This is a genomic window from Rhizobium sp. IBUN, assembly GCF_000510625.1.
In the GTDB taxonomy this organism is placed as follows: domain Bacteria; phylum Pseudomonadota; class Alphaproteobacteria; order Rhizobiales; family Rhizobiaceae; genus Rhizobium; species Rhizobium altiplani.
In genome coordinates, this window is record NZ_AZNV01000043.1 from 1 (window position 1) to 47,500 (window position 47,500).

A 47,500-nucleotide genomic window follows, 5' to 3' on the forward strand; every position below is an offset into this window, starting at 1 on the left:
CCATCAAGTTGATCCTCGACAATCATTCCGCACACATCTCGAAAGAAACCAGAGCCTGGCTCGATAAACGACCGGCAGGCCGCTTCGAATTTACCTTCACGCCCAAACACGGCTCCTGGCTCAACCTGATCGAGGGCTTCTTCTCCAAGTTCGCCCGCTCCGTCCTGCGCCACATCCGGGTGACCTCAAAACACGAGCTCAAGGAACGCATTATGGCCGGTATCGACGACATCAATCGTCATCCCGTCATCCACACATGGTCATACAAGCTCGCCGAGGCTGCTTGATATGATTCGAACCACGAAAACGCGCTACTAGTGGCTTGCTGCACGCCAGGGGCCTAACGCTCCACCAAGGCGCGCAGGCGCTCGAGCGCGTCGTCCCATTGCCGGGAGACGCTGTCGAGATAGGCGCGCATCTCGCCGATCCGATCGGGTTGGAAGGCGTAATGGCTTTCCCGCCCGACCTTAGTGGAGCGGACGAGGCCGACCTGTTCCAGCACATGCAGGTGTTTCGTTATCGCCTGGCGGGTAAGCTCGGTGCCGGCGGAGAGGCCGGCGATCGAGCGCTCGCACCCGTCGCTGAGGGTTGTCAGCAGCGACAGGCGCGTCGGGTCTCCCAAGGCGGCAAACAGGGGTGCCGCATTGTCGCGGCGGAATTCAATGTTAGCGATCGAGGTATTCCTTGATGTTTTTCATTTGCTCGGCCCAGCCGCCGTCGTTCATCCGGAAGGCTTCCTCGCGGCGATGCGGCGGGACCTTGTCGAAACCTGACTCCGTCACTGTCAGGCGCGACCCTGACGGCGTCGGCTCCAGGCGGAATTCGACGAGGGTCGGCGGTTCGCCGGAATAGTCGACATCAGGATCGATGGCGTAGGGATGCCAGGTGAAGGAGAAGAGCTCGGGCTTCTCCATGCGCTTGACGGTCGCCTGCCAGCGGATGTGCTCGTAGCCGGGATAGGTGATGTGGCCGGTCGAATTCTCTCCCGGCACGAAGGGTCCGTCCAGCTGGACGCGGAACCATTCGCCGAACTCGCGGTGATCGGTGATGGCCTTCCAGACGCGTTCGACGGGCGCGTTCAGTTCGATGATCTTCTCGATGCGATCAGACATATCAGCAACCTCCTGGTTGCCTTTTTAATCGCATATCCGCGACAAATTGGCAACCAAAAAGTTGCGCATCATAATCCGAGGACATCGTAGATGCGGAAAATGAAGCTGATCTGATAGATGAGATTGAGGCAGACAAAAGTAGTGTGGAAGCGGCGGCTTCCGGTCCAGGCGGCAATACAGCAGAGTACTATGTAGACGACGTTGCGCGCCGGAAACTCCCAGCCGAGCGACTGGATGTGATCGGCTCCCTTGATCGCCGTATCGACGATGTCGACAGCATAGGTGATGGCGAGCGTGCCGAAAAACCACTTGCGGCGGGAGTAGAAATATTCCTCGTAGCCGCCGTACTCATCCAGCGAAGCGGGGAAGAGCAGGGCGCACAACATGAAGAACAGCCCGCAGAAACAGATGAGAAACAAATAGACGCCGAAATGGAGCACCGGTACGGCCTGCAGCCGGTACTCCCACCACCAGATGTGGATGATGAAGAGGAACATGGAGGCTGCCCAGCCGAGATGCACTGCATAGGGCTTCGCCTTTCCGGGGTGTTGGATAATGCCGGCGATCCCGGTCAGCAGCCGCGCAAGGCTGAGCGAGATCACCATCCCCATCACGACCTTGATGTGGAGAAAGACCTCCGGCGAGGCGACCGTTTCCATGCCTACTCCGCGGGAACCGGCATCGGCTGGCCGCTTTCGTCGAGGGCGACCATGATGAAGGTCGCGGCCGTCACCTTTTCCATGTTGTTGTATCGTGCGCGGGTCGCCCAGGCCTCGACCGACAGTGTGATCGACGTGCGGCCGACGCGTTCGATTGTCGTGAAGACTGACAGCGTATCGCCGATCTTCACCGGTAGGGCGAAGGCCATTTCCTTGACGGCAGCGGTGACGACGCGGCCCTTGGCGCGTTCGGATGCGGTGATGCCCGAGGCAAGGTCCATCTGTGCCATGACCCAGCCACCAAAAATGTCGCCGGCTGGATTGGCGTCGGCCGGCATGGCCACTGTGCGAAGGGTCAGCGCGCCATTCGGCTTGGCGTCGGTCATGGAAGGCTCCTGTTCAGTGATACGGGGACAACGATTCCGAGGGACCCTAGCGCAGATGCCTTTAAAGCGAAACGCGGCCTGGTCCGGTGGCGATGCGTACAACGCCGCAGACTGCTACCATAGTTCTATAAGATCTTACCTAGCGTGTTTGTATGGGTGGAAGCTTGTTGAAATAAATCAATGCTTTGTCGCGAGAAGTGAGTCCCTGGCGAAATCTCTCGCCTTACGGCAGTTCAATAAAATCCAATTCAAATTCACCATCCGGTAAGACCCGCATAGCAGTATTCGACCATTATTAAATTCTGAACTGCCGGGGCTAAATGCGTAACGTCGAGATTTCTACCCGCCTTTATTCTCTCGTGGCACTGGCACTGGCTATTCTGGTGCTCGCGATCACCTTCTTCCTCAACTATTCGCACGCAAAGCTGGAGAGCGAGCGCAAGCACGGTCTTGCGCAAATGGATGCCACGGCCATCGCCATCTTCCAGAAATACTACAAGCTGGAACAATCCGGCGCGAAGACGCGGGAGCAGGCGCAGGGTGCAGCGAAGGAAGTGATTTCGGCCATGCGCTACGGCGACAACGGCTATTTCTGGATCAACGACATGCATCCGACGATGATCATGCATCCGATCAAGCCGGAGCTGAACGGAACGGACCTGTCGCAGAACAAGGATCCGACTGGCAAGTTCATCTTCGTCGAGTTCGCCAACACCGTGAAGAGGAGCGGTGAGGGCTTCGTCGACTACTACTGGCCGAAGCCGGGTGCAGCGGATCCTGTGCTGAAATATTCTCACGTGGTCGGTTTCGAGCCCTGGGGCTGGGTGGTCGGTACCGGCGTCTATGCTGACGATCTTGCGGCGCTCTATCGCCAGAATGCGATCTGGGCCGCCGGCGCCTGCCTCGTCGGCGCGATCGTGATTATCGCCGTGGCCTTCGGGATTGTGCGCAGCGTCACGGCGCCGATCGCCCGGCTGAAGGGTGCGATGAACGCCATTGCCGATGAAGCCGGCGCCGTCGATATTGTCGACCACAACAGGCGCGACGAGATCGGCGCCATGGCGAAGTCTCTCCTTGTGCTGCGGGATTCCGTCCGTGAGCGGGCCCTGATGCGGGATCGCGAGAGCCAGCAACAGTTGCAGATCGAGGAGGAGCGTCGCGGCAACGAGGCCAACTGGCGCTCGGCAGCGGATCGCCAGACCTTCGCGATCCAGTCGCTCGGCGCGGGACTTGAGAAACTGGCTGCGGGCGACCTGACCGTGTCGATCGGCGATCTCGGCCAGGATTATGCCAAGCTGCGCTCCGACTTCAATTCCGCTGTGGACGCACTGAACGGCGTGATCCGGGCGATCGCGGAGTCGACCAGCGTCGTCAACGACAGCGCCGGCGACATCAGCGAGGCGACCAACAATCTGTCGAAGCGTACCGAGCAGCAGGCGGCTGCGCTGGAAGAAACGGCGGCAGCTCTCGACGAGATCACTGCGACGGTGCGGACCGCTTCCGAACGTGCAGCAGAAGCCCGCGAGATGGTGGCGGAAACCAAGACCAGCGCCGGCAAGTCTGGCGATATCGTCCGCAATGCAGTCACCGCGATGAACCGGATCGAGGATTCGTCGAACCGCATCGGCCAGATTATCGGCGTCATCGATGAGATTGCCTTCCAGACAAACCTCCTCGCACTCAATGCCGGAGTGGAGGCAGCGCGCGCGGGCGAGGCGGGACGCGGGTTCGCCGTGGTCGCACAGGAAGTGCGCGAATTGGCACAGCGCTCCGCCAATGCAGCGAAGGAGATCAAAGTGCTGATCAGCACCTCGGCAAGCGAGGTAAACAACGGCGTGACGCTCGTGCGTTCGACTGGGGATGCGTTGCTCGAAATCGAGGAACTGGTCAACCGCGTGAACAATCACGTCATTTCAATCGCGACTGCGGCTCGCGAGCAGGCCACGGGGCTCAACGAGATCAACACTTCGGTCAATCACATGGACCAGATGACGCAGCAGAATGCCGCGATGGTCGAGGAAACCACGGCTGCAAGCCAGACGCTGGCCGACGAAAGCCGGCAGTTGAGCACGTTGCTTGCCAATTTCAGACTACGGGCTGCCGGCGGGACCAGCGCCGGACGCATGTCGTACGCAGCCTGAACGGTAAATCCCTAAGGAGGAAGAGGGCTCCCGGACGGTGTTCGGGAGCCCTCTTGTCTGCGTCTACTCCCTCGTGCGTCCCTTGAATTTGCGCTTTCAGATAGTAAGGTGCATGGCGTCCCCAACGGAGGCTAAGAATGCTTCGATTCTCGCCTTGCCTGCCGAGGAGCCTTTTCAGTCTCGTTTTCTGCCTATCGTCGATTGTGTTTTCGGCAGCCAGGGCTGCCGATTTTGATGCCGAACGCATGGAGCCGGAACGCGAATGGGCAGTGATTGTCAGCCCCTATGTGTGGGCAGCCTCCCTGAAAGGCAACGCGTCGCTTGCCGGCTTCGATACCGACGTGGACGTGCCGTTCTCTGAAATCTTCGACCATCTCGATCTCGCGCTGATGGGCAACGTCGAAGTCACGAACGGCAAATGGGGTGTCTACTTCGACGGGCAGCATGTTCAGACAAGCCAGGATGAGCGGGTCTTCGCGCATGAGATCGGGATCGACATAAAAACCACGACACTTGCTGCGGGGGCGTTTTTCAAAGCGTATGAAGTAGAACTTGGCGGGCAGACCGTCTTTGGAAAGCCGCGCACAATATCCTTCGAGCCGACAGTCGGCGTTCGCTGGACAGAACTGAAGGCAGACGTTTCTGCCTTTGGCGTCAGTTCGACGAAGAGTTCTGACTGGGCCGATCCATTCATCGGCCTTCGAATGAACGCCGACCTCACCGACCGTTGGAACCTGTTTGCCGAGGCTGACGTCGGCGGTTTCGATGTCGGCTCAAAGGTCAGCGTCAATGCGCAGGCGTATCTCGGGTACCGGATGGAGATGTTGGGCAAGCCGACGATCCTGCGTGCAGGCTATCGTCTGTTGTATCAGGACTATGAGAACGACGATTTCACCGGCGCGAACAAGTTTCGCTGGGATGTCAGCCAACATGGGCCGGTCGTCGGCTTCTCGATGCGCTTCTAGTTCAGTTCAAAACAACGAATGGAGTAGCGGATGATCTTCGGCAATAACCCTCTGGCTCGTTCGCTTGTTGCGTTCGCCGTCGGATCGATGATGGTCTTCGGGCAATCGGCGGCTCAGGCATGCACGCGATTGGTCTATCTCGGCCCTGACGGCAACATCATCACCGCGCGGTCGATGGATTGGAAGAGCGACGTTGCCACGAACCTGTGGGTGCTTCCGCGCGGCATTGAACGCAATGGTGAGGCGGGGCCAAACTCGATCAAGTGGACCGCGAAATACGGCAGCGTTGTTGCGACGGGATACGACGTATCGACGACCGATGGGCTCAACGAGGCGGGCCTTAATGTCAATCTGCTCTGGCTCGTCGAATCCGAGTATCCGAAGTTTGACAAGGACAGCAAGCCCGGCCTGACGATCGCCGCGTGGGGGCAGTATGTGCTCGATAACTTCGCGACCGTCGACGAGGCTGTAGCGGCGTTAGAAAAGGAACCCTTCACGATTGTCAGCGACAACGTGCCAGGTGAGAACCGGCTCACGACGCTTCATCTATCCATGTCCGACAAGACCGGCGACAGCGCGATCGTCGAATATATCAAGGGCAAGCAGGTCATTCACCACGACCGCAAATACCAGGTGATGACGAATTCGCCGACCTTCGATGAGCAACTGGCGCTGAACACCTATTGGAAGCAGATCGGCGGGACAGTCATGCTGCCGGGCACAAATCGGGCGTCCGACCGTTTCGCGCGCGCGTCGTTCTATGTGAATGCCATTCCCAAGGATGAGGACCCCAACAGGGCATTGGCGAGTGTCTTCAGCGTCATTCGAAACACCTCGGTCCCTTATGGCCTGAACACGCCCGAAGAGCCGAACATTTCGTCGACGCGCTGGCGGACCGTCGTCGACCACAAGCGCATGCTGTATTTCTTCGAGTCGGCCCTGACACCCAATACGTTCTGGGTCGATCTCAAGGCAATCGACTTCTCCAAGGGGAGCGGTAAGGTGAAGAAACTCGACCTGGGCGAGAACCAGGACCACACCTATTCCGGGGACGCGACAAAGGAGTTCAAGGACTCTCAGCCGTTCAAGTTCCTCGGACTTCAGATGTAGGCAGGCTGGTCGGTCGTGCTGCCTTTACCGGCGCAAGACGCATGAGAGGGAACGCATGAAACGTTTGCTGTTGCGCCTGTTCGTATCGCTTTCGACGCCTGGGTTGGCGCTTGGCTTCATCTTCTTCGCCGCGTCGCTGACGCCGAGCCTGATGCCACGCTCCTATTTGATTCAAGGCGTGTTGTCTGGCATTGCCGCCGCGGTGGGATATTTCTTCGGGGTGGCCTTCAGCTGGCTCTGGAAGTACCTGGAACTGCGGGTCCCCGGTGTTGGCAGGCTGCGCGGCAACCTGATCGTTTGCGTACTCGGCGTCGTGCTGGCCGTAATCTTCCTTCGGCGAGTTGTCGACTGGCAGAATTCCATTCGCGACTTGTGGCACATGGAGCGCGTCGATACCGCTGAACCCTTCAGCGTCGCGTTCGTCGCAATCGTCACCTTCTTCGTTGCTGTTCTGATCGGCCGGCTGTTTCGGTTCACCTGTCTGTTCCTGTCGGGATGGCTATCACGATACGTTCCGCGCCGCGTCTCGCAGGTCATCGCAGGTGTTCTTGCGATCGCACTCTTCTGGTCGGTCGTGGATGGCGTATTGCTGCGGGCGGGATTGCATCTCGCTGATAGTTCGTTCCGTAGCGTCGACGCGCTTGTGGAAACGGGCGTGCCAATGCCAGATGACCCGGCAAAGACCGGGAGCACTGCCTCGCTTGTCACTTGGGAGGGACTTGGGCGTCGCGGACGCCAGTTTATCGCTTCGGGACCGACCGCGGCCGAGATCAGCGATTTCTGGAAGGCGCCTGCGCGCGAGCCGATACGAACCTATGTGGGCCTGAACAACGCTGAAACGATCGAGGGGCGCGCAAAGCTCGCACTCGAGGAGATGAAGCGGCAGGGCGCGTTCGAACGCTCGCTTCTTGTCATCATCGTTCCGACCGGCACCGGCTGGATCGACCCGCAGGCGATGGACCCGCTCGAATATCTGCATCACGGTGACGTGGCGAGCGTCGCTCTTCAATATTCCTATCTGGCGAGTTGGCTATCGCTGCTGGTTGAGCCGGAATATGGCTCGGCCTCAGGCAAGGCGTTGTTTCGGGAAGTCTATGGCTACTGGACGACCTTGCCACGAGACAAGAGACCGAAGCTCTACCTGCATGGCCTAAGCCTTGGCGCGCTGAATTCGCAGGTATCTGCCGATATATTCGACATTGTCGCGGATCCGTTTCAGGGGGCTTTGTGGAGCGGGCCCCCTTTTGAAAGCAGGATGTGGCGAGACGTGACGGCGGCGCGCAATCCCCAGTCGCCCGCGTGGCTGCCGCAGTTCCGCGACGGATCCCTCATCCGATTTACCAACCAGACGAACCACCTCGATATTCCCGGGGCGACCTGGGGACCCATTCGCATCGTCTACCTGCAGTATGCCAGCGACCCAATAACCTTCTTCGATGCCTATTCCTTCTATCGGGAGCCGGCATGGATGAGGCGTCCGCGCGGCCCGGATGTTTCGCCGAGCCTGCGTTGGTTTCCCGCGCTGACGATGCTGCAATTGCTGGTCGACGTGGCAATCGCCACGAGCTCTCCCATGGGGTACGGTCACGTCTATGCGCCCCAGCACTATATCGATGGCTGGGTTTCTGTGACCGACCCGAAGATTGATGCTGAGAAGCTCGATGCGTTGAAGCGGTTGTTCCACGAGCGGTCCGCGCAGGCCAGTGCTGCCGATTAGTTATCCACAACACGCCGGTCAAGAACGGAAAGGCTGTGCGTTAACCACGTTCATTATGCTTTCATTTAGGCTCTCGTATCAGTTTGCGCCGCAGTGGCTGGGAAACCACAGCATTGAGGCTCGAAACATGACCTATAGCGGCTTGATTGTGACTGCCATCGTGGCCGGTCTGATCACAATTCTGGCAGTCGGCAGCCGTCCGGCGACCGAAGCCGCGTCCAACTGGCCGCAGATGGACGTGATGAAAACGGATCGTATCGTTACGGGGAGCGTCCCTGCGCAATAAAACGGGGACCTTGGATTTGCTCTGTGCCGACGGCCGCGAGCGCCTCTGAAGGGCGTCGCAACTTGTATTCAGGGCCTACCTGCCGCGTGGCGACGACATCGCTGCGAGAGCTCCGGCAGGATCAAGAACCGTTTTTGTCCTGGTCGTTTCTGGGCTTCCGGCCACCAGCACAAAAAATCGTTCACCCTAATTGCTAGTCCAAAGCAAGAGGACGTTAAGAGTCAGTGGGTTAAGTGGGTGGGGTTATCGAGGCAATCTACCCATGTACAGTTCCGACCTACGCTACGACGTCATTTGCGACCCGCTCGATCTCTGGATGGTGTGGGACAACGACACCGAGGAGCCCGCATCCTTCGGCGGGCAGATATTGCACGGCTTGACGGAAGGCTATGCCGTCGAAGTCGCCAAGATCATGAACGAGCTCTACGGCAGCGAGAAACACGAGGCGCCCGTGGCACTTCGCAGTGCAGGCGCCTGATTATCTGAAAGCGTTCCGTCGGGGGGGTGAGCCGTTTGGCTGGCTCCGGCACTGAGTTCAGGCTATTCTCCGCCATCGCAGGCTCAACTGCCTGATGTTGGGGGGCGGACGCATGGGCACGAAGGAACTGTTCTCAATCGCTGCCGACCATGCCGCGCGCTTTCGCGACACGATCGATAGTCGGCCTCATCATCCGTTGCGGGATTACGCCGGCTCGCTGGAGGCTTTCGCCGCTCCGCTGCCGGAACAGCCATCGCCACTTGTCGACGTGCTTGACGAGCTAGTAACAACGGCCGAGCCCGGACTGCATTTGATGACCGGCCCTCGCTTCTTCGGCTGGGTCATCGGTGGCTCTCACCCAATGGGGGTAGCGGCTGACTTCCTTACCAGTGCGTGGGGACAGAATGCCGGCAACCATACGGTATCGCCTTCGGCCGCGGCCGTTGAAACAGTGGGCGGGCGCTGGCTGCTTCAGCTGCTCGGACTCCCCTTAGAGGCCTCAGTAGGTTTCGTTACCGGCGCAACCGTCGCGAATTTCACTTGCCTGGCGGCGGCCCGAGGCGAGGTACTGTTGCGCGCCGGCTGGGATGCCGACGCCAACGGGCTGTTCGGAGCGCCGCCCATTTCAGTGCTGATCGGCGATGATGCGCATACGACGGTATTTTCTGCCTTGCAGTTTCTCGGTCTCGGCCACGACCGCGTGATACGGGTCCCGACTGATGATCAGGGGCGTATCGTGCCGGCAGGGTTCGAACAGGCCGTTGCTGATGTCTCTGGCCCGCGCATAGCGATCCTCCAGGCCGGGCAGATCAATACGGGTGCCTGCGATGATTTCGGCAGGTTGATCCCGATCGCCAAATCGAAGGGCGCATGGGTGCATGTCGACGGGGCGTTCGGCCTCTGGGCGCAGGTATCGGCACGGCGCCGTCATCTCACTTCAGGCGTGGAGCAGGCGGACAGCTGGGCGACGGACGGGCACAAGTGGCTGCAGACGCCATACGATTGCGGCTATGCAATCGTCCGCGACGAAGTCGCGCATCGGCGGGCCATGACCATATCGGCGAGCTATCTGCCGCTTGCCAGCGAAGGCGAGCGCGATCCCTCGCACTATGTGCCGGAGCTGTCGCGGCGCGCGCGTGGCTTTGCCACGTGGGCGATGATCAGACATCTCGGACGCCAGGGCATCGAGGCCTTGGTTGATGGCGCCAGTGACGTCGCGGCATCCATAGCGCAGGCGCTTGCCAAAGAGCCGGGAATTGCGATCGCCAACGATGTGCTGCTCAACCAAGTGATAGTGCGCTTCGGAGCGGACTGGCCGGCCGAGCAGGCCGACGACCTGACCAAGCGAACGATCGGTGCCTTGCAGCGGGAAGGCGCCCTGTTTGCCGGTGGCGCGATATGGCGCGGCAGGCAGGTCTTGCGGCTGTCAGTCACGAACTACCAGACGAACACTGCCCAGGCGGTGGAGGCGGTCGAGGCGATCGTGAGAGCCTATCGGGGAGAGCGGTGCGCCGCTGCGTGACCGCATGGTGACTTCGCGCAATAATCTTCGCGACGGTCGGCGACGAGGGTAGGTGTTCAGATTTTTCAGTTCGACCGGCGCTACTGCCCGCGGCTCCTCAGCCAGTGATCGATCGAGAGAGCGCCGGCTCCCACCGCGGCGAGCACAAACATCCCACCAGCAATGGCCAGGTCCTTCTCGAAATGAAGGAGTTCGTTCTGGTCGCTGAAGTTCGTGTGGTAGAGCGTGGCGGTTGCGACGCAAAACAGGCCCAGGGCGGCTGCGCCGAAGCGGGTCAAGAGCCCGCCCGCAATAGATAGGCCGGCGCCGATCTGGAGTGCGATCGTTGCCACAAGCAGGGGAACGCTCAAGCCGAATTGCGCGGCCATCTCGACGGCGCCCGAAAAATTCAACGCCAGCGAGACGCCTTCATGCAGGAAGATCCAGGCGAGAAGCAGCCGGCCGATCAATATTGCAATGTCGCGGGCGCCTGGGGCGACCGGGGATCTGCTGTCTGCCATATGCCACTCCCGACGCACGTTGCCGATGACCGCAGTCAGCCTGCAGTATAGTCCAGACGCGTGCATCCGTCGCCAGCGTTTCAGAAGGCACGTTGCTCGGTCAATGCGTGGGAGAGGTTAGGCGGCGTCCATCTTTGGATTGTCGATGCAGGCGGGAGCCTGGTGGACCTGGAAGCGGTTCTTGCCGTCGCTCTTCGCCTTGTAGAGCGCGGCGTCGGCGCAAACGAAGATGTCAGAACGCAGCGATGCGTCGTGGAAGGCAACCCCGACGGATGCGCCGACATCCATTTTGGCGCCGTTCCGTTCGATAGAGCGGTTGAGGCGCCGAACGACTGTCCCGGCGAGCGCGGCGACGCTTTCGACACTGTCGTAGCCGCTGACGAGAACTGCGAACTCATCGCCGCCAATCCGTGCCACGAGGTCTGCCCCCGCGCACGCTGCGAGCAACCGTTCTGCCGTTTCCTTGAGGCAATCGTCGCCCGCCTGGTGGCCGAAGGTGTCGTTAATGCCCTTGAAGCCGTCGAGGTCGATCAGAAGCAGGGCAGCGGCATTGCCGCCAACGGAGCGCAGAGGCAGGCGCTGCAGCGCGGTCTGAAACTGCGCGCGGTTCGGCAGGCCGGTCAGGATGTCGAATTCCGCCAGATAGCGGATCTGATCGTACATCATCTTTTCAGCCGTGATGTCGAGTTTCATGCCGAAGATCCGGACGGGGACATCGTCTTCACACTCAACGGTCGCGGTGATGCGAATCCAACGCGTATGGCCCTTGGGCGTGAGGATCTCGGCATCGAGCGTAAATCCGGTCCGATCCTCGATCGCTCGGCCGCGGAGACGAATAAGCTCGGAAAGCGATTCTCTAGAGTAGCATTTCAGGATCTCGGCGCGGTCGAGATTCGCCTCATGTGGCAGGTCGAAGAGATCGTAGACCATCTTGGTCCAGACAAGCTGATTGTCGGGTAGGCTGCATTCCCATACGCCAATCCGTGCGGCCTCGGACGAGCGATCGAATATCTTCCGGCTGTGCGCGAGGGCGACCGCCTGCTGTTCGAGCTGCCGCTCCTTGTCCGCGAGTTGGCGTTCCAGCGCCGCCACGGCAGCCTCGCTGCTACCTCGGGATGACGCCATCGGGTCTGCGATTTTGACGAAAGCAGCGAAGAAACTCATACCCGGTCCGACGTTGGATGGCTCAATCTTACAATCGTTGGAATGACTTAAGATTTCGTTTTTGTACAGCATGCGGCAACTTGTGTTGTCGAGGGCGGCTATGTCCAAATTGTGACAGCTGCGCGTCGGGCCAGCGTCTTGTCCTTGGCCTGGACATGTGCTGTCCGGGCTCGGTTTCGGGAGTTGGGGGCGGCAGTCGCGATCCGGGTAAGCTTTCGTTCACCGTTCATCGTTAAATTTCGGCTCAAGTTTTAGATCCCTGCCGTTCCTCGGAAGCGATGAGAGTATGGCGTTTGTTCCCATTCTTCGGCAATACGTATTGCCCGTGCTGCTATCGACAGCCTTGGTGACGTGTTCCACCGATGGCCTTATTCCGCCCGGCGAGGTGGACAATGGAACACGGGTGGGATCGATCTCTCCGGCAAGCCGCCGTGCACCTGTGCCGCAAATGCAGACAGCGCCGAGCGAGCAGGCCTATCCGGCCGCAAACGCGCCTGTCAGCGATGTCGCAGGATCGGTGGATTATCTCAACACCCCCAATCTTGCTGGAACAGGTGAGAGCCGCAGTGGCAGCCAGACGCTACGGGCATCCGCGCAGCCCGGGCGACTGCCAATGATCGACAGCGACGAGGCGATGGCGGGCGCGCAGGGCGCTGCCGGCTCACTTCGAAACCAGCCTTCGACCTGGGGCGGAACGCAGCCACTTTCCGTGCCTACCGGTGGCGTCAATATGGATGCTGAACTGGGGGCGGAGCCTGTCGTCGGTCTGGCAGAGGAGCAACAGCAGCAGATCGCCGAGGGCCAGTCCGACCAGCCCGTTGTCGATGGCATCGGCACCGAAAATCCGACCCAGCTTAACAGCGCGCGGATCCCTGCGCCCGCGGCGCAGGCGCAGATGGGTAACGCACCTGTCTGGAATGACGGAAGGCGGGTGGTTGCGCCGGCGCGCGTGCCCGAAGAGAACGAGGTCGCCATGTTGCGACCGAACAACCCGACCGCGCCGATGATGAGCGAACCGGTCGCGCCCGCTGATCCGAGCGTAATGCCAGCCTCGGAGCTTGCCTGTCGCCGTGAGTTGAAGCGGATGGGTGTCGTCTATACCGAGAAGCCGCCGATCTCAAACGGGCCGGCCTGCCAGGTGCCGTACCCGATCTCATTGCAGGGCCTGTCAGGCAATATCGGCGTCCGGCCGGCGGTGACGCTGAATTGCCAGGTGACGCTCGCCTTCGCCAAATGGGTCAAGAACGAGCTCGCGCCTTCCGCCCGCTTTCGCTACTGGTCCGGTATCAAGACCATCCAGCCCCTCGGCGGATATAGCTGCCGCCGCATGAACAACAGCCGGCAGCGCTACAATCCGATGTCCGAGCACGCTCACGGCAACGCAATCGATGTCGGCAAGTTTGTCCTGAAGAGCGGTCACGCGATCGACGTGCGCAAGAAAGGGTTGTTCTCTTTCCGGGAGGGCAGGCTGCTGCAGGCCGTGCGCAGCGACAGCTGCAAGTACTTCAACACGGTGCTCGGACCGGGCAGCAATCCAGAGCATTGGAACCATTTTCACTTCGATCTGCGCGCACGCCAGAGCGGTAGGGTCTACTGCGATTGAAAAGGAAAGGCCGGCCCGAGAGCCGGCCCCCAATGCGAAGGCGGCGCGGGCGACGGCCGCCCAGCCGGATCCTGTCATCTCATGTCATCATAGGTAATACATTCTACTGTATGCCGAGGAAGCAAAGGAGCGTAACGAGATCGCTCGGACGGCGGCTCCGCAAGGGGTGCGGCGGGACGGAGAGCGCTTGCTTGCCTCGCCGTCTTTATGGATCAGAAATATCACCGTCTGATGACATCTGCTGCTTTGGGGTTCGCTGAAGGCGCGAAGGATCTTTTCTTCCCGTGCGCCTTTTCACGCGAGTGAATACTCTGTTCACCTGTGTTGGGATGTCAAAACTACTCAAAGCGGATATATAGCGCCCCAGCAACTCCCGCCGCAGATGTCAGAAGAGTTCATGGCCCCCATCATTTCCATCCGAAATCTCACCAAGACCTACGCCAACGGATTTCAAGCGCTCAAGGGCATCGATCTCGATGTCGAGAGGGGTGAGATTTTAGCCTTGCTCGGGCCGAACGGGGCGGGCAAGACAACTATGATCTCAATCGTCTGCGGTATCACGAATCCGACCGGTGGCACGGTCACGGTCGATGGCCATGACGTGGTGAAGGAGTTCCGGGCGACGCGCTCGATGATTGGCCTTGTTCCCCAGGAACTTACCACGGACCAGTTCGAGACCGTGTGGAATACCGTCAGCTTCTCCCGCGGGCTGCACGGCAAGCGGCCCAATCCCGGGCATATCGACAAGGTGCTCCGCGATCTGTCGCTGTGGGACAAGAAAGACAATATGCTGCGGCAGCTGTCCGGTGGCATGAAGCGGCGCGTGCTCATTGCCAAGGCACTGTCGCATGAACCGCAAATCCTTTTCCTCGACGAGCCGACCGCGGGCGTGGACGTGACGCTGCGCAAGGACATGTGGCATGTCGTGGAGAAGCTGCGACGCTCAGGCGTCACGATCATCCTGACGACACACTACATCGAAGAGGCGGAAGAGATTGCCGATCGTGTCGGCGTCATCAACGGCGGGGAGCTGCTTTTGGTGGAAGACAAGACGGCGCTGATGGCCAAGCTTGGCCGCAAGCAGCTCATTCTCGAATTGACCGAGCCATTGCAGGCGTTGCCGGATCGGTTTGCCGGCAACGGCCTCTCGCTCGTCGCAGACGGCACCCGCCTGATCTACGATTTCGATGCAGAGAAAGAACAGGAAAGCGTTGCCACGTTGCTGACCCGGCTCAGCGAGCACAACATTCACTTCAAGGATCTTTCGACGCAGCAGAGCTCGCTGGAAGACATCTTCGTGGCGCTCGTGGGAGGAGCGAAATGAACGTCGAAGCCATCAAGTCCATCTATTTCTTCGAAATGGCGCGCACGCGCCGGACGCTTCTGCAAAGCGTCGTGTCGCCGGTGATCTCGACGTCGCTCTATTTCATCGTTTTCGGCGCGGCGATCGGCTCGCGGATCCAGGAAGTGGAGGGGGTATCCTACGGCGCGTTCATCACGCCCGGCCTGATCATGCTGACGCTGCTTGGCCAATGCATCAGCAACGGGTCGTTCGGCATCTACTTTCCGAAGTTTACCGGCACGATCTACGAGGTCTTGTCGGCCCCGGTGGCCATGAGCGAGATCCTGCTTGGCTACGTCGGTGCGGCGGCGACGAAGGGACTGATGATCGGGGTGATCATCCTGCTTACGGCGAATCTATTCGTGGATATCAGGATCCAGCATCCGGGGATGATGGTTCTGTTCTTCCTGCTGACGGCGATCACCTTTAGCCTTTTCGGATTCATGATCGGCATCTGGGCCGCCAACTTCGAACAGTTGAACCTGATCCCGATGCTGGTCGTGCCGCCCCTGACGTTTCTTGGCGGCAGTTTCTATTCGATCAACATGCTGCCGCCGTTCTGGCAGGCGGTAAGCCACTTCAATCCGGTGCTCTACCTTGTCAGTGGTTTCCGCTGGAGCTTCTTCGGCATTGCCGACGTCAATCCGCTGGTCAGCCTCGGGATGATCTCGCTCTTCCTGCTGATTTGCCTCGGTAGCCTGGGCTGGATCTTCAAGACGGGATACAGGCTGCGGAGCTAGACCGAGGCCATTAGTCTCGCATCCGCAGTTCGTCCGTCTGGATCTGGAGGGAGCCGAGGGTGGAGAGGAAGCTCATGCCGAGCAGGCTCTGGTCGAGCTTGCCGTCCTCAGCGACGCTGGCCGGGACGTTGTGACGAACGATCGGGCCGATTGCGACCTCGGCAAGCGTCACGCGAGCTGCGCGGGCGCGGCCGTTGGCGGTCATTACGCTCATCGAATAATCGAGATTTTCCGGGATGATGCCAACTCGCTTCGCATCCTCGCGGGACAGCGCAATCATGCTGGCGCCGGTATCGACCAGCATGGAAATGCTCTGGCCATTGACCGTGACATAGGCTTCGTAGTGGCCGTTCAGGACTTTGTGAAGGATCACCTCCTGACCGCCCTCGCTGGTTGTCACGACAACGGCACGCCCCGGCACGAGGCCGGCCAGCAGGCGGTTACCGACGCCAAGCGCTTCCTGGCGATACAGATACACGGTCGCAAGAGCGAGGATCAGCACGAGCCAGATCATGAGGTTGCGCAGTGTCTCGCTGGCGCTCGTGCGCCTCGCCCAGATGCCGGCGGCCAGCATTAGTGCAATCGGAAGCAGATAGACAAAGCGGCCGAAATCATCGGTTCGCATGCCGAAGACGCGGGTCGTGTCGCCGCTGAACAAGAGGACTGCGAGACCGAGGCCAAGGACCGCAAGGACGATCGTCAGACGGTTCATGCACGCTGCTCCGCTGTGGCCTGCTGAGTCGGCTTCGATGGGGTCGTCAGTCCGCATGCGGCAAGCCGCGCGGGCAACAATGTCATCAGACGTCGGCGCTCTTCGTCGGAAAAGGAAATCCAACCGCCGATCTCCGGAAGCGTGCGACCGCAACCCGTGCACAGGGCGGTTTCCGGATCAATTGAGCAGACGTGGATGCAAGGTGTTTGCATGCAATCTATATCGAGATTTCAGAAAGCCATGGCAAGGGCGCAGAAGGCGGCGATCTCCGAAATCTGCTGGGTAGCCCCAAGCGTGTCGCCGGTGTGTCCCGTGAGTTTGCGACGGACGATGCGCGTGAAGACCATGGCGGATAAACCGCAGGCGAGAAGGGCGCAGACGAGGGGCAGGAGGCCAAGGCTCGGCCAGAGCAGCAGGGCCGCGAAAAGGCAGGCTGTGGCGAGCGCCATGTGCATCGCACCGTCGCCCGGCTGTCCCGCGGCGGCCGCCACACCATCGGGTTTTGCTGCCGGCAGCCGATGCCAGTGCCAAACGAGCGCGGCGCGGCTGATACAGGCGATCGCCGGAATGGCAAGGGCTGCAGCCATGGGCGGGGCTTCTCGTACGACAGCGGCGAGTCCCGCCGCGCGAAGCGCAAACGACAGAATCAAGGCGATCGCGCCGTAGGTCCCGATGCGGCTGTCCTTCATGATCGAAAGCGCGTGATCGCGGTCGCGCCCGCCGCCGAGGCCATCGGCGCAGTCGGCGAGGCCATCCTCGTGCAGCGCGCCGGTCAATGCCGCCTGGACGGCAAGCGCGGCGAAGGCCGACATCAGCCGGTCGGCGCGCAGGCCAAGCATGACCAGCAAGACAAGCGCAGGCAGCAGTGCGATGACAATGCCCGCCGCGGGGAAGGCACGGGAGGCGCGGTCAAGCTTGCCGTTAAAGTCGGCGAAGGCAAAAGACGGCATCGGAATACGGCTGAGGAAGGCAACCGCACGAGCAAGGTCGGCCGCATAGTTTCCGATATTCATTCTGACCCCGACCCCGCGACCATATGCAGCGCTTTAGGTGTTGTTCGCCTCGGCGCCTGCCTTTAAGAGAGTTGCGACGAAAGAAGCTGATTTGCAGCGAAAAGACAAGTTACCGACCAAGACAAGGAAGCCGAATTCATGAGCGTTTCAGGCCTGCCGTTCGACGATTTTCGGGCACTTTTGCGCGATCTGCCGGGACCGGATGCCAGGGCACTTGCTGCCGCGCGCGATCGCGATGCGCAGTTGACGAAGCCGCCCGGTGCGCTCGGACGGCTTGAGGAAATTGCATTCTGGCTCGCCGCCTGGACGGGCAGGGTGCCTGCAGTGAATCGGCCGCTGGTGGCGATCTTCGCCGGCAACCATGGCGTGACTAGGCAGGGCATCACGCCGTTTCCGCCTGCCGTCACGCAGCAGATGGTCGAGAATTTTGCGGCCGGTGGCGCTGCGATCAATCAGATTTGCGTCGCCTATGACCTCGGCCTGAAAGTCTTCGATCTGGCGCTCGACTATCCGACCGGCGACATTACCGAAGAGCCTGCTTTGTCCGAGCGTGACTGTGCGGCGACCATGGCCTTCGGCATGGAAGCGATCGCTGGCGGTACCGATCTTCTCTGCATCGGTGAGATGGGAATCGGCAACACCACGATCGCAGCGGCGATCAACTACGCCCTTTACGGCGGCACTGCGCGTGATTGGGTTGGTCCGGGCACGGGTTCCGAAGGCGAGATGCTGGAGCGCAAGATCGCAGCCGTTGAGCGAGCCGTTGCGCTCCACAGCGATCATCTGGACGATCCGCTCGAGATCATGCGCCGCCTCGGCGGTCGTGAGATCGCGGCGATGGCGGGAGCGATCCTTGCAGCGCGTGTCGAGAAGATTCCGGTATTGATCGACGGCTACGTCGCAACGGCAGCCGGCGCCATCCTCAAGGCGGCCAATCCTTCGGCGCTCGATCACTGCCTGATCGGCCACGTCTCCGGCGAGCCGGGCCATTTGCGGGCAATCGAAATGCTTGGCAAGACGCCGCTTCTGGCGCTCGGCATGCGGCTCGGCGAGGGGACGGGGGCGGCCCTTGCGGCCGGGATCGTCAAGGCGGCGGCGGCCTGCCATTCCGGCATGGCGACGTTTTCGCAGGCAGGCGTCACCAACAAGCACTGACCTTCAGGTTTGTGACAGGTTGATGACGGAGTCCTTGCCGCGGCGACCGCGAACCGGTATTCGCAATTTCTGACTGGCGGCGACAAGGCCGCCATTGACGGACAACGAGGGCAATTGATGAAACCTGCCGTGACAAAACTCACCGGCATCAGCCACTTTTTTGCAGCCGCCGGCTACTCGCTGGGCGGCTTCAGGCGGTTGATCAGGGAGGCTGCATTCCGGCAAGAACTGCTGTTCTTCGCGTTTTCAGTGATCCTCCTGATCGTCGTCGGGGCAACGCTTGCCGAGCTGATGATTGCTGTCGTGCTATTTCTTGCCCTCTTTGCCGTCGAGGCCCTGAACACGGCGATCGAGGAAGTCATCGATAGGATTTCGCCGGAGATTTCCATGGTCGGAAAGCACGCCAAGGATCTCGGCTCCTTCGCCGTCGTCTGCATGATCGTTGCGTGCGGCGTGTTCCTGCTGTTCACGATCGGCGAGCATCTGCTGTTTGGATAGAGGCGCCTGTGGTCGACCAGACGGTCAAGCAAAACTCCGGCGCTTGCGGGAGACCGCCGGCGCATCTTCGACCGCCGGGACAGTCTGGAGCACGCGTTTGGCGGGCAGGATGGCGATGACTTCGGTGCCTTCGCGCAGCTTCGATTTGAGGATGAACTGGCCGTCGTGCTTGGCGAGGATCGCCTGAACGATCGGCAGGCCGAGGCCGGTGCCTTGTTCGGCGCTCTTGATCGCGATCGACCCCTGGCCGAAGGCCGAGAGAACCACGGGGATCTCTTCTTCAGGAATCCCGGGGCCATTGTCCTTGATGGAGATGTATTGGCCCCCGCCGGCGGTCCAGCCGACCTTGACGCGGATTTCGCCGCCTTGCGGGGTGAACTTCACGGCATTGGACAGCAGATTGAGGACGACCTGACGCAATGACTTCTCATCCGCCCAAACGGCCGGCAATTCGGCCTCGAACTGCGGCGAGATGGTGATGTTCTTGCCGCGTGCGCGTAGCTGCACCATGCCGATGCAATCTTCCGAGATGTTCAGCAGCGAGACGGCTTCCTCGCTCAGCTCGTATTTTCCGGCCTCGATGCGCGAGAGGTCTAGGATCTCGTTGATAAGGTTCAGCAGATGCTCACCCGAGCGGTGAATGTCGCTGGTATATTCCTTGTAGGTGGCGTTGTTGAGCGGCCCCATCACTTCGGCGGACATGACTTCCGAGAAGCCGAGGATCGCATTGAGAGGCGTGCGCAATTCGTGCGACATGGATGCGAGGAAGCGGGACTTTGCGAGGTTTGCTTCTTCCGCCCGGCGGCGGGCCTCATCGGACATCGACTTTGCGACTTCCAACTCGGCGATCAGGTCGTCCTTCTCGGCCTGATAGGCGAGGATCCTGAGGTTGGACTGGAACAGCCGGTCGCTGATGTAGTTGAAGAGGATAACCGTCGTGGTGAAGACGGCCGTCAGGCTGATCTCGAGGATTCCACGGGAAAGGCCAGCCTGGGCGATCAGTCCGAGGACGACCGGTGCGAACGTGATGAGCACCGACGGCGTCAGCATGAAGTTCGACATCGCAGTGATCGAGAGTGCGATCAGCAGCGTGGCCCCCTTGTAGAGCAGGAAGCTCGAGGGTTCGCATGCCATGCAGTCCTGCAGGGCGAACACCGCCCAGCAGCAGCCGACCATGAATTGTCCAAACAGGAGAAGGCGGCGCCATTTGCGGGCCGTCGTCGCGTTGATCTCCTGGCCTCGGGCGCGGCGCGCCAGAAATACGTTGGTGGCATGGGCCGTCAGGGTCAGAAGCGCCCACAGAAAGATTTGCGTGTTTTCGGTGAAGTAGACGCCGAGGGCGGCGATGATCATGACGAAGAGCGGGACGATCGATGCGCCCTGCAGGACCGTATTGATATACATTACCAGCACGTCGCGATCGAACGTACCGCTTGCGGCGTGGCTCGACTGGAGGCGCTCCCGCGTCAACCGCACAGCCTTCGACACTGGCTTGTTGCGGTGGCTGCGTGACTTGTCGACGATGTTCTTGTCGGTCGATGTGCTAACGCCAGTACCCATTGTGCACGTTGAAACTTGATCCGCGGTTGTCTAAACCGTAAAGCGCAATCCTTAAGATGGTGTTAGCCATCTTTGCCAAGGATTTGTTTTTTAAGGAGGCGAAAGCGTGACGCGCGGTTTGCGGGTGATGCGCGACGGCGTGACGGCGCTGGCTCTGCTGGCATTCCTGTGGCTGATTGCAGCCAAGCTGAATGATGACGCGGCAACGGTCTATTCCGGCCAGTTTCATGCGGCTGACGGCGACAGCCTGAACATAGGCGGCGATCGGATGCGGCTATACGGTATCGACGCGCCCGAGCTCAGCCAGACATGCGAGCGTGCGGGCAGCGAATGGGCGTGCGGGCGAGAGGCGAAGCAGGCGTTGCAAGCCCTTGTCAGGGCCAACGATACGCAATGCAGGGGAACCGAACGGGACCGTTTCGATCGCCTGCTGGTGGTCTGCCATGCTGGGGGGGCGGATCTCAACGCCACGATGGTGCGAAAGGGCATGGCGGTATCCTACGGAGCGTATGGTGACGAGGAGGCGCGGGCGAGGGCGCAGAAGGTCGGGCTCTGGGAGGGCACGTTCGAGATGCCGCGGAGCGTACGCGACCATGCGCCGCGACCAGTTGCACGAGGTGTCCTGGGGTTGCTCGGATGGTGATCTCAAGAGGTGCGCCGGACGAGGCAGCGCTCGATAGTCTTCGGCAGGAGATTGCGGCCTGCCGCATCTGTCGTGACACGCCGCTTGGCGGCGCGAATGGTCGTTTGCCGCACGAGCCGCGGCCGGTCGCAGTGATATCGTCGAAGGCGAGGATCCTGATCGCGGGGCAGGCGCCCGGCCTCAAGGTTCATGAGAGCGGCATTCCCTTCAATGATGCATCCGGCGACCGGTTGCGCGACTGGCTGAGGGTGGATCGGGAGACGTTCTACGACCCCGACTGTTTCGCCATCGTGCCGATGGGCTTCTGTTTTCCCGGCTATGATTCGAAGGGAAGCGACCTGCCGCCGCGGCGTGAATGTGCGCCGCATTGGCGGAGCAGGGTCATATCGGCCATGCCGCAGATCGAGCTTGTCCTTGCAGTCGGCCAATATGCGCAGGCGTGGCACATGGGCGCGGAGCGCAGCGAGAATATGACGGAGACGGTGCGAGCCTGGCGAACGACGCTGTCGAAGGTCCGCATGCCTGGCATCTTGCCGCTGCCTCATCCGAGCTGGCGCAATACCGGATGGATCAAGCGCAACCCGTGGTTCGAGACGGAGTTGTTGCCTGTGCTGCGCGAGCGGGTCGCCTCATTGCTGCGCTGAAACAAAATTCTTTTAAACTGCCGGAATCACGCTATACAAAGAAAATAAATTCGAAAGGGCTTTTCCGTATGGACCGTCTCGACCGCAAAATCCTGCGCCTGTTGCAGGAGGATTCGACTTTGGCTGTTGCCGATCTCGCCAAGAAGGTCGGGCTGTCCACGACACCCTGCTGGCGGCGCATCCAGAAGATGGAAGAGGATGGCGTGATCAAGCGGCGCGTCGCCATCCTTGACCCGGAAAAGGTCAACACAAAGGTCACGGTTTTTGTCTCGATCCGCACCGCAACACACTCGATCGAGTGGCTGCGGCGTTTTTCGGAAGTCGTTGCCGATTTTCCCGAGGTGGTCGAGTTCTATCGCATGAGCGGCGACGTGGACTACCTTCTGCGGGTGGTCGTGCCTGACATTGCCGCCTATGACGCCTTCTACAAGCGGATGATCGCAAAGATCGAGATTCGCGACGTGTCTTCCGCCTTCGCGATGGAGCAGATCAAGTATTCGACGCAGTTGCCGCTCGATTACATGATCCTCGACAACGCGAAGTCGAACGAGGACTGATACGAGAGCCGCGGCAGTTGCTAGTCGCTCTGCCGCAGGTTCCTGAGCCGGTCAAACAGAACCGCGAGAACGATCGCGCCGCCGATGAAGGTGCCCTGCCAGAAGGCGTTGATGCCGAGCAGGCCGAGGCTGTTGCGGATGACCTCGATCAACGCGGCGCCGACAATGGCGCCGAAGGCGGTGCCGACGCCGCCTGCAAGATTGGCGCCGCCGATGACGGCTGCGGCGATGACCTGCAGTTCCATCCCTGCACCGATGTTCGTGGTTACGGCACCCAGCCATCCGGTCTGGATGATGCCGGCGACACCGGCTGAGAGAGCCGAGATCATATAAACCGCGACTTTGATCTTCCTGACAGGCACGCCCGTCAGCGTGGCTGCATGCTCGTTTCCACCAATCGCGAAGACATAACGGCCGAAGCGCGTCCAGCGCAGCACGAAGCCGGTCAGCAGCGCCAGCACGGCCATGTAAAGGACAGGATTGGCGATGCCGAGCCATGCGCCGCCGCCAAGCGCCAGCAGCTTGTCGTGATCCGGGCCGAACTGGAAGACGACGGTATTGTTGGAGGCCACCATTGCGAGGCTGCGGGCAATTGACAGCATGCCAAGGGTGACGACGAACGGCGGGAATCCGAGATAGGCAATCAACAGGCCGTTGAAGGCGCCGACCACCAGCGCCGTGCCGATCGAGGCCGCAATGCCGGTCCCGATCCCATAGCCGGCATGCATCGTAACCGCCAACACCATACTGCAGAGGCAAAGAACCGACCCAACGGACAGATCGATGCCTCCGGTGATGATGACCAGCGTCATGCCGAGAGCAATGATGGCGACAAAGGTGACGTTGCGGGTGATGTTGTAGAGATTGGTGGGGGTGGCGAAGGAGCTCGTGGCGAAGGACAGGAAGATGCAGGCGATGATGACGGCGACGAGGACCCAGAAGGTCTGGCTCGCGAATACGGACGAGAACCAGTTGCGCTGCCTTTGCGCTATCGTCTGATCGAGGGTTATTGCCATGGTCGACCTTCACTTACGTTAGGGAGCGGCTGCCAGTCACACCTGTTCGATTGCGCCTGTTATGAGCCCGGTGACTTCCTCCGGCGAACTCGCCGTTATCGGCTTGTCGGCAACCTTGCGCCCGCGCCGCATGACGATCACCCGATCGGCGACCGAGAAAACGTCAGGCATGCGGTGGCTGATGAGAATGACCGCGATGCCGCGATCGCGCAGTTGACGGATGTGAGCAAGAACCTCGGCAACCTGGCGAACCGAGATGGCGGCGGTAGGCTCGTCCATGAGCACGAGCTTCGCTTCCGCCAGCATGGTGCGAGCGATTGCGACGGCCTGGCGCTGACCACCCGACATCTGCTTCACCAGATCTCGCGGCCGCGTCTCCGATTTCAGTTCCTTGAAGATTTCGCCGGCGCGCTTGTACATCGTCTTGTAATCGAGAATGCGCATGGGGCCGTAACCACGGCGCATCTCGCGGCCGAGGAACACGTTCGCTGCGGCCGTCAGATTGTTGCAGAGCGCCAGGTCCTGGTGGACGATCTCGATGCCCCGCTGCCGGGCCTCGATTGGTCGATGCAGAATGAGGTCGTTGCCGTCGAGCCGCATCGTTCCATGGCTCGGACGGAAATTGCCCGCGATCATTTTCACGAGCGTCGATTTGCCGGCGCCATTATCGCCCATCAATCCGACGACTTCTCCCGCTTCCAGCAAAAACGAAACGTCGTTGACCGCCTGTATGGCGCCGAAATGTTTGGAGATGTTGGCGAGCTCAAGAACTGCCACCAGCCGTCTAGCCTCCCAAAGCGCGACCCTTTCTTGGGGCCGCTGATTCGCTCGCCAGTTTCCTCCCTGCGAACGCTTACAACATTTACCCAGAACCGTGCGAAACCGTCAATCGGATGCTGCTAATTTACCGTCTTTGTTACAATTACTCGTTTCATACTACAATTCGATTGACGCGCGGAGGTCTCTGTATATTAGCTGTTGACGGAGGAGAGCATGCTGATCCTTGTCACCGGTGCAACGGGCAAGGTCGGGCAGCGCTTCATCGGGGGGCTGCTCGACGATCCGCGATTTTCCAAGGCGCGCATTCGCGCGCTTTGTCATAATCGCTTGTGCCCGGAAAACGAGCGCGTCGAAGCTGTGCGAGGCTCAATCAGCGATCGAGGGGCCGTGTCGAATGCGCTTGCCGGCGTCACGCATGTCGTGCATCTCGCGACATGCAAGGAAACGCCTGAAGATGTCATGGACGTCACCGTCAAGGGACTTTTCTGGCTGCTCGAGGGCTTCAGGACGAGCGCTACTGCGCGCCAATTCATTCTTATCGGCGGCGATGCAGGGATAGGGCACTTTTTCTATCGCCATGAAGCGCCAATCACAGAGGCTACGCCTCACCAAGCCTATCCCGGCTGCTATGCGCTGTCGAAGGTGCTGGAAGAGGTGATGCTGGAGCAGTTCCAGATACAGTATGGCATAAATGGCTGCTGCTTGCGCGCGCCCTGGATCATGGAGAAGGACGACTTCAAGTTCACCTTGTCGTTCGGCGACGATGTTTTCGGCGGGCCGGACTGGAAGACACTCGTGCCGCGGGCTGATGCGGAGCGCTATCAGCGGGAGCAGACGGTGCCGTTGTTGCGCGATGCCGACGGCAGGCCGCTGAAGCGCAATTTCGTTCACGTTGACGATCTGGTTTCGGCGATCCTCGCGTCGCTCGACAATCCGCGCGCGCGAGGTCAGCTGTTCAACATCTGCATGGACCGACCTGTCGACTACGGCGAGGTTGCCGCCCACCTTTCGCGGACGCGCGGCCTCGGTGCGGTCGATATACCGAGCCAGTTCCATTCCAACTGGATGGACAACAGCAAGGCGAAATACCTGCTCGAATGGCGGCCCGTCTACGATCTGGAAATGCTAATCGACTCGGCCTGGGGGTATGTGCGTTTGGAGGAGGATCCTCGCATCGTCTGGTATCCGGGTTGATCATGTGGCGGACGATGGCGTCCGCCATTTTTTCAATGGGAGGAAGCTATGAGGAAGGCATTATTGCTTACAGCCGCGGTGCTGGCGCTGACGGCGGGACAGGCGCTGGCGGCCAAGAAACAGTTGGTCATCGTTGTGAAAGGCCTCGACAACCCGTTCTTCGAGGCAATCAACCAAGGCTGCCAGAAGTGGAACAAGGAAAACGCCAGCTCCGAATACGAGTGCTTCTACACTGGCCCTGCATCGACTTCGGATGAAGCCGGCGAAGCGCAAATCGTTCAGGACGTGTTGGGCAAGGCGGAAACGGTGGCCATCGCCATTTCTCCGTCGAACGCCAAACTGATCGCTCAGACGCTGAAGACGGCAAATCCCAAGGTTCCCGTGATGACGCTCGACGCCGACCTTGCGGCGGAAGATTCAGCACTGCGCAAGACTTATCTCGGCACCGATAACTATCTGATGGGCGCGCGCATCGGCGAGTACATCAAGAAGGCCAAGCCGCAGGGCGGCAAGATCTGCACGATCGAAGGCAACCCGGGTGCCGACAACATTCTGCGTCGCGCGCAGGGGATGCGTGACACCCTGACCGGCCAGAAAGGCCTGACCGCGCTGAAAGGCGAGGGCGGGTGGACCGAAGTTGCCGGTTGCCCGGTCTTCACGAACGACGATGGCGCCAAAGGCGTTCAGGCCATGACCGACATTCTCCAGGCAAACCCGGATCTCGATGCTTTCGGGATTATGGGCGGCTGGCCGCTGTTCGGCGCGCCGCAGCCCTATCGCGACCTGTTCAAGCCGATGGCCGAAAAGATTGGCAAGAACGAGTTCGTGATCGGTGCGGCCGACACGATCGGTGATGAAGTCGCGATCGCCAAGGAAGGTCTCGTCACCGCTCTTGTCGGCCAGCGGCCGTTCGAAATGGGCTACAAGGCACCGTCAGTGATGATGGACCTGATCGCCGGCAAGACGGTCCCGGATCCAGTCTTCACCGGCCTCGATGAGTGCACCAAGGATACGGTCGATACCTGCATCCAGAAATAGTGGGGGGGAAGGACGGCGGGCGGATACCATCATCCGCTCGCTGTCTTTTACAGCTATTATCGCGTTGCCGACTTTCGCTCGAGCCTCGCGATGACCTTCTCGCTTTTGAGTTCCCGGACGGTGTCCTTGCCGATCCAGCGCGCGGTCCGGCCGTCGGATGCGGCAAGTCGTTCTGCGACTGTGCATGCGCGAGCATGGCAATGCAGGTTGCGTTTGCCGATGTTTCGCAGCGCCCAGTTGACCGCCTTGCGTACGAAATTGCGCGGGTCGCGAGCGTGCGCGTCTATAAGTGGAAGCCAGGCAAGGATCGTGTCGTCCGGCTCATTCTTCAGATGCACGGCTGCGCGGGCAATCATCGCAAAGGCAGTTCGCCGAACGAACTCGCGATCGTCGGCTGCGAATTCAGGTATGAGCGCCTTGAGACCAGCCTCGACGTAGAGGTCTGCCGCCGTATCGACGATTTCCCACGAGTGAAAGTCATCGGACCATGTTCTGGCGAGGTCTGCCGTGAGCTTCTGCGGTTCGGCCGTATAGAGCGCTAGCAGGCGCGCTTCGCGGATGTTGCCTTGCCACAGCTCCAGCGCACGGCTGTTACTTTGCTTCACCGATCGGGCAATCTTTCGGAGATCCGAATTGGAGATGCCGAGCGCCGTTTCGGTGACGATGCCGAAACGGGCCATGCCTGATATGTTTTCCTCCGAGCGCAGCGTTTGCAGATGCGCAATCAGCTCCGCGCTGCTGGAGGAGGGACCGATCATTTTTCGAGACGGGCCAGGAGCGAGGACGTATCCCAGCGATTGCCGCCCATGGCCTGGACGTCACCATAGAATTGGTCGACCAAGGCCGTCACCGGCAGCTTCGCGCCGTTGCGGCGTGCCTCGTTGAGCACAATCCCGAGATCCTTGCGCATCCAGTCGATGGCAAAGCCGAAGTCGTACTTGCCTGCATTCATCGTTTTGTGCCGGTTCTCCATCTGCCAGGAGCCGGCAGCACCCTTGGAGATAACCTCGACGACCTTCTCGATGTCGAGGCCGGCGCGCTTGCCGAAGTGAATGCCCTCCGCCAGCCCTTGGACGAGGCCGGCGATGCAGATCTGGTTGATCATCTTGGTCAGCTGACCGGCGCCCGCCGGTCCCATGAGGCCGACCATCCGGGCGTAGGCATCGATCACCGGCTTTGCCTTGTCAAAGATAGCCTCGTCACCACCGCACATGACGGTCAAGACGCCGTTCTCGGCGCCGGCCTGTCCACCCGATACCGGGGCATCGATAAAGGCGCAGCCCTTGCCTTTTGCGGCGGCATCGAGCTCGCGGGCAACTTCCGCGCTCGCGGTCGTGTTGTCGATCAGGATCGCGCCGGGCTTCATCGTCTGGAGAACGCCGTTTTCACCTGTTGTCACCGAACGGAGATCATCGTCGTTGCCGACGCAGGTAAAGACGAAATCCGCATCCTTGGCCGCTTCGGCGGGTGTTGGGGCCGCTCTGCCGCCGAACTTCTCCGCCCAGGCCGCCGCCTTCGATGCGGTCCGGTTGTAGACGGTAACGTCATGGCCGCCCTTCACCTTGAGATGGCCAGCCATGGGAAACCCCATTACGCCAAGACCGATGAATGCGACTTTTGCCATGTGCCAATCCTCTCCTGAATGCCGGGCATGAGGATTAGCGGAAAGCACGGCGCTCGGAAAGCCGTCGAAGTGCGGGTTGCATCGTGGCGGAAAAATTTTCTCCGGAAGCGGCAATTGCCGGTTCGGATAATCCGGCGAGCCTCGAAAGATAATAATTACAAATGTCGATCGATTTGATGGTTTTTGTCAAAATTGCAACCAGACACTGGAGCGCCGAGAGCGGCTGACTTCCAGAGAGGGAAGACGATGATTTTACGACGTCAAACACTGGGGCTTTTCGGCATGGCACCGTCCTGAACACCGACGACGGGCGCCTCGCACGCAAAGCAAAGCTAATTCAATTCCGACTAGAAGGCATCATTTCCATGACCGGCAAACACGATCCCATCAATTTCCTCTGGTTCATCCCGACCTCGGGGGATGGTGCCTATCTCGGCTCGAACGAGCAGACGCGCGCGCCGGAAATCGGTTATCTCACCCAGATTGCCCAGGCGGCTGATCGCCTTGGGTACTCCGGCGTGCTGCTGCCGACGGGCGTTGCCTGTGAAGAATCCTTCGTGACAGCGGCAGCGCTCGCGGCCAAGACCGAGAAGCTGCAGTTTCTGGTGGCAATCCGTCCGGGTACGGCATCACCGGCATACTACGCGCGTCTAACGACGACGCTGGACCGTATTTCGAATGGGCGCCTGCTGCTCAACATCGTCGTCGGCGGCAGTCCGGCGGAGCTTGCCGGCGACGGCATTCATTTGGCCCACGACGAGCGCTATGCCCATGCCGATGAGTTCTTCACGGTCTTCGAAGAGCTGCTCGAAATGGGTGTCGCGAGTTACGACGGCAGATACATCAAGGCGACGAATGCGAAGCTTGGCTTTCCATCGGTGCAGAACCCGCGGCCGCCCCTGTACTTCGGCGGTTCGTCGGATGCTGGTATCGACTTCTCGGTCGGCCGCGTCGACAAGTACCTGACCTGGGGCGAGCCGCCGGCTCAGGTTGCAGAAAAGGTTCAAAAGGTACGGGCTGCCGCGGCGAACAAGGGGCGCGAGGTCAGCTTCGGCATTCGCCTGCATTTCATCGTCCGCGAAACCGATGAGGAAGCATGGGCAGCGGCCGATCGTCTGATCTCGAAACTCGACGATGAGACGATCCGCGAGGCGCAGGAGCGCTTTGTCAAGGAATCCGACTCCGTCGGCCAGCAGCGTATGGCGGCCCTGCACGGTGGCCGGCGCGACAAGCTGGAAGTGTCGCCGAACCTTTGGGCCGGTGTCGGCTTGGTGCGCGCCGGGGCAGGGACAGCACTTGTCGGGTCGCCGAAGACCGTGGCCGCTCGCCTGCGGGAATATCAGGACGTCGGTATCGATACGGTCATCGGATCCGGTTATCCGCATCTCGAGGAGGCCTATCGCGTTGCCGAGCTACTGTTCCCGGAACTCGGGATCACGCGCGAAGAGCAGCGTCACGGCTTCCAGAGCGATTTCGGCAAGCATCAGGTCTTCGGTGGCGGCAGCCATGGTGGAAACCTCAAAGTGGTGTCCGGCTCCTGATGTGCCAACCGGCGCCGTCTGTTGTCGGGCGGCGCGCTTTCATCGACGACGCACCTGCCGACCATCCTCGCCGGATCCTGCGTCGACCGGTGGTGCTGGCTTAGCTACAGCCCGGCCTCTTCCGGCTAGTGCACCAACGCGTTGACTGTGACAATCAGGAGAAAGGCAGCGATAACCAAGGACGCTCCCCAGGCAACCGTGCGATTGGCCCGGGCCAGGACGCTTGGCCTGGGGCCGCGCTTGGGATTGAATCTCGGCCGCCGCTTGAGCGTGGATCCGGTTTGTGTGTGTCGTTTATCTGCAGTCATACTGCCTCGCCTGCCGCCGTGAGATGCCGAGGCGCCAACCTAGCATGAAACCGGTTCAAGATTTAGTGCGCTGTGCTGCCGTCGCGCTCGACAAACGCCTGTATGCGATCGACCAGAATTTCCGTTCCCTGCCGTCGCGAGCCACCGTCGGTATAGTCATCGAGGAAGACGACCTGTTCCGTAAAGAGCATGGTTGTTCCTGATGGCGTAGCTTCGAAGGTGATCGTCGCAAGCGATGCCGAAATGCGGGTTTCGCCGAGCTTCATGTCGTAGGCATAGATGATGCGGGCCTGCGGCACGATATCGAGATAGCGCGCCTCGTAGGCATGCAGCACGCCGTCGCTGTCTGCGACGCGATTGCGCTCCTGGCCGCCGATGCGGAACTCGAGGCTGTATTCGATGGGCACCCACTCGTCGTGGCATGCAAACCACTGCCGCTTGGCCTCCGCATCGGCCCAGGCGGCAAACACCCGTGAGACCGGCGCCCGCATCTTTCGCTCGATTGCGAATGTCTCGTGCATGGCGGAATGTCTTGTCATGTCGTTCGTCACTCCGGTTGGTCGTCCGAGAGAAATCGTTCAAGTCGGTCAAAGCTGGCGTTCCAGCTTGCCTTGTGTCCGGCAAGCCAGCGTTCCACCTGGCCCAATGCGCCTGCTTCCAGGCGATAAGTCCGCACGCGGCCGCTCTTTTCGGAATGGACAAGGCCGCTCCTTTCCAGCACGGCGAGATGTTTCATAACGGTCGGCAGAGCCATCGACAGAGGCTCGGCAAGCTCTGACACCGAGGCTGGCCCGCGGCCGAGACGATCAACCATCCCGCGCCGGCTGCGGTCCGAAAGCGCGTGGAACATCTCATCGAGTGTGGCCGGTTCGTCCATCATATAGAGGCTTCGTCCGGCCGGAAGCGTGCGGGTAGCCGTTCCCGGTAGGGATAGAATCTGAAATACGGCCGCGCTTCTTCAAGGACCCGTGCAAAGGACGGGCGCGCCAGTAGCCTGTCGTAGTAAGCCCGCAGGCTTGGCTGGCCGGCGAAAGGGACAAGGGTCTCGGCATAGAAGAGGGCGGGTGCCGCGGCGCAGTCGGCCATGGTGAAGCTATCCCCTGCGATCCAAGGGTGTTCGCCGAGTTTCTGCTCGATCATGCCGTAGGCCTTGCGCAGCGCCGCCTCAGCACCGGCCACGCGGCTCGGATCGCCGCCGCCGCGCAGACGTTCGGCGACGATCTGTTGCATCGGTTCCTGCACGTGCAGGTCAAAGAAGCGATCCCACAGGCGGACCTCAAGCGCTTTGTCGAAATCGCCTGGGATGAGGGCCGTCGCACCCGGATAGTAGCGATCGAGATACTCGATGATGATCGTCGTTTCAGGGACAGTGCGATTGTGTGCCTCGTCGCGCAGCACCGGCATCTTTCCGAGTGGCCAGACGCTGAGGAACGCGGCTCTCGATGCCTCGTTTCCGAGATCGACATGGACCGCCTCGAAGGGCGCGCCATTCTCGTAAAGGGCGATCAGGACCTTGTGGCAGAAGGATGCAAGCGGATGACTGTGGAGGAAGAGCGACATGCGGCCGGCCTTTCACGTTGTTTTAAAACTTGCGTGGATGGCTAAGTATCAGGGTGCCGCTTCGCTCGCAACAGGAAAGTTGCGTGGATGGATAAGTATTAAGCCATCCGCGCAATCACCAGGTGGCCCGGGCTCGGATTGCCTTCCTGCATGCGAACGTTGATCTCTCGCATCTCGACGAGCTCGAATCCCGTCGCTGCGAGGCGTTCGCGAATATAAGCTGCCGAATGCAAAAAGCGCTGATGCGGGCCGACCATGTAGGGTTGGCCATTTGCGGAGGCTTCGGGCAGTTCCTCGGATGAAAAGATGAAGAAACCGCCGGGGTTCAGGTTTTCCGCGACACCGAAGAACAGCGGTTCGAGCGCGCCGAGATAGGGCAGGACATCCGTCGCGGTGATGAGATCGAACGGATCCTCGTCATTGTCTTCAAGGAAGTCTTCGACCTCAGCGACAAAGAGCGTGTCGTAGAGCTCCTTCTCGTGGGCGATCTCGACCATGTTTTCGGAAATGTCGATGCCGGTCATGTCCTCGCAGAGGTTGCTGAGCGCGCTGCCGGTGAGGCCAGTGCCGCAGCCGAGGTCGAGCATGCGCTTGAAGGGGCCAAGGTTCAGCTCCTGCAGGCGCTGGCGCACCATCATCGGCACGTGGTAGCCGAGCTGTTCGACGAGAACGTCCTCGAAGACTTCGGCGTGCTGATCGAACAGGGTCTCGACATAGGCGTCCGGCGCCTTGGGCGGCGTCTCGCCGCGTCCCATGGAGGCGATCCGGACGGCGGCGCCGCCATGATCCTCGGGGTCGATGGCCAGGACCTCTTCATAGGCCTTTACGGCAGCATCGACATCTCCCGCCTTCTCGAGGGCAAGAGCCCGGTTATAGGCTTCCGCGAGTGCGTCTTCGTCGATCTTCTTGGCCATAGCAATTCACCATCGTTTTAATTCCAGAGCTGCGTCTACGGCGACTGATTGTCTTTTGCAATGGCGACGTTCGAGGCGCAGAATAAGGATCCTCTAATGGATAAGAACAAAATGGAGGAAATACCATGGTGGCCGAAATCAGTAAGGCAAACTTCGAGATAGAGCTGGATAGCCCGCGACCAGCGCTCCCGGCAACGCCAAGCGAGATCACGAATACGCTCAGCCACTATTATCGGGGAGAGCTCGGCCGGATGATAAGCTGGCGCGATCGCATCGACCGAACATCAAATTGGGCGATCACGGTCTCGGCGGCACTGCTTTCCGTTTCACTATCGACGCCGACCTCGCACCATGGCGTGCTGCTTTTCGGGATGATGCTGATCACCCTGTTGTTGCTCATCGAAGCGCGCCGATACCGCTTCTTCGATATCTACCGCGCCCGAGTGCGGAAGCTGGAGCGGGGCTATTTCGCACAAATTCTTGCGCCGAACGGCGAATCCAGGCCCGATTGGGCCGGCGCGATCGCCAGGAGCTTGCGCAAGCCGCAATTTCTCTTGAGCTACCCCGGGGCGGTCAAGCGGCGACTGCGCCGCAACTATTGCTGGATGTATTTTATCCTGTTGCTCGCATGGTGTCTGAAGATCACCACGCCGAAGCTCCAGACAGAGGGCAATCCGCTGACGCAGACGCATTCATGGACTTACGTAGTCGAGAACGCGGCACTTGGGCCAATCCCGGGCTGGGCCGTGCTCTGCCTGGTTGCCTTGGGCTATGCCGGTATCCTCTATGGCACACTGCATCGGGAGATGGACGAAGACGAGTTCGTCAAAGGGGAGGCTCATGTCTGATCGGCGTTCGCAGCGCGATCAGTTGATGATGAACTCGCCTCTCAGCGCCCGCCATTCGGTGGCCGAGATGAGCTTGCGGTGCATGTAGCGGACCGAATGCAGCGGTCCGTCGAGCTTTTCCTGCCAGAACGTCAGGAAGCTGCGCATTTCCGGAAAATCCGGTGCAAGGTCGTAGTCCTGCCAGATGTAGGTCTGTAGGATCGTTTGGTGATCCGGCATCCGGTAGATGATTTGGGCCGTCGTGAGGCCGTAGCCCTGAAGCTGCCTTTCCATGTCCTTGTGCATCGTCGTCTCGCTTCTGGTTCCAATGGTCGCTCATTAGCGATCAATGAAATGGAACCACTACATGCTTAACCGAAGCTTGACGAATTGCTAGTGCCTCAGGAATTTCTTTCGCAATTTCAAATCGTTGGCAGCTCTCATCGGCGAGTGCTGCCAGGTTTTTCAGCGCTTCAGGTGGCGGGTGAGGCGGCGCTCGATCCAGGCCCAGAGATGGCGCAGGGCTTCGACCATGGTGAGGTAGAAAATCGCTGCCCAAAGGTAGGTCTGGTAATCGAAGGTGCGCGAGAAGGCGTAGCGCGTTTCACCCATCAGGTCGAGAACGGTGATGATGGCGACAACCGCAGAGCCCTTGATCAACAGGATGATCTCGTTGCCGTAGGGCCGCAAGGCGACAATCAGCGCCTGCGGCAAGACGATCTTGCGGAAGGCGATGACCTGGTGGATGCCGAGCGACGCCGCGGCTTCGTGCTGGCCGCGCGGAACGCTCTGGATGGCGCCACGCAGGATTTCAGCCTGATAGGCAGCCGTGTTGATGGTCATCGCAAACAGACCGCAATACCAGGCATCGCGGAAGAACCACCACAGGCCGACCGTTTCCAGCTGGGGACGGAAACTGCCCAGGCCGTAGTAAATGAGGAAGAGCTGTGCCAGCAGCGGCGTGCCGCGGAACACATAGACGTAGCAGTAGGCGATGCCGTTGATGAACCTGTTCTTCGACATGCGGGCAAAGGCCAACGGCAGCGACAAGATGGCGCCGAAGAATACCGAGATCACCACCAAGGCAATCGTCGTATACAGACCATGCAGGTAGCGGGGACCGTAGCGGGTGAACTTCTCCGGATCCCAACCGGTCACGACCATCGTGACAAGTGCGGCAGCCAGGACGATCCAGAGAGCGACGACAACGTATCCCGTAATGCGCGTCGCGGTGATCGGCTTGTGCGCTTGCTTCGGGGCCGGTTGCGCCGGAATGAGGGTCTGGGCGTGGCTCATCGGCTGATCTCCGAACGCTTGGCCCACCGTTCGATGTAACGAAGGCCGAAGGAGGAAATGATGGCGAGGCCGAGATAGAGAGCGCAGGCGACGGTATAGAACAGGAATGCCTGTTTGGTGACCTTAACGGCGACACCGGTCTGCCGCAGGATATCGGCAAGGCCAATGATCGAGACGTAAGACGTATCCTTGAGCAGGATCATCCAGAGGTTCACCAGGCCGGGAAGGGCGATGCGCACCAGTTGCGGCAACACGATCAGGCGCAACGTGCGCCCACGATGAAAGCCCAGTGCGTCCCCGGCTTCGTACTGGCCTTTCGGGATGGCGCGGAAAGCCGAGAGCAGCACCTCCGAGCAATAGGCCGAAAATACGATCGAAAGCGCGATCACGCCCGCCAAGAAAGCGTTGATTTCTATCCGGCCGTCATAGCCCATGGAGGCGAGGACGGACTGGATCAGGATCTGCATGCCGTAATAGATGATGAACAGCGTCAGCAGTTCCGGCAGACCACGGAAGATCGTGGTGTAGATGCCGGCCGCGAGGCGGACCGATTTCTCTTCCGATTGTTGGCCGAGTGCGACGAGGAAGCCGATGACAAGTCCGATTGGAAGGGTAACCAGAGCGACCGCAACTGTGACCTTGAGGCCGGCGGCGATCTCATCGCCCCAACCGGTGTCGCCACAGGCAAGGATCGTCGAGGAACCGAACCACGTGAAGAGTCCTGCGGGTCCGCAAAGCGGATCGAAGATATGCCCAATCCAGGCCCAGAATGGACCTAGCGCGGAAAATAATCCGCTCATGCCAGTTTTCCCCTCGCGGTTTCTACCGCTTTGATCTTTCTATCGTTGTCAAACAAAAATGGCGGAAGAGCAAGCCTTCCGCCATCAGCTTTATCAGCGACCTACAGCTTTTCTTATTCGCCGTAAACGTTGAAGTCGAAGTACTTGTCCTGGATCTTCTTGTATTCACCGCTGGTGCGGATCGCGGCGATCGCGGTGTTCAGCTTTTCGCGCAGCGCGTCGTCGCCCTTGCGGACGGCAATGCCTGCACCAACGCCGTTGATTTCCTTGTCGACCGGCAGTGGCGTCAGGATCTTGCAGCATGCGCCGGCATCCGACTTGACCCACTGCGACAGCACGACGATGTCGTCGATGACGGCATCGACGCGCCCATTCGTGATGTCGAGCTTGTACTCGTCTGCCGTCGGGTAGAGCTTCAGCTCGGTATCCGGCAGGTGCTTTTCAGCGTAGTTCGAGTGGGTGGTCGAGGTCTGCGCGCCGATCGTCTTGCCCTTCAGGCCGGCAACGTCGGTGACGGTCGAATCCTTCGGCACGGCGATTGCCGGCGGGGTGTTGTAGTATTTGTTGGTGAAGTCGACGAGCTTCGAGCGCTCCGGCGTGATCGACATGGACGAGATGATCATGTCGAACTTCTTGGCCTGCAGGGCCGGAATGATGCCGTCCCAGTCGCTGCTGACGATGGTGCAGTCGGCCTTCATCTCGGCGCAGAGCGCGCGGGCGATGTCCATGTCGAAGCCCAGGAACTGGCCGCCGGCGTCAACATATTCGAAGGGCGGGTAGGTCGAGTCTGTTCCGATGACATACTTCTCGCCATCAGCCATGGCGGCGCCTGCGAAAAGAGACATCGCGGCGACGGAAGCGGCGGCAAGAATACGGGTGGAGATACGCATGTTAGTCCTCTCTGTTGGTGCTGCCGCTCGTGTTCTTCTTTTGGACGGCGGCTGAGCAGGGCGGTGCAAGACACGGCCTTGGCGCGATACTCAAACCTTTTTTAGCGGAATTGCAACTGGAATCGCAGGGGGGTGCCGCGAACGATCAACTATGTCGAAGATGAACAATGCCGCACTGCCACATTCATACCGGGTTAATGCTGCAGTTCCTAAGACTCGTGGAACAAATGCAGTCCCCGCGCGGTTTTCGCCGCGGATGAGTGCCCCAAAATCGGACGTGGCCACGACCACGTCCCAAGAAAATGAAGTCAACGAGGAGCCCCTTTATGGGAATGAAATCCAGATTGTTTGCAAGTGCCGCCTTTCCGCTGTTGTCGCTGTCGCTTGTGATGCCTCCAGTGCAATCCTTTGCCGCAGTTGCCAGCGTTGAACAGGTTCAGACAGCACCGCAAGCGGTCGCGGGCAGCTTCGAGGTTGCGCAGGATGCGCCCTCCGATGAAGAGCTTCTGAAGAAGCACCACAAGCAGCATGGCGGCGGCGGTGAAGAACAGGCGCCGGTCGCCCAGCAGGAGCAGCCACAGCAATCGCAGGAAGCGCCTGCCGAAAAGCCACGCAAGCAGCGTGAGCCGGCAGCAGAGGCACAGCCCGCGCCACAGCAAGAGCCTGTCGTCGAACAGCAGCTACAGGAGGCAGCCCCCGTCGAAAAACCGCGCAAGAAGCGGCAGCCGGCCGCCGAGCAGGCAGAGCCTGCGGCTCCGCAAGAGCAGATAGCCCCGGCCCAGGAACAGCAGTTGCAGGAAGCAGCCCCTGTCGAAAAGCCGCGCAAGAAGCGGCAGCCGGCCGCTGAACAGGCTGAGCCTGCGGCGCCACAGGAACAGATAGCCCCGGCGGCCCAGGAACAGCAGCCTGTGGAAGGCCAGGAAAAGCTGCGTCGCAACAAGCGCGATAAGCAGCAACCTCAGCAGGAGGCCGCGCCGCAGCCGCAGACCGAGCAGGTCGCCCCGCAGCAGGAGCAGGCTCAGCCGCAGGGCGAAGCGCCGCAGCCCACGAGCAAGGCAGGCAAGCAGCAGGCGACCGAAAGCTCTGAGCAGCCGGTGAAGCCGCGCAAGAAGCCTGCCGCTGAAGCGCAGGCGCCAGCCGCGGAACAGGCGCCTGCTCCAGTAGAGTCGCCGACGGCCGAGAAGCCGCCCGTTCCTGCGCAAGAGCCGGCGACGGACACGCGGCCGATCCTGAAACAGGGCGAACAGGTTCCATCACCTCAGCAGGGTGATCAAGCACCGGCTCAGCAGCAGGGTGAACAGGTTCCGGCGCAGCCGACCGATCAGCCGGCAGTGGGCCAGGCCGAGCAGGTTATCCCGGCTCCGGAGAAAATCACGCCCAAGGAACTCGAGCGCCGCAAGGAGATTGCCGCGGACCCGAGCAAGAGCACGGAGACCGTCGTTCTGCCGGTTGAAAACGGTGCTGCCGTTCTCGACAGCGATAAGGACGCCGACCGCTCGGGTGGCATCCAGTCTCGTCGTGACCGCGACAGGCAACGCGGCCAGGAGCAGAATTTCCGGGTTCCGAAAACCGACGCCGAGGCCCAGATCATAAGCGAGGGCGCCAAGGCTGCTCCGATCAAGATCGAAGCCGTGACCAGCGAACAGGGCCGGCGTCTCGACACGCGTCCGCGGTTCGAACGGCCTGAAGGCGCGCGCTTCGGCGAGCGTGGTGACGACAATCGTGTGATTATCCAGATCAACAACCAGACGATCGTTCGCGGCGATGACGACCGGCGCTTCCTGCGTGACGGCGAACGGCCGACCTACGAACAGCTGCCGCGGGACCGTTACCGTGAGACGATCGACCGCGACGGCTATCAGATCGTGACGATCCGCAACCGCTACGGCGACATCATTCAACGGTCGCGCATCGACAACGGCGGCCGCGAGTCCGTGCTCTATTATTCGCCCGGTCTCTACGAAGATCCGGACCGCGGCTACTTCGAAGATCCAGGTCGCGACCTGCCGCCGATGCGCCTGCGCATTCCGCTCGACGACTACATCATGGACACAAGCAGCGACGACGATCGCGACTATTACGACTTCCTGCGCGAGCCGCCGGTAGAGCCCGTGGAACGGGTCTATTCGCTGGATGAGGTGAAGTACTCGGCGCGCATCCGCGACAAGGTTCGCCGTATCGACCTAGATACGATCACCTTTGCAACGGGGAGTGCCGAGATCCCGATGAGCCAGGCGCGCAGCCTGCGCAAGGTCGCCGATGCGATCAACGAGGTGTTGCGGAAGGATCCGTCGGAAACCTTCCTGATCGAAGGTCATACGGACGCGGTCGGCTCCGACCAGAGCAACCTCGTCCTCTCGGACCAACGCGCGGAATCGGTGGCGAACGTCATGACCGACGTTTACGGCATCCCGCCGGAGAACCTGGCGACGCAGGGCTACGGCGAACGTTACCTCAAGGTCAACACGCAGGGGCCGAACCAGGAGAACCGCCGCGTCACCATCCGTCGCGTGACGGCGCTGGTACGCCCGGTCGCCTCCGCGAGCCGATAATCGAAACTGATCGAAAGCCGCCGGGAGACCGGCGGCTTTCGTTTGCGCGCTCTGCGGTTCTGGCGCGAGCGCACTAGCTAGGTCGTAACGTTTCCTACTTTGCAGGCAGCTCCACTATTCCGGAAATGAAGTCTGCGATTGCCTGGGTGTCATCGAGGTTGAATACCGGCAGAAAGCCTTCGGCGATCGGGTGATCGGCCGCGATGGCAACGATGTGGGGATCCGTCGGGGCGAGGGGTTCCTGGTTGGCGGATTCGAGCCGCCGCGCCTCGATCTTCGGGATCGGTTCGCGCTTGTAGCCCTCGATCAAGACAAGTTCGCAGGGCTCGATGCGGGCAAGAATTTCGTCGAATGTCGGCTCTGGGGCGCCGCGCAATTCGTGCATGATGGCATAACGCGTTCCGGAGACGATGGTCACTTCGTGAGCGCCGGCCTGTCGGTGGCGGTAGCTATCGGCACCGACCTTGTCGATGTCAAAGTCATGATGGGCATGCTTGATAGTGGAAATGCGGTAGCCGCGGCGGGTGAATTCCTCGACGAGGCGGACCGCCAAACCGGTCTTGCCCGAGTTCTTCCAGCCCGCGATGCCAAAGACTTTCGGTTTGTCCATCAGACCATGACCTTGAGCCAGCGTTCCGCCTCAGCGAGATCGTCCGGCGTGTTGACGTTGAAAAACGGATCGAGGAGGCTTGCCCGCGTCGGGCGCAGCGGGAAGGCAACTTCCGTAACGTCATGCCGTAGAAGGAAGTCGCGCGCACGGCGTTTTTCGTCGGTTGCGATCCAGGATTCCAGGTCATCGGCAAGGTTGACGGGCCACAGGCCGAACACCGGATGGCTGCGGCCCTCCGAGGCGGCAATGGCAATCTTGCCAGGTGCATCGATGACGCCGGCGAACCAATCGACGAGGTCGCTCGGAAAGAATGGACTGTCGACAGAAACCGTGACCACGTGTGTGACACCCCCAAGCGATGCACCGTAGGTCATCGCTGCATGGATGCCGGCCATCGGTCCCGCTTTGCCGGGAACTATATCAGGAATGAACAGATGCCGGCAATTTTCCGGCGTCGCGTCGGCGTTGACGGCAAGGGTGCTCACCTGGGGCTCGAGCTGTTCGATGACGCGCTCCAGCAGGGTGCGGCCATCGAGCCGCACGGAGGCTTTGTCGCGGCCCATGCGCGAAGAGCGTCCTCCCGCCAGGACCACACCCGGAATATTGGATCTATCCAGCACAAAATCGTTCATGGTTGCCTCAGACGGGGGTTCTCGGCTCGGACTCCTGGGCGACCGGCGGTACATGGCGCTTGGCCTCACGATAGAACGTGTAGAGGCCAGACGCTATGACGATAGCTGCACCGGCGAGCGTCCAGACATCGGGAAACTCCGCAAAGAAGACGAAGCCCAGTAATGTCGAGAAGATCAGGCTGGTGTAGCGGAACGGTGCCACGAAGGAGATTTCACCGGTGCGCATTGCCATGATGACCGACTGATAGCCTACCAGGACGAGAATGGCGGCGAGCAGCAGGTGCGAAAGCGAAGTCAGGCTGACCGGCTCCCATCCTCCCAGCAGCGGCGTCAGCAATGCGCCGACGACCGTCACGGAGACGGCCGTCACCACTGTGATCATAAGCGATGGGATCTCTGGGGCGATGCCGCGGGTGGCGAGGTCGCGGCCGGCGGTCGTGAGGACGCTGCCAACGCAAAGGAGAGCTGCAGCCGTGAAGCCGTCCGGTCCCGGCCGAATGATGATCAGCACGCCAATCAGGCCGACGAGAATGGCCGACCAGCGACGCCAGCCGACGGGTTCGCGGAAGAATAGTGCCGCGCCGAAGGTCACGACCAGCGGCAGCGACTGCAGGATGGCTGATGCGTTCGCGATCGGCATCATTCCGAGCGCCGTAATATAAGTCACCGCTGCCAATATCTCGCAAATGACGCGGATGATGATCATGGGCTTGAGGATGATGCGCCACGATCGCAAGGCACCCATGTGGCGCGCGATAAAGTAGACGAAGATGCTGGTGAAGAGGCCGCGCAGACACATGATCTGGCCGGCATTCATGTAAGCGATAACTGACTTGGAAAGTGCGTCGCTGCAGGAAAATCCGGCCATGGCCGAACTCATGTAGATGGCGCCCTGGGTATTGCGGGACCGCGGCATGTCGATATTCCGATTCTCGTACACGTGCTTTTAGAGCGTGCCAGGCGCCATGGGTATCGAACGAAAGACACACCCGAAATAATTCGATTGCGCAGTGCACAATAGGGCGCGCGCCGACACGGGCAGGAAACGGGTGGCTGAGCGGCAAGATGTCTGGGATTGGGTTACCGCGAACAACAAGTGGAGGTTCCGACATGAGACATCTGGATGGGAAGGTTGCGATCATAACCGGCGCGAGCTCCGGCATCGGCCGGGCGGCCGCCAAGATCTTTGCAGCCGAAGGCGCGCGGCTGGTCGTCGCGGCGCGACGCGAGGCCGAGCTAGGTATGCTGGTTGAAGAGATCGGAGATGCGGGCGGCGAGGCGGTTGCGGTTGCCGGCGATGTGCGCGAGGAGGCTTTGAACCGGCGGCTGGTCGAGGTGGCGGTCGAACGCTTCGGCGGTCTGGATGTTGCCTTCAACAATGCGGGCAGCACCGGCGAATCGGCGCTGGTGGCTGACCTGTCGCTGGATGGCTGGAACGAAATGCTGGCGGTTAATCTCACCAGCGCATTTCTGGCCGCGAAATATCAGGTGCCGGCGATGATCGCCCGCGGCGGCGGATCGATCGTCTTCACCTCGACCTTCGTCGGCCATACAGCCGGAATGCCTGGGATGGGTGCCTATGCGGCAAGCAAAGCGGGGCTGACCGGCCTGGTGCAGGTTCTTGCCGCCGAGCTCGGCCCGAAAAACATCCGCGTCAACGCGCTGCTGCCAGGCGGCACCGATACCGCGCTGAACCCGGCGAATTTCGAGAATCCCGACATGCAGCTTGTCGCCTTCATCCATGGCCTACATGCGAGCTTTGTGACCGGGACGTCAATGCTGGCGGATGGCGGGGTTTCGATCAACCGGACGTAAGCTGCTCTAGCTCCGCGAGTGTCACCCACCGGTGACGCTCATGTGGCGGGCAACGGCAGGGCGATTGTGGGTGCGGTCGATGATGAAGTCGTGGCCCTTGGGCTTGCGCGAGATCGCCTCGTCGATCGCCGCATAGAGCAGCCCGTCGTCCTCGGTGGCGCGCAGGGCGGCGCGTAGATCCGCGGCGTCGTTCTGGCCAAGGCACATGTAGAGGGTGCCGGTACAGGTCAGCCGGACGCGGTTGCAGCTCTCGCAGAAATTATGCGTCATCGGAGTGATGAAGCCGAGCCGACCACCAGTTTCCTTCACCTCGACATAGCGTGCCGGACCGCCGGTGCGGTAGCCGATGTCCGAGAAGGTGAATTGTTCTTCGAGATCGGCCCTGAGCTTCGACAGCGGCAGGTAGCGGTCCGTCCGGTCTTCCTCGATCTCGCCCATCGGCATGGTTTCGATAACGGTCAGATCCATACCGCGGCCGTGTGCGAAGCGGATCATCTCCGGCATTTCGGTGTCGTTGAAGTCTTTCAGCGCCACCGCATTGAGCTTGACCTTGAGGCCGGCCTTCTGGGCCGCATCGATGCCTTCCATCACCTTGTGGAAATCGCCCCAGCGGGTGATCTGGCGGAATTTGTCGGGGTCAAGCGTGTCGAGCGAGACGTTGATGCGACGCACGCCGCTATCATAGAGCTCGCCGGCGAAGCGGGAAAGCTGCGAGCCGTTGGTGGTCAGCGTCAGCTCGTCGAGGCCGGAGCCAATCTGCTTACCGAGTTCGCGCACAAGATACATGATGTTCTTGCGCACCAGCGGCTCGCCGCCGGTGAGCCTCAGTTTGCGCACGCCCTTGGCGATAAAGGCGGAACAGAGCCGGTGCAATTCCTCGAGCGTCAACAGCTCCTGCTTCGGCAGGAAGGTCATGTGCTCGGCCATGCAGTAGGTGCAGCGGAAGTCGCAGCGGTCGGTGACGGAGACACGCAGATAGGTCACGGCCCGCTTGAACGGGTCGATCATAGGTTTCGTCTCTGCAACCAGTGGCGATGCGTTGCCTGTCGTTCCGACGTTGCTGTTCACGAATACCTCCGCAATGCTACTAATGTGCGTATATGCCATTGCCGCGTCAAGGGAAACGCCCCTTACGCACGGTAAATTGAGGCTTGCCTCGGCAAGCCTCATTGCCTACTCGTGATTTAAAGGGGAATGGGATCATGAGCGATATCTGGCCGACTGAACTCAGAGTTTCAAAAGACCGGCAGCACCTCGTCGTGACGTTCAACGACGAGCAGAGTTTCGATCTTTCCGCGGAGATGCTGCGGGTGCTTTCGCCATCGGCGGAAGTGCAGGGGCACGGGCCCGGGCAGAAAGTCACCGTTCCCGGCAAGCGCAATGTCGCGATCATTTCCATGACGCCGACCGGCAATTATGCGGTGCGCATCGGCTTTGACGACATGCACGATACCGGCATCTATACCTGGACCTATCTGCGCGAGCTCGGCGAGCGCGGCGACGAGCTGTTCTCCGCCTATGAAGAAGAGCTGCGCGAAAAGGGTATGAGCCGCGACACCTCAGAGAAGCCGCGTTAAGCGACAATTGCCGCAAGGGGGAAATGCATGGCGGGAACGAGCAAGCGAAACTGGCTGCGCGCCAAAGGCAGTCCGAGTGAAAGCAGGGTCAGCTTTCTCGAACTGTTTTTCGACCTCGTCTTCGTCTTCTCGATCTCGCAGCTATCGCATGCCCTCGCGGCGCACTATACGCCGCTCGGCGCTCTTGAAGCCGGTCTGATGACCTTTGCCGTCTGGTGGGTGTGGATATTCACGACCTGGGTTACAAACTGGCTCGACCCCGACAAGATGGCGGTTCGCGGCATGCTCGTCGTCTTGATGCTGCTTGGCCTGGTTCTTTCCGCGTCTATTCCCGAGGCTTTTGGCGACAAGGGGCTGCTCTTTGCTGGGTCCTACGTGCTCATGCAAGTCGGTCGATCTCTGTTTGCATGCTATGCGGTCAAGTCGGACGCCTTGAAGTACCGGAATTTCGTGCGCATCAGTAGCTGGCTAATCTTTTCCGGCGTTTTCTGGATCGCCGGCGGTGTTCTGGAACACGAGGCGCGGCTGATCGCATGGCTCATCGGCCTTGCCATCGAATATGCCGCTCCGGCGAGCGGCTTTGCCGTGCCGGGACTTGGCAAATCGACCGCCGCGGACTGGGATGTGTCGGGCGCGCATATGGCCGAGCGTTGCGCGCTTTTCGTCATCATCTGCCTTGGCGAGGCGGTGCTGGTGTCGGGGCGGACATTCTCGGAAATGCCGTTCTCGCCGTTGACGGCGGTCGTCTTCGGGACTGGGTTCGCGGGAACGGTGGCGATGTGGTGGCTCTATTTCCGCTTCGGCCACGAGCGGGCGGCGCATCGGATCGAACACGACGAAACGCCCGGAAGCCTGGCACGGCTGGCGTTCACCTATGCCCATATCCCGATCCTGGCGGGCATCATCGTTCACGCCGTCGCGGTCGAGTTCATGTTCTCGCATCCGCATGAGACTGGCAATCTAGGCGTGATGGCCTCCGTACTCGGTGGCTCCGGATTGTTTCTTGCCGGCAATCTCTGGTTCAAAGGGGCGACCAGCGGACGTATGCCGCTGTCGCATTTGGCGGGCCTCGTGCTCTTGATCCTGCTTGCCTTCATTGCGCCGTTCATCGAGGTCTACCTTGCCGGTATCCTCGCCATGCTGGTGCTGATCATCGTGGCCGCGTGGGAATACAAATCCCTTGCGGGGCAAACGGTCGGCCACACGGTTCACTGAGATCAGTCTTCGTCGACAAGGTCTTGCTGCAGGACCCGGATGATCCGTTCCATTGATCCGGCCATCACCATGCATTGCTCGATCGGTTCGGGCGAAAGCACGCGATCGATGAGGTCGGTCTGGATGACCATGGCCTTTTCGGTGACATTCCGGCCTTCCGGCGTCAGGAAGAGGCGCAGCACGCGCTTGTCCTTCTCATCGCCGCGCCGTTCGATCAGCCCGCGCTTCTCCATCTGCGGCAAGAGCATGCTCATGTTCGAGCGACCGACCAGCAGCTTGCGGGCGAGTTCCTGTTGCGAGATGCCCTCGAAGCGATAGAGATTGATCAGAATATCAAGGTGCGGGGTCTTGATATCGAGTTCGGATAGCGAGCGACCGAGCGACTGCTGCATGAGTTGGCAGGCGCGGGCAACAGCGATCCAGCTGCGAAAACGCGGATGATCCCAGGGCAGGGATTGATTTTTGTTCATCGTTGTACTTTATTGTTCAGTGTTGAACATTATTGGATTCTCACTATGACAAATTTTGCGCTGAAGGTCACCCGCCTCGGTTTTTCCCTGCTGCAGTCGGTTTCGCCGCGCATCGCCGGGAAGGCGGCGTTCCGCCTGTTCTGCGTAACACCCTCGACAAAGCCGAAGGGCGAGAAGGCGAAAGCAGCACATGCGGCCGGCGCGGCAAAGGTTGCCGGAGCGGAGCGGTTCACGCTTCGCCTTGCCGGCGGCGGACGGGCGCATGCCTATCGATTGAACGGTGGCGCCTTGGGGCGGCGCCCGCGGTACCTTGTGACGCATGGCTGGGGATCGAGCGGTGCCTACATGGCCGACATCGTGACGACTTTGGCGGCAACCGGCGCGGAGGTGATCGCGGTCGACTTTCCCGGACATGGCCGCGCGGCGGGGCGGATGCTCCACATGGGCATGGCGGTGAAGGCGATCGCCGCGGCCGAGCGTCGATTCGGCGCGTTCGATGCCGCGATCGGCCACTCCTTTGGCGGCGCCGCACTGATGGTGGCGGCGGCAGGCATGTTGCCCGGCGCGCCTGCGGTGCTTCCGGAAAAACTGGTGCTGATCGGTTCACCAAGCGAGATGCACTGGCTCTTCAAGGATTTCGGCAAGCTGATCGGGCTTAGGCGGCCGGCACAGCAGGCGCTGGAGAACGAGGTGCACCGTGTCACCGGCCGGCGACTGGAGGCGTTCGATGCGAGCGGGGCGGCCGGCGCGATCCAGCGGCCAGTGATGATCGTGCACGCGGAGGACGACAAGGAAGTGAGCGCCAATCATGCTCGGCGTTACGCGGCCGCAAGCGATGCGGTGCGGCTCCACTGGGCAAATGGCTTCGGGCACCGTCGCATCGTGGCGGCGCTGCCGGTTCTCGATGCGATCAGGGGTTTTCTCGCCGAGGACGATTCCGGAAAGCATGCTGAGATCATACCGCTTTTCGATCTTCCTGCGCGGCGCGTGTCATTGTAACGTCACGTTAGGCAGCTAAAGGCCGCCACGACGAAAGAGGTCGCCTCCGGAGAGAACGGATCACTGCGAATGATTGAGGGACAGTCACACTTCCGGCCTTTCGGCTTATCCTGTTGGGGTTTTGCGGATCTCAACAAGGGAGTTGGAAGCATGACTGCCTCTTATGATTACCATATCGGCGTCGACTACCACAAATCCTACAGCCACCTGGTGGTCCAGGACAGCGGTGGCAAGACGCTGCGCTCCGGCCGNGTGAAGAACGACCGCCAGTCGCTTGGCGGGTTTCTCGAACGCTACCGTCAGAACTCGCATGCGGTTGTCGAGGCGACCCGCAACTGGATGGTGATGTACGACTGGCTCGACGACATTTGTGATGATGTCGTCCTCGCCCATCCCCTCAAGGTGAAGGCGATCGCCGACGCCAAGATCAAGACCGACAAGATCGACGCGACGGAGCTGGCGCATCTGCTTCGAGCCGACCTGGTGCCGGAAGCCTGGGCACCTGGCGAACGAGCCCGAGAGCTGCGCGTCGCGCTGCGTGAGCGGATGTTTTACGTGCGGCTGCGCACGATGACGAAGAACCGGATCGTCACGGTGTTTGACCGCTATCCGGAGCAGACGGCACAGCTGAAGAAGCTCGGCGACCTGTTCGGCAAGGCCGGCCGCGTCCAGCTGGCACAGGTGAATGTCTCTGAGATCGACCGCATCCAGATCGACCGNGGCCTCGCCTTCATCGGCGACATCGATGGGCGCATCAAGCAGTCGGAGGCGACGATCCGGACGATGACCAAGGCCAATGGCAATGTGAGGCTATTGAAGACCATCCCCGGCATCGGCGAGTTCTTTGCCCGGCTGATCGATGCGGANATCGACGACATATCACGGTTCCGCAACCCGAAGAAGCTTGCCGCCTATGCCGGCCTTGTACCCTCGACCTATTCGAGCGGCGGCAAGACCTTCCACGGCAAGATCATCAAGCAGGGCAACAAGTGGCTGCGCTGGGCNTTCGTCGAAGCGGTGACACCCGCCATCGCCAGCGATCCGCAGCTGCGCGCTCAATACGAACACCTGAAGTTCACAGGAGTAAACAAGGCGCGCGTGGCCGTTGCGCGCAAGCTTTTGACGATCGCCTTCCAGATCCTGCGTGACCAGCGCGCCTACGAGCCGCGCGGTGCCAGCCCCACGGAAGGCGCGTCGACGATATCCCGGTTGTCCTGATGATCGTCTAGCGAGCCCGGCAGGACTGGGCTGCGCTCCTCAGGGAGAATGGGAAACCGGGAGCCGAACATCACTCTGTGACCGAAGCCAACGCATCAGGTCACGCATTGGAGATTG

General features: G+C 60.7%; 53 protein-coding genes. 26 read left to right on the forward strand and 27 right to left on the reverse strand.

The features are described 5' to 3' along the window. Nucleotides 1–287, forward strand: a 287-nt coding sequence (locus RHIBUN_RS34090) for a transposase (protein ID WP_037217711.1), incomplete at its 5' end; no start/stop codon positions are given. 53 nt (nt 288–340) lie between these two features. On the opposite strand, the gene RHIBUN_RS0127095 is transcribed toward RHIBUN_RS34090, so the two are convergent. From RHIBUN_RS0127095 to RHIBUN_RS0127110, 4 genes are all read right to left on the reverse strand, one after another. Beyond that, the gene (locus RHIBUN_RS0127095) at nt 341–664 is read right to left on the reverse strand and encodes a metalloregulator ArsR/SmtB family transcription factor (protein WP_198021182.1); all 324 of its coding nucleotides are present in this window, start codon (nt 662–664) and stop codon (nt 341–343) included. Between the two features lies 1 nt (nt 665). Then, nucleotides 666–1,112: an SRPBCC family protein gene (locus RHIBUN_RS0127100; RefSeq protein ID WP_018116196.1), complete on the reverse strand. Its 447-nt coding sequence runs from the start codon at nt 1,110–1,112 to the stop codon at nt 666–668. 68 nt (nt 1,113–1,180) lie between these two features. After that, on the reverse strand, nt 1,181–1,771 hold the full coding sequence (locus tag RHIBUN_RS0127105) for a hypothetical protein (RefSeq protein ID WP_025661971.1): 591 nt from the start codon (nt 1,769–1,771) through the stop codon (nt 1,181–1,183). A 2-nt stretch (nt 1,772–1,773) separates the two neighbouring features. Continuing rightward, the gene (locus RHIBUN_RS0127110) at nt 1,774–2,157 is read right to left on the reverse strand and encodes an acyl-CoA thioesterase (protein WP_025661972.1); all 384 of its coding nucleotides are present in this window, start codon (nt 2,155–2,157) and stop codon (nt 1,774–1,776) included. A gap of 320 nt (nt 2,158–2,477) precedes the next feature. On the opposite strand from RHIBUN_RS0127110, the gene RHIBUN_RS0127115 reads away from it, so the two are divergent. The 7 genes from RHIBUN_RS0127115 to RHIBUN_RS0127145 all read left to right on the forward strand — a co-directional run bounded on the left by RHIBUN_RS0127115 (nt 2,478) and on the right by RHIBUN_RS0127145 (nt 10,376). Next, nucleotides 2,478–4,298, forward strand: a complete 1,821-nt coding sequence (locus RHIBUN_RS0127115; protein WP_025661973.1) for a methyl-accepting chemotaxis protein — start codon at nt 2,478–2,480, stop codon at nt 4,296–4,298. Nucleotides 4,299–4,435: 137 nt separating this feature from the next. Then, a complete protein-coding gene (locus RHIBUN_RS0127120) occupies nt 4,436–5,263 on the forward strand; it encodes a hypothetical protein (protein ID WP_037217713.1) in 828 nt (275 codons plus the stop codon). 87 nt (nt 5,264–5,350) lie between these two features. Continuing rightward, on the forward strand, nt 5,351–6,373 hold the full coding sequence (locus RHIBUN_RS0127125) for a linear amide C-N hydrolase (RefSeq protein WP_051420105.1): 1,023 nt from the start codon (nt 5,351–5,353) through the stop codon (nt 6,371–6,373). Between the two features lie 55 nt (nt 6,374–6,428). Beyond that, complete coding sequence (locus RHIBUN_RS0127130; protein WP_025661976.1) at nt 6,429–8,090, forward strand: alpha/beta-hydrolase family protein; 1,662 nt, start codon at nt 6,429–6,431, stop codon at nt 8,088–8,090. Between the two features lie 127 nt (nt 8,091–8,217). Further along, nucleotides 8,218–8,376, forward strand: coding sequence for a hypothetical protein (locus RHIBUN_RS36980; protein WP_167354909.1), 159 nt, complete (start codon nt 8,218–8,220; stop codon nt 8,374–8,376). A 262-nt stretch (nt 8,377–8,638) separates the two neighbouring features. Then, complete coding sequence (locus tag RHIBUN_RS0127140; RefSeq protein WP_018854771.1) at nt 8,639–8,854, forward strand: hypothetical protein; 216 nt, start codon at nt 8,639–8,641, stop codon at nt 8,852–8,854. A gap of 112 nt (nt 8,855–8,966) precedes the next feature. Next, complete coding sequence (locus tag RHIBUN_RS0127145; RefSeq protein WP_025661977.1) at nt 8,967–10,376, forward strand: pyridoxal-dependent decarboxylase; 1,410 nt, start codon at nt 8,967–8,969, stop codon at nt 10,374–10,376. Nucleotides 10,377–10,456: 80 nt separating this feature from the next. Here RHIBUN_RS0127145 and RHIBUN_RS0127150 read toward each other — a convergent pair whose 3' ends face one another. Together RHIBUN_RS0127150 and RHIBUN_RS0127155 are read right to left on the reverse strand one after the other, a co-directional pair. Beyond that, nucleotides 10,457–10,876, reverse strand: a complete 420-nt coding sequence (locus tag RHIBUN_RS0127150) for a DoxX family protein (RefSeq protein ID WP_025661978.1) — start codon at nt 10,874–10,876, stop codon at nt 10,457–10,459. A 117-nt stretch (nt 10,877–10,993) separates the two neighbouring features. Then, the gene (locus RHIBUN_RS0127155; RefSeq protein ID WP_025661979.1) at nt 10,994–12,040 is read right to left on the reverse strand and encodes a GGDEF domain-containing protein; all 1,047 of its coding nucleotides are present in this window, start codon (nt 12,038–12,040) and stop codon (nt 10,994–10,996) included. A gap of 286 nt (nt 12,041–12,326) precedes the next feature. On the opposite strand from RHIBUN_RS0127155, the gene RHIBUN_RS0127160 reads away from it, so the two are divergent. The 3 genes from RHIBUN_RS0127160 (at nt 12,327) to RHIBUN_RS0127170 (ending at nt 15,725) form a co-directional block, all read left to right on the forward strand. After that, nucleotides 12,327–13,643: an extensin family protein gene (locus tag RHIBUN_RS0127160; RefSeq protein WP_025661980.1), complete on the forward strand. Its 1,317-nt coding sequence runs from the start codon at nt 12,327–12,329 to the stop codon at nt 13,641–13,643. Between the two features lie 397 nt (nt 13,644–14,040). Continuing rightward, on the forward strand, nt 14,041–14,967 hold the full coding sequence (locus RHIBUN_RS0127165) for an ABC transporter ATP-binding protein (RefSeq protein ID WP_025661981.1): 927 nt from the start codon (nt 14,041–14,043) through the stop codon (nt 14,965–14,967). Next, a complete protein-coding gene (locus tag RHIBUN_RS0127170) occupies nt 14,964–15,725 on the forward strand; it encodes an ABC transporter permease (protein ID WP_025661982.1) in 762 nt (253 codons plus the stop codon). Before RHIBUN_RS0127165 ends, RHIBUN_RS0127170 begins: the two co-directional genes overlap by 4 nt. 10 nt (nt 15,726–15,735) lie before the next feature. Here the strand turns inward: RHIBUN_RS0127170 and RHIBUN_RS0127175 are convergent, their stop codons facing one another. The 3 genes from RHIBUN_RS0127175 to RHIBUN_RS0127185 are packed head-to-tail and all read right to left on the reverse strand — an operon-like array spanning nt 15,736 to nt 17,450. Beyond that, complete coding sequence (locus RHIBUN_RS0127175) at nt 15,736–16,437, reverse strand: TIGR02281 family clan AA aspartic protease (protein ID WP_025661983.1); 702 nt, start codon at nt 16,435–16,437, stop codon at nt 15,736–15,738. Further along, nucleotides 16,434–16,649 carry a DUF1289 domain-containing protein gene (locus RHIBUN_RS0127180; RefSeq protein WP_025661984.1) on the reverse strand — a complete coding sequence of 72 codons (216 nt, stop codon included), beginning with the start codon at nt 16,647–16,649 and terminating at the stop codon, nt 16,434–16,436. Before RHIBUN_RS0127180 ends, RHIBUN_RS0127175 begins: the two co-directional genes overlap by 4 nt. 18 nt (nt 16,650–16,667) lie before the next feature. Then, on the reverse strand, nt 16,668–17,450 hold the full coding sequence (locus RHIBUN_RS0127185; protein ID WP_025661985.1) for an adenosylcobinamide-GDP ribazoletransferase: 783 nt from the start codon (nt 17,448–17,450) through the stop codon (nt 16,668–16,670). Nucleotides 17,451–17,588: 138 nt separating this feature from the next. Between RHIBUN_RS0127185 and cobT the strand changes: the two genes are divergently transcribed. Then, a complete protein-coding gene (gene cobT / locus RHIBUN_RS0127190) occupies nt 17,589–18,605 on the forward strand; it encodes a nicotinate-nucleotide--dimethylbenzimidazole phosphoribosyltransferase (protein ID WP_025661986.1) in 1,017 nt (338 codons plus the stop codon). Nucleotides 18,606–18,722: 117 nt separating this feature from the next. Beyond that, nucleotides 18,723–19,103, forward strand: a complete 381-nt coding sequence (locus tag RHIBUN_RS0127195; protein WP_037217716.1) for a diacylglycerol kinase — start codon at nt 18,723–18,725, stop codon at nt 19,101–19,103. A 24-nt stretch (nt 19,104–19,127) separates the two neighbouring features. Here the strand turns inward: RHIBUN_RS0127195 and RHIBUN_RS0127200 are convergent, their stop codons facing one another. Then, entirely contained in the window at nt 19,128–20,663 is a 1,536-nt protein-coding gene (locus tag RHIBUN_RS0127200; RefSeq protein WP_025661988.1) for a HAMP domain-containing sensor histidine kinase, read from the reverse strand. A 106-nt stretch (nt 20,664–20,769) separates the two neighbouring features. Between RHIBUN_RS0127200 and RHIBUN_RS0127205 the strand changes: the two genes are divergently transcribed. The 3 genes from RHIBUN_RS0127205 to RHIBUN_RS0127215 all read left to right on the forward strand — a co-directional run bounded on the left by RHIBUN_RS0127205 (nt 20,770) and on the right by RHIBUN_RS0127215 (nt 22,507). Then, complete coding sequence (locus RHIBUN_RS0127205; RefSeq protein ID WP_025661989.1) at nt 20,770–21,306, forward strand: thermonuclease family protein; 537 nt, start codon at nt 20,770–20,772, stop codon at nt 21,304–21,306. Beyond that, complete coding sequence (locus RHIBUN_RS0127210) at nt 21,300–21,950, forward strand: uracil-DNA glycosylase family protein (RefSeq protein ID WP_025661990.1); 651 nt, start codon at nt 21,300–21,302, stop codon at nt 21,948–21,950. The genes RHIBUN_RS0127205 and RHIBUN_RS0127210 overlap by 7 nt, the downstream gene beginning before the upstream one ends. Before the next feature lie 68 nt (nt 21,951–22,018). Further along, nucleotides 22,019–22,507 (forward strand): Lrp/AsnC family transcriptional regulator, encoded by a 489-nt coding sequence (locus RHIBUN_RS0127215; protein ID WP_007533095.1) that lies wholly within the window; start codon nt 22,019–22,021, stop codon nt 22,505–22,507. A 20-nt stretch (nt 22,508–22,527) separates the two neighbouring features. Here RHIBUN_RS0127215 and RHIBUN_RS0127220 read toward each other — a convergent pair whose 3' ends face one another. Together RHIBUN_RS0127220 and RHIBUN_RS0127225 are read right to left on the reverse strand one after the other, a co-directional pair. Then, nucleotides 22,528–23,523, reverse strand: coding sequence for an ABC transporter permease (locus tag RHIBUN_RS0127220; RefSeq protein ID WP_018854787.1), 996 nt, complete (start codon nt 23,521–23,523; stop codon nt 22,528–22,530). Between the two features lie 36 nt (nt 23,524–23,559). Further along, nucleotides 23,560–24,303, reverse strand: coding sequence for an ATP-binding cassette domain-containing protein (locus RHIBUN_RS0127225; RefSeq protein WP_037217718.1), 744 nt, complete (start codon nt 24,301–24,303; stop codon nt 23,560–23,562). A gap of 213 nt (nt 24,304–24,516) precedes the next feature. Here RHIBUN_RS0127225 and RHIBUN_RS0127230 point away from each other — a divergent pair, with 213 nt between their 5' ends. Beyond that, a complete protein-coding gene (locus RHIBUN_RS0127230; RefSeq protein WP_025661992.1) occupies nt 24,517–25,497 on the forward strand; it encodes an NAD(P)-dependent oxidoreductase in 981 nt (326 codons plus the stop codon). Nucleotides 25,498–25,545: 48 nt separating this feature from the next. Then, nucleotides 25,546–26,535: a sugar-binding protein gene (locus RHIBUN_RS0127235; RefSeq protein WP_018854790.1), complete on the forward strand. Its 990-nt coding sequence runs from the start codon at nt 25,546–25,548 to the stop codon at nt 26,533–26,535. A gap of 56 nt (nt 26,536–26,591) precedes the next feature. Here the strand turns inward: RHIBUN_RS0127235 and RHIBUN_RS0127240 are convergent, their stop codons facing one another. Further along, complete coding sequence (locus RHIBUN_RS0127240) at nt 26,592–27,293, reverse strand: DNA alkylation repair protein (protein ID WP_025661993.1); 702 nt, start codon at nt 27,291–27,293, stop codon at nt 26,592–26,594. Further along, nucleotides 27,290–28,207 (reverse strand): NAD(P)-dependent oxidoreductase, encoded by a 918-nt coding sequence (locus RHIBUN_RS0127245; RefSeq protein WP_280949582.1) that lies wholly within the window; start codon nt 28,205–28,207, stop codon nt 27,290–27,292. Before RHIBUN_RS0127245 ends, RHIBUN_RS0127240 begins: the two co-directional genes overlap by 4 nt. Before the next feature lie 317 nt (nt 28,208–28,524). On the opposite strand from RHIBUN_RS0127245, the gene ssuD reads away from it, so the two are divergent. Continuing rightward, nucleotides 28,525–29,700, forward strand: a complete 1,176-nt coding sequence (gene ssuD / locus RHIBUN_RS0127250; protein ID WP_025661995.1) for an FMNH2-dependent alkanesulfonate monooxygenase — start codon at nt 28,525–28,527, stop codon at nt 29,698–29,700. A gap of 370 nt (nt 29,701–30,070) precedes the next feature. Here the strand turns inward: ssuD and RHIBUN_RS0127255 are convergent, their stop codons facing one another. From RHIBUN_RS0127255 to RHIBUN_RS0127270, 4 genes are all read right to left on the reverse strand, one after another. Beyond that, nucleotides 30,071–30,547: an SRPBCC family protein gene (locus RHIBUN_RS0127255; RefSeq protein WP_025661996.1), complete on the reverse strand. Its 477-nt coding sequence runs from the start codon at nt 30,545–30,547 to the stop codon at nt 30,071–30,073. 8 nt (nt 30,548–30,555) lie between these two features. After that, the gene (locus tag RHIBUN_RS0127260; RefSeq protein WP_025661997.1) at nt 30,556–30,888 is read right to left on the reverse strand and encodes a metalloregulator ArsR/SmtB family transcription factor; all 333 of its coding nucleotides are present in this window, start codon (nt 30,886–30,888) and stop codon (nt 30,556–30,558) included. Continuing rightward, nucleotides 30,885–31,568, reverse strand: a complete 684-nt coding sequence (locus tag RHIBUN_RS0127265; protein ID WP_025661998.1) for a glutathione S-transferase family protein — start codon at nt 31,566–31,568, stop codon at nt 30,885–30,887. The genes RHIBUN_RS0127260 and RHIBUN_RS0127265 overlap by 4 nt, the downstream gene beginning before the upstream one ends. Before the next feature lie 98 nt (nt 31,569–31,666). After that, nucleotides 31,667–32,482, reverse strand: coding sequence for a class I SAM-dependent methyltransferase (locus RHIBUN_RS0127270; RefSeq protein ID WP_025661999.1), 816 nt, complete (start codon nt 32,480–32,482; stop codon nt 31,667–31,669). A 125-nt stretch (nt 32,483–32,607) separates the two neighbouring features. On the opposite strand from RHIBUN_RS0127270, the gene RHIBUN_RS0127275 reads away from it, so the two are divergent. Continuing rightward, entirely contained in the window at nt 32,608–33,330 is a 723-nt protein-coding gene (locus tag RHIBUN_RS0127275) for a DUF2270 domain-containing protein (protein WP_025662000.1), read from the forward strand. Nucleotides 33,331–33,348: 18 nt separating this feature from the next. Here the strand turns inward: RHIBUN_RS0127275 and RHIBUN_RS0127280 are convergent, their stop codons facing one another. From RHIBUN_RS0127280 to RHIBUN_RS0127295, 4 genes are all read right to left on the reverse strand, one after another. Beyond that, nucleotides 33,349–33,615 carry an aspartate-semialdehyde dehydrogenase gene (locus tag RHIBUN_RS0127280; protein ID WP_025662001.1) on the reverse strand — a complete coding sequence of 89 codons (267 nt, stop codon included), beginning with the start codon at nt 33,613–33,615 and terminating at the stop codon, nt 33,349–33,351. A 159-nt stretch (nt 33,616–33,774) separates the two neighbouring features. Next, entirely contained in the window at nt 33,775–34,605 is an 831-nt protein-coding gene (locus RHIBUN_RS0127285) for an ABC transporter permease (RefSeq protein ID WP_025662002.1), read from the reverse strand. Beyond that, the gene (locus RHIBUN_RS0127290) at nt 34,602–35,405 is read right to left on the reverse strand and encodes an ABC transporter permease (protein WP_025662003.1); all 804 of its coding nucleotides are present in this window, start codon (nt 35,403–35,405) and stop codon (nt 34,602–34,604) included. The genes RHIBUN_RS0127285 and RHIBUN_RS0127290 overlap by 4 nt, the downstream gene beginning before the upstream one ends. A 113-nt stretch (nt 35,406–35,518) precedes the next feature. Beyond that, complete coding sequence (locus RHIBUN_RS0127295; RefSeq protein WP_025662004.1) at nt 35,519–36,295, reverse strand: ABC transporter substrate-binding protein; 777 nt, start codon at nt 36,293–36,295, stop codon at nt 35,519–35,521. A gap of 326 nt (nt 36,296–36,621) precedes the next feature. Between RHIBUN_RS0127295 and RHIBUN_RS0127300 the strand changes: the two genes are divergently transcribed. Beyond that, complete coding sequence (locus RHIBUN_RS0127300; protein WP_025662005.1) at nt 36,622–38,847, forward strand: OmpA family protein; 2,226 nt, start codon at nt 36,622–36,624, stop codon at nt 38,845–38,847. A gap of 94 nt (nt 38,848–38,941) precedes the next feature. On the opposite strand, the gene mobB is transcribed toward RHIBUN_RS0127300, so the two are convergent. From mobB to RHIBUN_RS0127315, 3 genes are read right to left on the reverse strand one after another with little or no spacing between them, the layout of a single operon-like run. After that, entirely contained in the window at nt 38,942–39,457 is a 516-nt protein-coding gene (gene mobB / locus RHIBUN_RS0127305; protein WP_025662006.1) for a molybdopterin-guanine dinucleotide biosynthesis protein B, read from the reverse strand. Then, nucleotides 39,457–40,089: a molybdenum cofactor guanylyltransferase MobA gene (gene mobA, locus RHIBUN_RS0127310; protein ID WP_025662007.1), complete on the reverse strand. Its 633-nt coding sequence runs from the start codon at nt 40,087–40,089 to the stop codon at nt 39,457–39,459. Before mobA ends, mobB begins: the two co-directional genes overlap by 1 nt. Nucleotides 40,090–40,096: 7 nt before the next feature. Continuing rightward, nucleotides 40,097–41,005, reverse strand: coding sequence for a DMT family transporter (locus RHIBUN_RS0127315; protein WP_025662008.1), 909 nt, complete (start codon nt 41,003–41,005; stop codon nt 40,097–40,099). Nucleotides 41,006–41,199: 194 nt separating this feature from the next. Here RHIBUN_RS0127315 and RHIBUN_RS0127320 point away from each other — a divergent pair, with 194 nt between their 5' ends. Further along, nucleotides 41,200–41,904: an SDR family oxidoreductase gene (locus tag RHIBUN_RS0127320; protein ID WP_025662009.1), complete on the forward strand. Its 705-nt coding sequence runs from the start codon at nt 41,200–41,202 to the stop codon at nt 41,902–41,904. A gap of 21 nt (nt 41,905–41,925) precedes the next feature. Here RHIBUN_RS0127320 and moaA read toward each other — a convergent pair whose 3' ends face one another. Continuing rightward, nucleotides 41,926–42,972 (reverse strand): GTP 3',8-cyclase MoaA, encoded by a 1,047-nt coding sequence (moaA, locus tag RHIBUN_RS0127325; protein ID WP_025662010.1) that lies wholly within the window; start codon nt 42,970–42,972, stop codon nt 41,926–41,928. Nucleotides 42,973–43,106: 134 nt separating this feature from the next. Here moaA and RHIBUN_RS0127330 point away from each other — a divergent pair, with 134 nt between their 5' ends. After that, nucleotides 43,107–43,481, forward strand: a complete 375-nt coding sequence (locus RHIBUN_RS0127330) for a DUF971 domain-containing protein (protein ID WP_025662011.1) — start codon at nt 43,107–43,109, stop codon at nt 43,479–43,481. Between the two features lie 27 nt (nt 43,482–43,508). Then, nucleotides 43,509–44,696 (forward strand): low temperature requirement protein A, encoded by a 1,188-nt coding sequence (locus RHIBUN_RS0127335; RefSeq protein WP_025662012.1) that lies wholly within the window; start codon nt 43,509–43,511, stop codon nt 44,694–44,696. Between the two features lie 2 nt (nt 44,697–44,698). Here the strand turns inward: RHIBUN_RS0127335 and RHIBUN_RS0127340 are convergent, their stop codons facing one another. After that, nucleotides 44,699–45,166 carry a MarR family transcriptional regulator gene (locus RHIBUN_RS0127340; protein ID WP_025662013.1) on the reverse strand — a complete coding sequence of 156 codons (468 nt, stop codon included), beginning with the start codon at nt 45,164–45,166 and terminating at the stop codon, nt 44,699–44,701. A gap of 45 nt (nt 45,167–45,211) precedes the next feature. Between RHIBUN_RS0127340 and RHIBUN_RS0127345 the strand changes: the two genes are divergently transcribed. Further along, the gene (locus RHIBUN_RS0127345) at nt 45,212–46,165 is read left to right on the forward strand and encodes an alpha/beta fold hydrolase (protein ID WP_025662014.1); all 954 of its coding nucleotides are present in this window, start codon (nt 45,212–45,214) and stop codon (nt 46,163–46,165) included. 150 nt (nt 46,166–46,315) lie between these two features. Continuing rightward, a complete protein-coding gene (locus tag RHIBUN_RS0127350) occupies nt 46,316–47,383 on the forward strand; it encodes an IS110 family transposase (protein WP_025662015.1) in 1,068 nt (355 codons plus the stop codon). The last annotated feature ends 117 nt before the right edge of the window (nt 47,384–47,500 follow it).

Excerpts from the sequence above, each read along its gene's own strand:
- RHIBUN_RS0127125 (WP_051420105.1), top strand. The coding sequence starts at position 5,351 with ATGATGGTCTTCGGGCAATCGGCGGCTCAGGCATGCACGCGATTGGTC.
- RHIBUN_RS0127215 (WP_007533095.1), top strand. The coding sequence starts at position 22,019 with ATGGACCGTCTCGACCGCAAAATCCTGCGCCTGTTGCAGGAGGATTCG.
- RHIBUN_RS0127290 (WP_025662003.1), bottom strand. The coding sequence starts at position 35,405 with ATGAGCGGATTATTTTCCGCGCTAGGTCCATTCTGGGCCTGGATTGGG.
- RHIBUN_RS0127335 (WP_025662012.1), top strand. The coding sequence starts at position 43,509 with ATGGCGGGAACGAGCAAGCGAAACTGGCTGCGCGCCAAAGGCAGTCCG.
- RHIBUN_RS0127280 (WP_025662001.1), bottom strand. The coding sequence starts at position 33,615 with ATGCACAAGGACATGGAAAGGCAGCTTCAGGGCTACGGCCTCACGACG.
- RHIBUN_RS0127260 (WP_025661997.1), bottom strand. The coding sequence starts at position 30,888 with ATGATGGACGAACCGGCCACACTCGATGAGATGTTCCACGCGCTTTCG.
- RHIBUN_RS0127255 (WP_025661996.1), bottom strand. The coding sequence starts at position 30,547 with ATGACAAGACATTCCGCCATGCACGAGACATTCGCAATCGAGCGAAAG.
- RHIBUN_RS0127105 (WP_025661971.1), bottom strand. The coding sequence starts at position 1,771 with ATGGAAACGGTCGCCTCGCCGGAGGTCTTTCTCCACATCAAGGTCGTG.
- RHIBUN_RS0127160 (WP_025661980.1), top strand. The coding sequence starts at position 12,327 with ATGGCGTTTGTTCCCATTCTTCGGCAATACGTATTGCCCGTGCTGCTA.
- RHIBUN_RS0127240 (WP_025661993.1), bottom strand. The coding sequence starts at position 27,293 with ATGATCGGTCCCTCCTCCAGCAGCGCGGAGCTGATTGCGCATCTGCAA.
- RHIBUN_RS0127345 (WP_025662014.1), top strand. The coding sequence starts at position 45,212 with ATGACAAATTTTGCGCTGAAGGTCACCCGCCTCGGTTTTTCCCTGCTG.
- RHIBUN_RS0127155 (WP_025661979.1), bottom strand. The coding sequence starts at position 12,040 with ATGAGTTTCTTCGCTGCTTTCGTCAAAATCGCAGACCCGATGGCGTCA.
- RHIBUN_RS0127150 (WP_025661978.1), bottom strand. The coding sequence starts at position 10,876 with ATGGCAGACAGCAGATCCCCGGTCGCCCCAGGCGCCCGCGACATTGCA.
- RHIBUN_RS0127275 (WP_025662000.1), top strand. The coding sequence starts at position 32,608 with ATGGTGGCCGAAATCAGTAAGGCAAACTTCGAGATAGAGCTGGATAGC.
- RHIBUN_RS0127195 (WP_037217716.1), top strand. The coding sequence starts at position 18,723 with ATGAAACCTGCCGTGACAAAACTCACCGGCATCAGCCACTTTTTTGCA.
- RHIBUN_RS0127340 (WP_025662013.1), bottom strand. The coding sequence starts at position 45,166 with ATGAACAAAAATCAATCCCTGCCCTGGGATCATCCGCGTTTTCGCAGC.
- RHIBUN_RS0127270 (WP_025661999.1), bottom strand. The coding sequence starts at position 32,482 with ATGGCCAAGAAGATCGACGAAGACGCACTCGCGGAAGCCTATAACCGG.
- RHIBUN_RS0127145 (WP_025661977.1), top strand. The coding sequence starts at position 8,967 with ATGGGCACGAAGGAACTGTTCTCAATCGCTGCCGACCATGCCGCGCGC.
- RHIBUN_RS0127115 (WP_025661973.1), top strand. The coding sequence starts at position 2,478 with ATGCGTAACGTCGAGATTTCTACCCGCCTTTATTCTCTCGTGGCACTG.
- RHIBUN_RS0127185 (WP_025661985.1), bottom strand. The coding sequence starts at position 17,450 with ATGAATATCGGAAACTATGCGGCCGACCTTGCTCGTGCGGTTGCCTTC.
- mobB (WP_025662006.1), bottom strand. The coding sequence starts at position 39,457 with ATGGACAAACCGAAAGTCTTTGGCATCGCGGGCTGGAAGAACTCGGGC.
- RHIBUN_RS0127200 (WP_025661988.1), bottom strand. The coding sequence starts at position 20,663 with ATGGGTACTGGCGTTAGCACATCGACCGACAAGAACATCGTCGACAAG.
- RHIBUN_RS0127295 (WP_025662004.1), bottom strand. The coding sequence starts at position 36,295 with ATGCGTATCTCCACCCGTATTCTTGCCGCCGCTTCCGTCGCCGCGATG.
- RHIBUN_RS36980 (WP_167354909.1), top strand. The coding sequence starts at position 8,218 with ATGACCTATAGCGGCTTGATTGTGACTGCCATCGTGGCCGGTCTGATC.
- RHIBUN_RS0127265 (WP_025661998.1), bottom strand. The coding sequence starts at position 31,568 with ATGTCGCTCTTCCTCCACAGTCATCCGCTTGCATCCTTCTGCCACAAG.
- RHIBUN_RS0127320 (WP_025662009.1), top strand. The coding sequence starts at position 41,200 with ATGAGACATCTGGATGGGAAGGTTGCGATCATAACCGGCGCGAGCTCC.
- cobT (WP_025661986.1), top strand. The coding sequence starts at position 17,589 with ATGAGCGTTTCAGGCCTGCCGTTCGACGATTTTCGGGCACTTTTGCGC.
- RHIBUN_RS0127175 (WP_025661983.1), bottom strand. The coding sequence starts at position 16,437 with ATGAACCGTCTGACGATCGTCCTTGCGGTCCTTGGCCTCGGTCTCGCA.
- RHIBUN_RS0127120 (WP_037217713.1), top strand. The coding sequence starts at position 4,436 with ATGCTTCGATTCTCGCCTTGCCTGCCGAGGAGCCTTTTCAGTCTCGTT.
- RHIBUN_RS0127235 (WP_018854790.1), top strand. The coding sequence starts at position 25,546 with ATGAGGAAGGCATTATTGCTTACAGCCGCGGTGCTGGCGCTGACGGCG.
- RHIBUN_RS0127315 (WP_025662008.1), bottom strand. The coding sequence starts at position 41,005 with ATGCCGCGGTCCCGCAATACCCAGGGCGCCATCTACATGAGTTCGGCC.
- RHIBUN_RS0127210 (WP_025661990.1), top strand. The coding sequence starts at position 21,300 with ATGGTGATCTCAAGAGGTGCGCCGGACGAGGCAGCGCTCGATAGTCTT.
- RHIBUN_RS0127130 (WP_025661976.1), top strand. The coding sequence starts at position 6,429 with ATGAAACGTTTGCTGTTGCGCCTGTTCGTATCGCTTTCGACGCCTGGG.
- RHIBUN_RS0127100 (WP_018116196.1), bottom strand. The coding sequence starts at position 1,112 with ATGTCTGATCGCATCGAGAAGATCATCGAACTGAACGCGCCCGTCGAA.
- RHIBUN_RS0127165 (WP_025661981.1), top strand. The coding sequence starts at position 14,041 with ATGGCCCCCATCATTTCCATCCGAAATCTCACCAAGACCTACGCCAAC.
- RHIBUN_RS0127330 (WP_025662011.1), top strand. The coding sequence starts at position 43,107 with ATGAGCGATATCTGGCCGACTGAACTCAGAGTTTCAAAAGACCGGCAG.
- RHIBUN_RS0127220 (WP_018854787.1), bottom strand. The coding sequence starts at position 23,523 with ATGGCAATAACCCTCGATCAGACGATAGCGCAAAGGCAGCGCAACTGG.
- RHIBUN_RS0127170 (WP_025661982.1), top strand. The coding sequence starts at position 14,964 with ATGAACGTCGAAGCCATCAAGTCCATCTATTTCTTCGAAATGGCGCGC.
- mobA (WP_025662007.1), bottom strand. The coding sequence starts at position 40,089 with ATGAACGATTTTGTGCTGGATAGATCCAATATTCCGGGTGTGGTCCTG.
- RHIBUN_RS0127140 (WP_018854771.1), top strand. The coding sequence starts at position 8,639 with ATGTACAGTTCCGACCTACGCTACGACGTCATTTGCGACCCGCTCGAT.
- RHIBUN_RS0127230 (WP_025661992.1), top strand. The coding sequence starts at position 24,517 with ATGCTGATCCTTGTCACCGGTGCAACGGGCAAGGTCGGGCAGCGCTTC.
- RHIBUN_RS0127180 (WP_025661984.1), bottom strand. The coding sequence starts at position 16,649 with ATGCAAACACCTTGCATCCACGTCTGCTCAATTGATCCGGAAACCGCC.
- RHIBUN_RS0127300 (WP_025662005.1), top strand. The coding sequence starts at position 36,622 with ATGGGAATGAAATCCAGATTGTTTGCAAGTGCCGCCTTTCCGCTGTTG.
- RHIBUN_RS0127285 (WP_025662002.1), bottom strand. The coding sequence starts at position 34,605 with ATGAGCCACGCCCAGACCCTCATTCCGGCGCAACCGGCCCCGAAGCAA.
- ssuD (WP_025661995.1), top strand. The coding sequence starts at position 28,525 with ATGACCGGCAAACACGATCCCATCAATTTCCTCTGGTTCATCCCGACC.
- RHIBUN_RS0127110 (WP_025661972.1), bottom strand. The coding sequence starts at position 2,157 with ATGACCGACGCCAAGCCGAATGGCGCGCTGACCCTTCGCACAGTGGCC.